The 57,671-nt window shown below is 68.5% G+C and carries 49 protein-coding genes and 2 tRNA genes (1 of these 51 running past the window's edge); 15 read left to right on the top strand and 36 right to left on the bottom strand.

Annotated features, from left to right (window positions below; translation table 11 throughout):
* Window positions 1-484: 484 nt before the first annotated feature.
* The 23 genes from murA to argS all read right to left on the bottom strand — a co-directional run bounded on the left by murA (window position 485) and on the right by argS (window position 25,085).
* On the bottom strand, window positions 485-1,744 hold the full coding sequence (gene murA / locus ACZ6SF_RS19855) for a UDP-N-acetylglucosamine 1-carboxyvinyltransferase (protein WP_466063643.1): 1,260 nt from the start codon (window positions 1,742-1,744) through the stop codon (window positions 485-487).
* A gap of 154 nt (window positions 1,745-1,898) precedes the next feature.
* Window positions 1,899-2,510 carry a cob(I)yrinic acid a,c-diamide adenosyltransferase gene (locus tag ACZ6SF_RS19860; protein ID WP_466063644.1) on the bottom strand — a complete coding sequence of 204 codons (612 nt, stop codon included), beginning with the start codon at window positions 2,508-2,510 and terminating at the stop codon, window positions 1,899-1,901.
* Between the two features lie 120 nt (window positions 2,511-2,630).
* The gene (locus ACZ6SF_RS19865; protein WP_466063645.1) at window positions 2,631-3,053 is read right to left on the bottom strand and encodes a DUF2550 domain-containing protein; all 423 of its coding nucleotides are present in this window, start codon (window positions 3,051-3,053) and stop codon (window positions 2,631-2,633) included.
* Window positions 3,054-3,313: 260 nt separating this feature from the next.
* Window positions 3,314-3,688, bottom strand: coding sequence for a F0F1 ATP synthase subunit epsilon (locus ACZ6SF_RS19870; RefSeq protein ID WP_466063646.1), 375 nt, complete (start codon window positions 3,686-3,688; stop codon window positions 3,314-3,316).
* 6 nt (window positions 3,689-3,694) lie between these two features.
* Window positions 3,695-5,143, bottom strand: coding sequence for a F0F1 ATP synthase subunit beta (atpD, locus tag ACZ6SF_RS19875; RefSeq protein WP_466063647.1), 1,449 nt, complete (start codon window positions 5,141-5,143; stop codon window positions 3,695-3,697).
* 23 nt (window positions 5,144-5,166) lie between these two features.
* On the bottom strand, window positions 5,167-6,138 hold the full coding sequence (locus ACZ6SF_RS19880; protein ID WP_466063648.1) for a F0F1 ATP synthase subunit gamma: 972 nt from the start codon (window positions 6,136-6,138) through the stop codon (window positions 5,167-5,169).
* Window positions 6,139-6,199: 61 nt separating this feature from the next.
* Window positions 6,200-7,837, bottom strand: coding sequence for a F0F1 ATP synthase subunit alpha (gene atpA, locus ACZ6SF_RS19885; protein WP_466063649.1), 1,638 nt, complete (start codon window positions 7,835-7,837; stop codon window positions 6,200-6,202).
* A gap of 78 nt (window positions 7,838-7,915) precedes the next feature.
* The gene (locus tag ACZ6SF_RS19890) at window positions 7,916-8,725 is read right to left on the bottom strand and encodes a F0F1 ATP synthase subunit delta (protein ID WP_466063650.1); all 810 of its coding nucleotides are present in this window, start codon (window positions 8,723-8,725) and stop codon (window positions 7,916-7,918) included.
* A gap of 19 nt (window positions 8,726-8,744) precedes the next feature.
* Complete coding sequence (locus ACZ6SF_RS19895; protein ID WP_466063651.1) at window positions 8,745-9,305, bottom strand: F0F1 ATP synthase subunit B; 561 nt, start codon at window positions 9,303-9,305, stop codon at window positions 8,745-8,747.
* A 5-nt stretch (window positions 9,306-9,310) separates the two neighbouring features.
* A complete protein-coding gene (locus tag ACZ6SF_RS19900) occupies window positions 9,311-9,559 on the bottom strand; it encodes an ATP synthase F0 subunit C (protein WP_466063652.1) in 249 nt (82 codons plus the stop codon).
* A 77-nt stretch (window positions 9,560-9,636) separates the two neighbouring features.
* The gene (atpB, locus tag ACZ6SF_RS19905) at window positions 9,637-10,362 is read right to left on the bottom strand and encodes a F0F1 ATP synthase subunit A (protein WP_466064071.1); all 726 of its coding nucleotides are present in this window, start codon (window positions 10,360-10,362) and stop codon (window positions 9,637-9,639) included.
* Between the two features lie 396 nt (window positions 10,363-10,758).
* The gene (locus ACZ6SF_RS19910; RefSeq protein ID WP_466063653.1) at window positions 10,759-11,226 is read right to left on the bottom strand and encodes a hypothetical protein; all 468 of its coding nucleotides are present in this window, start codon (window positions 11,224-11,226) and stop codon (window positions 10,759-10,761) included.
* Window positions 11,227-11,236: 10 nt separating this feature from the next.
* A complete protein-coding gene (locus tag ACZ6SF_RS19915; RefSeq protein WP_466063654.1) occupies window positions 11,237-12,403 on the bottom strand; it encodes an MraY family glycosyltransferase in 1,167 nt (388 codons plus the stop codon).
* 109 nt (window positions 12,404-12,512) lie between these two features.
* The gene (locus tag ACZ6SF_RS19920; RefSeq protein WP_466063655.1) at window positions 12,513-13,178 is read right to left on the bottom strand and encodes an L-threonylcarbamoyladenylate synthase; all 666 of its coding nucleotides are present in this window, start codon (window positions 13,176-13,178) and stop codon (window positions 12,513-12,515) included.
* 228 nt (window positions 13,179-13,406) lie between these two features.
* Window positions 13,407-14,285, bottom strand: coding sequence for a peptide chain release factor N(5)-glutamine methyltransferase (gene prmC, locus ACZ6SF_RS19925; RefSeq protein ID WP_466063656.1), 879 nt, complete (start codon window positions 14,283-14,285; stop codon window positions 13,407-13,409).
* Window positions 14,286-14,385: 100 nt separating this feature from the next.
* Window positions 14,386-15,462 carry a peptide chain release factor 1 gene (gene prfA / locus ACZ6SF_RS19930; RefSeq protein WP_466063657.1) on the bottom strand — a complete coding sequence of 359 codons (1,077 nt, stop codon included), beginning with the start codon at window positions 15,460-15,462 and terminating at the stop codon, window positions 14,386-14,388.
* A gap of 98 nt (window positions 15,463-15,560) precedes the next feature.
* Window positions 15,561-15,788, bottom strand: coding sequence for a 50S ribosomal protein L31 (rpmE, locus tag ACZ6SF_RS19935; protein ID WP_450003928.1), 228 nt, complete (start codon window positions 15,786-15,788; stop codon window positions 15,561-15,563).
* A gap of 212 nt (window positions 15,789-16,000) precedes the next feature.
* Window positions 16,001-18,118 (bottom strand): transcription termination factor Rho, encoded by a 2,118-nt coding sequence (rho, locus tag ACZ6SF_RS19940; protein WP_466063658.1) that lies wholly within the window; start codon window positions 18,116-18,118, stop codon window positions 16,001-16,003.
* A 312-nt stretch (window positions 18,119-18,430) separates the two neighbouring features.
* A complete protein-coding gene (thrB, locus tag ACZ6SF_RS19945) occupies window positions 18,431-19,405 on the bottom strand; it encodes a homoserine kinase (protein ID WP_466063659.1) in 975 nt (324 codons plus the stop codon).
* A 26-nt stretch (window positions 19,406-19,431) separates the two neighbouring features.
* Entirely contained in the window at window positions 19,432-20,493 is a 1,062-nt protein-coding gene (gene thrC, locus ACZ6SF_RS19950) for a threonine synthase (RefSeq protein ID WP_466064072.1), read from the bottom strand.
* 77 nt (window positions 20,494-20,570) lie between these two features.
* A complete protein-coding gene (locus tag ACZ6SF_RS19955) occupies window positions 20,571-21,932 on the bottom strand; it encodes a homoserine dehydrogenase (protein ID WP_466063660.1) in 1,362 nt (453 codons plus the stop codon).
* Window positions 21,933-21,955: 23 nt separating this feature from the next.
* The gene (gene lysA, locus ACZ6SF_RS19960; protein ID WP_466063661.1) at window positions 21,956-23,368 is read right to left on the bottom strand and encodes a diaminopimelate decarboxylase; all 1,413 of its coding nucleotides are present in this window, start codon (window positions 23,366-23,368) and stop codon (window positions 21,956-21,958) included.
* 58 nt (window positions 23,369-23,426) lie between these two features.
* The gene (gene argS / locus ACZ6SF_RS19965) at window positions 23,427-25,085 is read right to left on the bottom strand and encodes an arginine--tRNA ligase (protein ID WP_466063662.1); all 1,659 of its coding nucleotides are present in this window, start codon (window positions 25,083-25,085) and stop codon (window positions 23,427-23,429) included.
* Window positions 25,086-25,242: 157 nt separating this feature from the next.
* On the opposite strand from argS, the gene ACZ6SF_RS19970 reads away from it, so the two are divergent.
* The 3 genes from ACZ6SF_RS19970 (at window position 25,243) to ACZ6SF_RS19980 (ending at window position 27,042) form a co-directional block, all read left to right on the top strand.
* Window positions 25,243-26,172 carry a DUF3105 domain-containing protein gene (locus ACZ6SF_RS19970; RefSeq protein ID WP_466063663.1) on the top strand — a complete coding sequence of 310 codons (930 nt, stop codon included), beginning with the start codon at window positions 25,243-25,245 and terminating at the stop codon, window positions 26,170-26,172.
* Window positions 26,169-26,876 carry a DUF305 domain-containing protein gene (locus ACZ6SF_RS19975; RefSeq protein ID WP_466063664.1) on the top strand — a complete coding sequence of 236 codons (708 nt, stop codon included), beginning with the start codon at window positions 26,169-26,171 and terminating at the stop codon, window positions 26,874-26,876. Before ACZ6SF_RS19970 ends, ACZ6SF_RS19975 begins: the two co-directional genes overlap by 4 nt.
* Window positions 26,877-26,969: 93 nt before the next feature.
* Window positions 26,970-27,042, top strand: a tRNA-Arg gene (locus ACZ6SF_RS19980).
* Between the two features lie 239 nt (window positions 27,043-27,281).
* Here ACZ6SF_RS19980 and ACZ6SF_RS19985 read toward each other — a convergent pair.
* The gene (locus tag ACZ6SF_RS19985) at window positions 27,282-28,058 is read right to left on the bottom strand and encodes an AraC family transcriptional regulator (RefSeq protein ID WP_466063665.1); all 777 of its coding nucleotides are present in this window, start codon (window positions 28,056-28,058) and stop codon (window positions 27,282-27,284) included.
* A 146-nt stretch (window positions 28,059-28,204) separates the two neighbouring features.
* Here ACZ6SF_RS19985 and ACZ6SF_RS19990 point away from each other — a divergent pair, with 146 nt between their 5' ends.
* The 7 genes from ACZ6SF_RS19990 (at window position 28,205) to ACZ6SF_RS20020 (ending at window position 35,195) form a co-directional block, all read left to right on the top strand.
* On the top strand, window positions 28,205-29,650 hold the full coding sequence (locus tag ACZ6SF_RS19990) for an MFS transporter (RefSeq protein ID WP_466063666.1): 1,446 nt from the start codon (window positions 28,205-28,207) through the stop codon (window positions 29,648-29,650).
* A gap of 142 nt (window positions 29,651-29,792) precedes the next feature.
* Window positions 29,793-30,842: a zinc-binding dehydrogenase gene (locus ACZ6SF_RS19995; protein WP_466063667.1), complete on the top strand. Its 1,050-nt coding sequence runs from the start codon at window positions 29,793-29,795 to the stop codon at window positions 30,840-30,842.
* A 64-nt stretch (window positions 30,843-30,906) separates the two neighbouring features.
* Window positions 30,907-31,524: a nucleotidyltransferase domain-containing protein gene (locus tag ACZ6SF_RS20000; RefSeq protein ID WP_466063668.1), complete on the top strand. Its 618-nt coding sequence runs from the start codon at window positions 30,907-30,909 to the stop codon at window positions 31,522-31,524.
* Entirely contained in the window at window positions 31,521-32,792 is a 1,272-nt protein-coding gene (locus ACZ6SF_RS20005; RefSeq protein WP_466063669.1) for a hypothetical protein, read from the top strand. The genes ACZ6SF_RS20000 and ACZ6SF_RS20005 overlap by 4 nt, the downstream gene beginning before the upstream one ends.
* Before the next feature lie 447 nt (window positions 32,793-33,239).
* Window positions 33,240-34,412, top strand: a complete 1,173-nt coding sequence (locus ACZ6SF_RS20010; RefSeq protein ID WP_466063670.1) for a helix-turn-helix domain-containing protein — start codon at window positions 33,240-33,242, stop codon at window positions 34,410-34,412.
* A gap of 242 nt (window positions 34,413-34,654) precedes the next feature.
* Complete coding sequence (locus ACZ6SF_RS20015; protein WP_466063671.1) at window positions 34,655-34,903, top strand: hypothetical protein; 249 nt, start codon at window positions 34,655-34,657, stop codon at window positions 34,901-34,903.
* Window positions 34,893-35,195: a hypothetical protein gene (locus ACZ6SF_RS20020; RefSeq protein WP_466063672.1), complete on the top strand. Its 303-nt coding sequence runs from the start codon at window positions 34,893-34,895 to the stop codon at window positions 35,193-35,195. The genes ACZ6SF_RS20015 and ACZ6SF_RS20020 overlap by 11 nt, the downstream gene beginning before the upstream one ends.
* Before the next feature lie 46 nt (window positions 35,196-35,241).
* On the opposite strand, the gene ACZ6SF_RS20025 is transcribed toward ACZ6SF_RS20020, so the two are convergent.
* The 3 genes from ACZ6SF_RS20025 to ACZ6SF_RS20035 form a co-directional block, all read right to left on the bottom strand.
* Complete coding sequence (locus ACZ6SF_RS20025; RefSeq protein ID WP_466063673.1) at window positions 35,242-35,691, bottom strand: nitroreductase/quinone reductase family protein; 450 nt, start codon at window positions 35,689-35,691, stop codon at window positions 35,242-35,244.
* A gap of 151 nt (window positions 35,692-35,842) precedes the next feature.
* The gene (locus ACZ6SF_RS20030; RefSeq protein ID WP_466063674.1) at window positions 35,843-36,715 is read right to left on the bottom strand and encodes a glycosyltransferase family protein; all 873 of its coding nucleotides are present in this window, start codon (window positions 36,713-36,715) and stop codon (window positions 35,843-35,845) included.
* 12 nt (window positions 36,716-36,727) lie between these two features.
* Complete coding sequence (locus tag ACZ6SF_RS20035) at window positions 36,728-37,732, bottom strand: hypothetical protein (protein WP_466063675.1); 1,005 nt, start codon at window positions 37,730-37,732, stop codon at window positions 36,728-36,730.
* Between the two features lie 372 nt (window positions 37,733-38,104).
* Between ACZ6SF_RS20035 and ACZ6SF_RS20040 the strand changes: the two genes are divergently transcribed.
* Together ACZ6SF_RS20040 and ACZ6SF_RS20045 are read left to right on the top strand one after the other, a co-directional pair.
* On the top strand, window positions 38,105-38,632 hold the full coding sequence (locus tag ACZ6SF_RS20040) for an Rv0361 family membrane protein (RefSeq protein ID WP_466063676.1): 528 nt from the start codon (window positions 38,105-38,107) through the stop codon (window positions 38,630-38,632).
* 10 nt (window positions 38,633-38,642) lie between these two features.
* On the top strand, window positions 38,643-40,064 hold the full coding sequence (locus ACZ6SF_RS20045; protein WP_466063677.1) for a metallophosphoesterase family protein: 1,422 nt from the start codon (window positions 38,643-38,645) through the stop codon (window positions 40,062-40,064).
* A 47-nt stretch (window positions 40,065-40,111) separates the two neighbouring features.
* On the opposite strand, the gene ACZ6SF_RS20050 is transcribed toward ACZ6SF_RS20045, so the two are convergent.
* Window positions 40,112-40,186, bottom strand: a tRNA-Cys gene (locus ACZ6SF_RS20050).
* Window positions 40,187-40,313: 127 nt separating this feature from the next.
* On the opposite strand from ACZ6SF_RS20050, the gene ACZ6SF_RS20055 reads away from it, so the two are divergent.
* Together ACZ6SF_RS20055 and ACZ6SF_RS20060 are read left to right on the top strand one after the other, a co-directional pair.
* Complete coding sequence (locus tag ACZ6SF_RS20055; protein WP_466063678.1) at window positions 40,314-40,856, top strand: MarR family winged helix-turn-helix transcriptional regulator; 543 nt, start codon at window positions 40,314-40,316, stop codon at window positions 40,854-40,856.
* A 90-nt stretch (window positions 40,857-40,946) separates the two neighbouring features.
* A complete protein-coding gene (locus tag ACZ6SF_RS20060) occupies window positions 40,947-41,993 on the top strand; it encodes a DUF7159 family protein (RefSeq protein ID WP_466063679.1) in 1,047 nt (348 codons plus the stop codon).
* Window positions 41,994-42,021: 28 nt separating this feature from the next.
* Here the strand turns inward: ACZ6SF_RS20060 and ACZ6SF_RS20065 are convergent, their stop codons facing one another.
* The 5 genes from ACZ6SF_RS20065 to ACZ6SF_RS20085 all read right to left on the bottom strand — a co-directional run bounded on the left by ACZ6SF_RS20065 (window position 42,022) and on the right by ACZ6SF_RS20085 (window position 47,560).
* Window positions 42,022-42,798, bottom strand: a complete 777-nt coding sequence (locus tag ACZ6SF_RS20065) for an enoyl-CoA hydratase (RefSeq protein ID WP_466063680.1) — start codon at window positions 42,796-42,798, stop codon at window positions 42,022-42,024.
* Between the two features lie 75 nt (window positions 42,799-42,873).
* Entirely contained in the window at window positions 42,874-43,620 is a 747-nt protein-coding gene (locus tag ACZ6SF_RS20070; protein WP_466063681.1) for an ESX secretion-associated protein EspG, read from the bottom strand.
* A gap of 6 nt (window positions 43,621-43,626) precedes the next feature.
* On the bottom strand, window positions 43,627-44,448 hold the full coding sequence (locus ACZ6SF_RS20075; protein WP_466063682.1) for an ESX secretion-associated protein EspG: 822 nt from the start codon (window positions 44,446-44,448) through the stop codon (window positions 43,627-43,629).
* A complete protein-coding gene (locus tag ACZ6SF_RS20080) occupies window positions 44,445-47,003 on the bottom strand; it encodes a hypothetical protein (protein ID WP_466063683.1) in 2,559 nt (852 codons plus the stop codon). The genes ACZ6SF_RS20075 and ACZ6SF_RS20080 overlap by 4 nt, the downstream gene beginning before the upstream one ends.
* Before the next feature lie 77 nt (window positions 47,004-47,080).
* Window positions 47,081-47,560: a YbaB/EbfC family nucleoid-associated protein gene (locus ACZ6SF_RS20085; protein ID WP_466063684.1), complete on the bottom strand. Its 480-nt coding sequence runs from the start codon at window positions 47,558-47,560 to the stop codon at window positions 47,081-47,083.
* A gap of 189 nt (window positions 47,561-47,749) precedes the next feature.
* Here ACZ6SF_RS20085 and ACZ6SF_RS20090 point away from each other — a divergent pair, with 189 nt between their 5' ends.
* Window positions 47,750-48,436: a hypothetical protein gene (locus ACZ6SF_RS20090; protein ID WP_466063685.1), complete on the top strand. Its 687-nt coding sequence runs from the start codon at window positions 47,750-47,752 to the stop codon at window positions 48,434-48,436.
* A gap of 46 nt (window positions 48,437-48,482) precedes the next feature.
* On the opposite strand, the gene ACZ6SF_RS20095 is transcribed toward ACZ6SF_RS20090, so the two are convergent.
* The 3 genes from ACZ6SF_RS20095 to ACZ6SF_RS20105 all read right to left on the bottom strand — a co-directional run.
* On the bottom strand, window positions 48,483-48,803 hold the full coding sequence (locus tag ACZ6SF_RS20095) for a hypothetical protein (RefSeq protein WP_466063686.1): 321 nt from the start codon (window positions 48,801-48,803) through the stop codon (window positions 48,483-48,485).
* Window positions 48,804-48,840: 37 nt separating this feature from the next.
* Window positions 48,841-52,728: a WXG100-like domain-containing protein gene (locus ACZ6SF_RS20100; protein ID WP_466063687.1), complete on the bottom strand. Its 3,888-nt coding sequence runs from the start codon at window positions 52,726-52,728 to the stop codon at window positions 48,841-48,843.
* Between the two features lie 200 nt (window positions 52,729-52,928).
* On the bottom strand, window positions 52,929-57,671 hold the 3' end of the coding sequence (locus tag ACZ6SF_RS20105) for a toxin glutamine deamidase domain-containing protein (RefSeq protein ID WP_466063688.1). Its footprint extends 5,142 nt past the window's final position; only the last 4,743 of its 9,885 coding nucleotides appear in the window; the start codon falls outside the window, past its right edge; its stop codon occupies window positions 52,929-52,931.

Raw genomic sequence — 57,671 nt, forward strand, 5'->3', positions numbered from 1 at the left:
CGCAATCAAAAGTAAACACTAGAGTCCGAAAACCTAGCAAAACAATCGCCAGCTGGAATTTAGCTGACATAAATGTTCGGCCCTCCACACGGGGGCATGAAGAACCGAAACCAAATCAAAAATTTGGCACTGACATTCATCAACACACTATTGAGTTCTCAAAGAACACACGCACTCACAATCTCGCAGCTATTCGCTGTCCGATCCGTGAGGCAACTTCCTAAGCTTAGCTCACCCGTTTTCCCGATTGCAAATCGGCATCCCGGTCGAGCCAGTGTGATCGCCAGGCGCTCCTCGTCCTACCTCGTTTCCCTGGTCCCTCCGGCTCGGCGTTTCCGCCTCGCTCCGGGCCCCGGGTCGGTGTCCGTGTCGCTCTGACTTGGATAAAGTTACGCGGCATCTAAATCGATGTCAAATCGCCTGGTCACAGGCCCTAATTCTCGCCATTTACGACTACCGTTTCGCGGCCGTGCGGCGTGAATCGTCAATGACCCGCACCTACCCGCCGTACATCGGCGCCGAGCGCCTGCAGCTTCTCGACGAAGTTCGGATAACCGCGGTCGATATGGAATACGTCGTGCACTTCGGTGATCCCGTCGGCGACGAGGCCGGCCAGGACCAGACCGGCGCCGGCCCGGATATCGGACGACCACACCGGAGCACTCGACAACCGCGGGATCCCCCGGACGACGGCGTGATGCCCGTCGGTCCGCGCGTCGGCGCCGAGCCGGATCATCTCCTCGACGAAACGGAACCGCGCCTCGAAGACGTTCTCGGTGATCATCGACGTGCCGTCCGCGATCGCGGCCAGGCCGATGGCCATCGGCTGCAGGTCGGTCGGGAAACCCGGGAACGGCAGGGTCGAGAAGTTCACCGATCGCGGGCGGTCGGCCTGGACGACCCGGAACCCTTCGGGTTCGAAGGAGATCCGGGCGCCGGCGGACCGGAGTTTGTCCAGCACCAGGGCGAGGTGCTGGGGATTGACTCCCGTGACCCGTACATCGCCCATCGTCATGGCCGCGGCGATACCCCAGGTCGCGGCGACGATGCGGTCGCCGATCACCCGGTGGGTCGTCGGCTGGAGCCGCTTGACGCCGTGGATGGTCAGCACCGAGGTGCCGGCACCGCGGATCCGAGCCCCCATCTGGGTGAGCATGGTGCAGAGGTCGACGATGTCGGGTTCGCGGGCGGCGTTGTCGATCACCGTCTCTCCCTGGGCCAGCACCGCGGCCATCAGGATGTTCTCGGTGGCACCGACCGACGGGAAGTCCAGCCGGATCCGGGCCCCCTGCAGTTCGTCGGCCCGGGCCACCACGCAACCGTGTTCGATTTCGCTGGTCGCACCCAGCAACCGCAGCCCCGCCTGATGCATATCCAGGGGGCGCGACCCGATGGCGTCACCACCGGGTAGCGCGACCACCGCACGTTTGCACCGGGCCATCAACGGGCCGAGCACGCACACCGAGGCGCGGAACTGGGTCACCGCCGGGAAATCGGCGTGGTACTTGGGTTCGGCGGGGGTGTCGATGGTCACCACATCGCCGGTGATGGTGACATCGCAGCCGAGACCGCGCAGTACCTCCGCCATCAGCGGGACATCCAGGATGTCCGGGCAGTTCGTGATGGTGGTGGTGCCTTCGGTCAGCAGGGCAGCGGCCATCAGCTTCAGGACGCTGTTCTTGGCGCCTCCGACCGAGACCTCACCGACCAGCCGGTTGCCGCCAGTTACCAAAAACCGTTCCATGCCGCCTCTCCGAGTATTCGGCGCACCAGTGAGTGCAAGGATAGAGCGCGGGCGATCGCGTCCCCGCGCAGGTCGAGCGAATGTGGAGCTCGGGCGCATCGCACCGGCGCACCCGGCCGGGCGACCGGGCGGCCGCCGCCGGAAGTGATCCGTGTCAGGTTCCCGGGGCCGCATCGGAATCGGATTCCACCTCGGCCTTTCCACCACCCGGTTGCCACAGCACATCACCCTCCGGGTTGGTGTACCGGCTCAGGATGAACAGCAGATCCGACAGCCGGTTGAGGTATTTGGCCGGCAGCACGCTGGTGTCCTCGGGGTGGGCGTCCACCGCGGCCCAAGCCGACCGTTCGGCACGGCGTACCACCGTCCGGGCGGTGTGCAGCAGGGCCGCGACCGGGGTGCCTCCGGGGAGGATGAACGAATTCAGCGGCGCCAGTTCGGCATTGAACTCGTCGCACCAGGCTTCCAGGCGTTCGATATAGGTCTCGGTGATCCGCAACGGCGGATACTCCGGTTCGGCCACCACCGGGGTGGACAGATCCGCACCCGCGTCGAACAGGTCGTTCTGGATACGTCGCAGCACCGCGACCAGTGACTCGTCCGGTTGCCCGAGGGCGACGGCGACGCCGATGGCCGCGTTGGCCTCGTCGCAGTCGGCGTACGCGACCAGCCGTGGGTCGTTCTTGGTGACCCGCGAGAAGTCACTGAGACCGGTGGTCCCGTCGTCGCCGGTCCGGGTGTAGATCCGCGTCAGATGCACGCTCACAGGACCCACCATAAACGCTCGAGCGGCCGCCTACGGGGTTCTGCGGTGATGCCCAATTGGGCCGCGGTCTCTCTCGTCACACCGGCAAGGCGCTCCGGCCCGAACCGCGGTTGCGCGGCGTCAGTGCCCGCGAAGGCGGCGGGCCCGTTCGGAGGGCCGGGATTCGACCCAGGAGAGGAAGGCGGTGAGAGCGGGCCGGTCCAGCGCCAGCTCGTAGTCACCGGAGCGATCGGAGACGCCGATCACCGCGATCTCGTCGGTCATGATGTCGAATTCGTCCCCGCGGGGACCACGCCGATCGCCGATCTCGATCCCGCGACGACGGATCACCGAATCCGCGCCGAGTTTGAGACTGGTGAGTTTGAAGAACACGAGGTGGTCCTCGTCATAGCGGATGACACCATGGCGCCAGCGTTCGCCGCCGTCGGCCGGGAGCACGCGGAGGATGGCCGCGGTCCCACCCTTACGCAACATGACCAGGCGATACGTGGAAACCAGAGCGAGTGTGACCAGCACTAACACCAGAATGATCAGAACTACCATCCCGGTCTGCAATGCCGCACATCCCTTCGCTCACATCCGAGGCGACAACGAATCGACCTCGGGTGAAACATCCGTGGTCATTCAACCACGTACCAGTTTACAAACAGCACCGGGATGTCTCCGGGATCGCGAGGTCACCGCCCTGCGGGCGGTGGTGGGCGAACGCCGGGGGCACCGCCGGACGGCAAAAGGCTCCGGCCGGTGACGAGTGTTCGTCACCGGCCGGAGCCTGCTGCTGTGCGGGATCGTCCCCGGCGGGGTCAGGCCCCTGCCTGCTCCACCGCGCGGACCCGGCCCTGCGCGACGAGCTGCGCTTCCTGGGAAGCCGCATCGTCGGACAACACCTGCTTCGCGGCCTCGACATCGACCTCCGAAGAGAACTCCGCGGACTCCGCCAACACACGAACCGTATCGGCGGTCACCGAGAAGAATCCGCCGTGGACCGCGGCGACGATCCGGGAGCCGTCGGTATCGACGATGGACACGATGCCGCCCTCGACCAGTTGGCCGAGCAACGGCTCGTGGCCGGGCATGATGCCGATCTGTCCCTCGGTGGTCTGGGCGCTGACGAAACTCGCCCGCCCCGACCAGAGCCGCCGCTCGACCGCGACGAGATCAACTGACATATCCGCCATCAGGGGCTACTTTCCGGCGATCTTCTTCGCGGCCGCCTCGACATCGTCGAGACCACCGCAGCTGTTGAACGCCTGCTCCGGGAAGTGGTCGAATTCGCCCTTGCAGACCCGGTCGAAGTCGTCGATGGTCTGCTCCAGCGGCACGACCGAGCCCGGCTGACCGGTGAACTTCTCGGCCACGATGAAGTTCTGGCCGAGGAACTTCTCGAGACGACGGGCGCGGCCGACGAGGACCTTGTCCTCTTCGGAGAGCTCGTCCATACCGAGGATGGCGATGATGTCCTGCAGTTCCTTGTACTTCTGCAGGATCCGCTTCACCTCGTTGGCCACCGCGAAGTGCCGGTCGCCGACGATCGAGGCCTCGAGGATACGAGAAGTCGAGGTCAGCGGGTCGACGGCCGGGTAGATGCCCTTCTGCGAGATCGGGCGGGAGAGCTCGGTCGTCGCGTCCAGGTGGGCGAAGGTGGTCGCCGGCGCCGGGTCGGTGTAGTCGTCGGCGGGCACGTAGATGGCCTGCAGCGAGGTGATGGACCGGCCACGGGTCGAGGTGATGCGCTCCTGCAGCTCACCCATCTCGTCGGCCAGGGTCGGCTGGTAACCGACGGCCGAGGGCATCCGGCCCAGCAGGGTCGAGACCTCGGAACCGGCCTGGGTGAACCGGAAGATGTTGTCGATGAACAGCAGCACGTCCTGGTGCTTCACATCGCGGAAATACTCCGCCATGGTCAGCGCCGACAGGGCGACGCGCATACGGGTGCCCGGCGGCTCGTCCATCTGGCCGAAGACGAGGGCGGTGTCCTGGAGGACGCCCATCTCTTCCATTTCCAGGTGCAGGTCGGTGCCCTCGCGGGTGCGCTCACCGACGCCGGCGAACACCGACGTACCGGAGAACTCCCGAGCGATACGGGTGATCATCTCCTGGATCAGAACGGTCTTGCCGACACCGGCACCACCGAACAGACCGATCTTGCCGCCCTTCACGTACGGGGTCAGCAGGTCGAGAACCTTGACACCGGTCTCGAGGATCTCGGTCTTGCCCTCGAGCTGGTCGAAGCTCGGCGGCTTGCGGTGGATACCCCACTGTTCGCCGTCCCGGCCGAGACCGGGGGTGTCGAGGCAGTCACCGAGGGCGTTGAACACATGGCCCTTGACGACATCGCCGACCGGCACCGAGATCGGCTTGCCGGAGTCACGGACCTCGGCGCCGCGGACCAGGCCGTCGGTGGGCTGCATCGAGATGGTGCGCACGATGTTGTCACCGAGGTGCTGGGCGACCTCGAGGGTCAGCGTCTTGGCAACCGACTTCAGAGCGATATCGGCGGCCAGGGCGTTGAACAGATCTGGGATGGAGCCCCGCGGGAATTCGACGTCCACGACGGGGCCGATGACGCGGACCACGCGGCCCGTGGCGGCGCCGGTCCGGCTCGAGTCTTCTCGAGTAACAGCTGCGGTCATTTTCTAGGTTCTCTTCCTGCGTCTCAGTCGCGTTCCGAGCTGGCCGCCAGGGCGTTCACGCCGCCGACGATTTCGCTGATTTCCTGCGTGATGTTGGCCTGCCGCAACGAGTTGGCCTGCCGGGACAGGGAACTCGCCAATTCGTTGGCGTTGTCGGTGGCCGCCTTCATTGCGGTGCGCCGAGCCGCATGCTCGGATGCCGCTGCCTCGAGCAACGATGCGTAGATCCGCGTGTTGACGTACTTGGGCAGCAGCGCCGCCAGCAGTACATCGGCGTCGGGCTCGAATTCGTACTGCGCGCGAACCTCGGCCGTGGGCGAATCGGACAGCATGTCCTTGCCGAGGTCGAAGTTCTCGTCGACGAAGTCGATCTGGATCGGCGCCATCCGGCGCACCTCCGGCGTCTGCGTCAACATGCTCACGAACCGGGTGTAGACGATATGGAGCTCGTCCACTCCCGCGATATCGCCGGTACCGTCCGGGGCCTCGATCTGCCCGTCCGAGCCGGCCATGAAACTGTTCACCAGGTGCGTGCACGCGGCGCCGGCATCCGCGAAGTTCGGCTGCTGGGAGAAGCCGGTCCAGGCGGCCACCGGCCGCCGGTCGCGGAAGGAGTAATACGTCAGGCCCTTGTTGCCCATGACGTAGAGCACCGGCTCCTTGCCGTCACCGCGCAGTGTGGTCATCAGTTCCTCGGCGCGCTTGAGCACGCTCGAGTTGTAACCACCACACTGACCGCTGTCGCTGGTGATCACCAGCACGGCGGCACGCCGCGGATTCGGACGTTCGGTCAGCAGCGGGTGCGACAGGTTCTTCGACGCACTCGCCAGTTCCGCGACCACCTTGGTGATTTCCTCGGCGTACGGCTTGGCCGCCCGGACCCGGGCCTGGGCCTTGGTGATTCGCGAGGTCGCGATCAGTTCCTGGGCCTTGGTGATCTTCTTGATCGAGTTGATACCCCGAATACGGGAGCGCAATTCACGCAAGTTGGCCATCAGCGGTTCACACTCCCCTCATTCGCGGCGTGACAGGAAAACAGCGCATGGTTCGCCCGGTCTACTTCTCGACGTGCTTGCGGGTGACCGACAGCGACTCGACCTCTTCGTTCGCGAGCTCGCCGGCGCCCGGCTCGTTCACCACGCGGGTGCCGTCGGAGGCCAGGAAGCCCTGCTTGAAGTTGTCGGTGGCGGTCTTGACCTGCTCGGCCGCGTCGCCCTCGAGCACCTTGCCACCGGCAATGCCGGCGAAGGCGTCCGCGGCGGTGTTGTGCAGATCTTCGAGCAGTTCGGTGGTGAAGCGGCGCACATCGGCCACCGGCACCGAGTCGTAGTAGCCGCGGTCGACCAGGAAGATCGAGACGATCTGGTCCTCGACCGCGATCGGCGAGTACTGGTCCTGCTTGAGCAGCTCCACCCAGCGGGCACCACGCTCGAGCTGGGCCAGCGACGCGGCGTCCAGGTCCGAGGCGAAGGCGGAGAACGCCTCCAGCTCGCGGTACTGGGCCATTTCCAGACGCAGCGAACCGGCGACCTTCTTCATACCCTTGGTCTGGGCGGCGCCACCGACACGGGAGACCGAGGTACCGACGTTGATCGCCGGGCGGACACCCTTGTTGAACAGGTCGGACTCCAGGAAGACCTGACCGTCGGTGATGGAGATGACGTTGGTCGGGATGAAGGCCGAGATGTCGTTGGCCTTGGTCTCGATGATCGGCAGACCGGTCATGGAACCGCCGCCCATCTCGTCGGAGAGCTTGGCGCAACGCTCCAGCAGACGCGAGTGCAGGTAGAAGACGTCACCCGGGTAGGCCTCGCGGCCCGGCGGGCGGCGCAGCAGCAGCGAGATGGCGCGGTAGGCCTCGGCCTGCTTGGTCAGATCGTCGAACACGATCAGCACGTGCTTGCCCTGGTACATCCAGTGCTGGCCGATGGCCGAACCGGTGTAGGGGGCCAGCCACTTGAAGCCGGCGGAATCGGAGGCCGGGGCGGCGACGATGGTGGTGTACTCCAGCGCGCCGTGCTCCTCGAGGGCGGTCTTGACGCCCGCGATGGTGGAGCCCTTCTGGCCGATCGCCACGTAGATGCAGCGGACCTGCTTGGCCGGATCGCCCGACTCCCAGTTGGCCTTCTGGTTCAGGATGGTGTCGATGCATACCGCGGTCTTACCGGTCTTGCGGTCACCGATCACCAGCTGACGCTGGCCGCGGCCGATGGCGGTCAGAGCGTCGATGGCGGTGATACCGGTGGCCATCGGCTCCTCGACCGGCTGGCGCTCGAGCACCGTGGCGGCCTGCAGTTCGAGGACACGACGCTCGTCGGCCTCGATATCGCCCAGACCGTCGATCGGCTGACCGAGCGGGTTCACCACGCGGCCGAGGAACTTGTCGCCGACCGGAACCGAGAGCACGTCGCCGGTGCGGCGCACCTGCTGGCCCTCTTCGATCTCGGCGAACTCGCCGAGCACGACGGCGCCGATCTCGCGGTCCTCGAGGTTCAGCGCGACGCCGAGCACACCGCCCGGGAATTCGAGCAGCTCGTTGGCCATGGCCGAAGGCAGGCCGCTGACGTGCGCGATGCCGTCACTGGTATCGGTGACGACACCGACTTCCTCGATGGAGGTTTCCGGGGTGTAGCTCTGGGTGTAGCTTTCGATCGCGCTACGGATCTCGTCGGAGGAGATCGTCAGCTCCGCCATGTTCTTCCTGCTCTCGGTCTCTGGTCTGGAATGTCGGGGGGTGGGTGCGGCCGGCGCCCGGGGTCCGGGGCCGTACCGCTAGGTCAGCGAGCGGCGCATCCGTTCCAGCCGGCCGATCGCACTGCCATCGATCACATCGTCACCGATGCGTACGACGAGTCCGCTGAGCAGACCCGGGTCGGTTTCGACGTGCACGGTGACCGCCTTGCCGTAGATGCGCGCCAGCGAACCCGCCAGCCGTTCCCGCTGGGAATCGGTCAGGGCGATCGCCGATCGCACATGCGCGACGATCTGTTCACGCCGCGACGCGGCCAGGTCGGACAGTTCGTCGAAGGCCGGACCGATACCGGAACGCTGCCTGGTGACCACCTGTTCCGCCAGCGCCTGGGTGACCGGTTCGGTCTTCCCGGACAGCAGCCGCGCGAGAAGGTCACGTTTGGCCGCCGCGGAGGTGGCCCGATCGGACAGTGCCTGTTCCAGCTGCGGGCTGTCGTTGATGATCCGGCCGAACCGGAACAGCTCGTCTTCGACAGCGGTCAGCCGGTCCTGTTCGGATGCCGACTCCAGCAGCGCCAGCTGCCCGAGCAGCACCAGGGTGTCGACCAGGTCGCGGGCGCGGGACCAGTCCTGGGCCACCGCGGTGGTCAGCACCGCCTGGGTGGCAGCACTGACCCGGCTCCCGAAAACCCGCTCGCTCAGTTCGGCGCGGGCCGAACCGGGCACCGACACGTCCGCGAGCGCCACACGCAGCGGACGCTGGTCGTCCAGTACGTCGACAACGGCGAACAGTTCGGACCCCGTCGTGGCCGCAACACCGTTGCTGCCGGTCAGCGCGGCCCGGAGCGCCTCCTTGGACCGGGAGCTGGCCTCACGGCTCGCTGCGTACATGGTTTTCACTCCTCCGTCGTTACCTTCCGACCCCGATACCGGCGTCCGAACGGTCGATCTCGTCGAGGAATCGCTCGATCGTCGCGGCCTGCTTGGCCTCGTCCGTAACCGACTGACCGATGATCTTCTCGGCCAGGTCCACCGCGGTACGGCCGACCTCGGCACGGAGTTCGGTCAGGATCTGCTGACGCTGGGCTTCCAGCTGGGTGTGCCCGGCCGCGACGATACGGTCGCTCTCGGCCTGGGCATCGGCCTTCATCTGGGCGAGGATCTGCTGGCCCTGGGTACGGGCATCTTCGCGGATCTTCGCCGCTTCCAGCCGGGCGTCGGCCAGCTGCTTCTTGTACTGCTGCAGCGTCTCCTGGGCTTCGGCCTGCGCGGCCTCGGCCCGGTTGATGCCACCCTCGATCTTGTCGGCGCGCTCGTCCAGCACCTTCATCAGGCGCGGAACGGCGTACTTGTAGACCACGAAGGCGATGATCGCCACGCAGACCGCCGACCAGACGATGTCGTACGTCGCGGGGAGAAGAGGATTCACATCCTCTCCCGCTTCTTCTGCGAGCAGAATGAACTCGTTCATCGGAATCAGAAGATGAAGCCGGCGACGAGGCCGATCAGCGCCAGGGCTTCGGTGAACGCGATGCCGAGGAACATGTTGGTCCGGATCTGGCCGGCGAGCTCGGGCTGACGGGCGAAGCCCTCGATCGCCTTACCGACGACGATGCCGACGCCGATACCGGGGCCGATGGCGGCCAGGCCGTAGCCGACGGCGCCGAGGCCCTTCAGCGTGGATTCGTTGGTGGCAGCTTCCTGGGCCAGGTACGAGAGGCTCATGAGTCTTCCATTCCCTTTCTGTTGCTCACCCGCCGGACGGCGTGGTGCAGCAGGTCCTTATCGGTTGTTCCGGTCGGTCAGTGGTCGTCGGCGTGCTGGGCAAGGCTGATGTACACGGCGGTCAGCAACGCGAACACATACGCCTGCAGGAAAATGACCAGCAGTTCGAAGATCGTGAATGCGAGCCCGCCGAGCAGCGAGAAGGGCGAGAACACCTTCATCCAGTTGTCCGCGTCGAAGAGGAAGAACTGGGTCGCGCTGAAGAACAGCACCAGCATGATGTGGCCGGCGAGCATATTGGCCATGAGTCGGACGGTCAGCGTGAACGGCCGCAGGATGAAGGTCGAAACGAACTCGATCGGAATGAGCAGGAAGTGCATGGCCGGCGGAACATTCGGAACGACGATGCTGCTGCGCATATAGGTGAAGAGGCCGTACTTCTTGATGCCCACGTAGTTGAACGCGATATACGCGATCACTGCCAGTACCAGCGGCATGCCGATACGCGCGTTCGACGAGATGTTCAGACCGGGGATCACACCCGAGAAGTTCAGGAACAGGACCGTGAAGAAGATCGTCGCGATGAGCGGGAAGAACTTGCGGCCGCTTTCCTTGCCGAGCACTTCCTCGCAGATCTGCTCCTTGACGAAGACCATTCCCATTTCGCCGATGTTCTGCAGCTTCTTCGGCACGATGCGCGGGCTGCGGAAAGCCAGGAACAGGAATGCCACCAGCACGGCGGTCATCAGAAGCCGGACCAGCATCAGCCGATCGAGTTCGAAGGGAGTCCCCTCGAACAGCACCGCCGGAGGGAAGAAGTCGGTTAGCGACGGCGCGTGAAACTCCGCGGCCAAGGTGGTGACGCTCAGCGTTCTCTCCCGTGTTCGGTCCGCGGGAAGTTCTCGCTCCCGCGGTTCGATCGGACATTGACGATCAATGTGGGTCGACTGAGGTCGGCTCGAAGTTCGTCAGCTGCTGTAGCGGGGTTCCGCGCTGGCGTCTGTACGTGTGTCGGCGACATCGTCGACATGCAGAACCGAACCCATTACGAGCCCGGCACGGCAGTAGCATAGCGACTGCTCGTGAGACCTCGTCGGCACCCCTTGCCGAGTCGCTTGCTTACCAAGACTTTACCAAGAGAACTACGACAACGTGTAGCGGGGGCGCTGTTATCTACGACAAGTTGTCGTAGCGTTATCTCAGGCGGTCTCGGAATCCTCGTCCCCGTGCTGGTCAGGGACGTTCACGTACGGAACTTTCTGTCGTAATACACCGTATGTTTCGGCCCCCAGAACGATGACCAGGGCGCCCACGACGGTCAGGAACAACGCGACCCTGTCGTAGAACTCGAATTGCTGCAGAACGGCCACCACGATAAGCGCTACCAGCAGTTTTCCGACCCAGCTCGCCAGCATCACCAGCCCCGCGGTGGAGGGCGGCAACTTCGCCCCCAGCAGCACCACCACGGCCGTGGTCAGGATGAAACCACCACCGATCGCGGCGCCCAGCAACGCGCCCCACAGTCCCGCAGTACCGGCGGCCAGGGTGGCCACCACGACCGCGACCACGGTCAGCACCACCAGGCCGATCAACCCGTAGCGCAACGCCGCACGCAGCGGGACATCGGGGTCGTCGGAGACAGGGTGCAGCTCTGGACTGGTCGACACGGCCCGAACTCTACCCGGACTCGGTAACCGACCCCGCCGCGTCCCGCCGGGCCTGACGCCGCCACAGCCCCGGCACCGCCGTCACCACCAGGGCGAACAGCAACCCGGCGGCCATCAGCAGCACCACCACCCGGCGGTCCATCACCGAGGTGCCGACCGCGCCGAACGCGAGGATGCCGACCCACAGATAGATCACCAGCACGACCCGGCGCTGCGAATGCCCGATCTGCAGCAGCCGATGGTGCAGATGCATCTTGTCGGGCGTGGAGAAGCTCACCCCGGCCCGCACCCGGCGCACGATCGCCAGCAGCAGATCCAGGACCGGAATGAACATCACCGCGCCCACCAGCAGCAGCGGCGAGAGCAGGCCGACGATATCGCGCGGCCCGTACCCCTGCAGCGGAATCCGGCCGGACGCGCTGGTGGACACCGCCGCCAGCACGAGACCGATCAGCATCGACCCGGAATCACCCATGAAGATCCGGGCCGGCGAGAAATTGTGCGGCAGGAAGCCCAGGCAGGCGCCCGCCATCGCGGCGGCCAGCAGCGCGGGCGGATAACTGTCCACAGAACCGCCCTGCTCGGTCAGCAGCCCCACCGCGAACGCGAACACCGCGAACGACGCGATCAGGCCCAGCCCCGCGGCCAGCCCGTCGAGACCGTCCACGAAGTTCATGGCGTTGATCAGCGTCACCGCCACCGCGACGGTCACCAGACCGCCCTGCAGGCCGTCCAGGACCACGGTGCTGTTGCTGAACGGGTCGTAGATCAGATACCAGCCCAGGCCCATCACCGCCATCACCCCCGCGGCGGTGACCTGACCCGCGAACTTGGTCAGCGCGTCCAGACCCCAGCGGTCGTCCACGATGCCCACCGCGACGATGATCGTGGCCGCGACCAGCACCGCCGAGATATCGGGCCGATAGTCGAACCCGCGGCGCAGCGCCGGCAGCTGATGCGCGAACAGCACCGCGGCCACCACGCCGATGTACATGCCGACCCCGCCCATCCGGGGAATCGGCTTCACGTGGACATCGCGATCGCGGGGAATCGCCACCGCGCCGAAACCGATCGCCAAGGTCCGGATCCCCCCGGTGGCCAGAAAGGTCACCACGGTCGAGATCAACAGGACCAGCAGAAGCTCTCGCAGCGGGACAACCGCGCCGGAACCCGTCATCGCGCCGACCACCACCCCGGCACCAGATCACCTTCCGCCGATCCGGCCACATACGAACGGCGGAGGCCGGAGCGCTGGCGGAGGGATCGCCCCACCGAAATCGGCGCACTCACCGCGCGACGGACCCGGTCAGGGCCTCGGGCGTGGTTCCCAGCACCTCCGCGACCGCCGCCGTCGCCACCGCGCCCTCACGCAGGATGCGCGGCTGGTCGCCGGTGAGATCGACAATGGTGGACGGGGTCGCGTGCTGCGCCGGACCACCGTCCAGATACACACCCACCACGGATCCGAGCTGCTCCCGGGCCTGCTCGGCATTCGCGGCGGCCGGGCGGCCGGAGATATTGGCGCTCGACACCGCCAGCGGCCCCACCTCCTGCAGCAGTTCCAGCGCCACCGGATGCAACGGCATCCGCAACATCACCGTGCCGCGGGCGTCACCGAGATCCCACGCCAGCGACGGCGCCTGCTGCACAACGACACTCAGCCCACCGGGCCAGAAGGCCCGGATCAGATCCCGGGCCTGCGGACGCACCGAGAACACCAGCCCGTCGATCGTGTTCCACGACCCCACCAGTACCGGAACCGGCATATCCCGCCCGCGCCCCTTGGCCGCCAGCAACGAGGCGACGGCGGCGGAATCGAACGCGTCCGCGGCGAGGCCGTACACGGTATCGGTAGGCATCACGACCAGCCGACCCGCTCTCAGAGCACTGGTCGCCGCGGCCAGGCCGGCGGCGCGCGAATCGGAATCGGCGCAGTCGTAGACGGTACTCACGCGCCCCATGGTATGGGCTGTATTGTTGCCCCGCCTCCGGCGGGGGAGGCGGGGGCCCTGTCAACCCCGGGTCTTCCCTCCTCCGCTCCTCCGCTTCGCTCCCCCGCTCCGTCAGTCCAGACCCGGGGCGGGCCCCGCCCTCGGAGGCGACCGTCGGGAAAAGGTGCGAGACGCCCTGGACCGGCCGGGCATGACCAGCGCTCCTCGGCGCAGGGCGGGGGAGGGCGCTTACTCCGCGTGCCGCTCTGCCGAGACGAATCGGGGCTTGCCCGCCAGGTCCGGGTGCTCGGTGATTTCGGTGAAGCGTCCGTCGGCGGAGAGCAGTCTCGCCAGATCGCCCCCGTTGGTGTCGTCGTGTTCGACGGCCGCACCTCCGCCTGGGCACAGCAGGCGGCCGATGAGCGGGACCAGAGGGCGGATCACGTCGAGGCCGTCGGGGCCGCCGAACAGGGCGCGGTGCGGGTCGTGGTCGGCCACCTCGGGCGACAGATCCGCGCCTTCGGGGATATAGGGCGGGTTGGCGACCACGATGTCCACCCGGCCGTCCAGCTCGGTGAGCAGGGCGGGGTCGGTGACGTCGGCGTGGTGCAGGGTGACCGGGGTGTCCCCGGCGGCTGCGCGGCGATCGGCGTTGCGGCGAGCCCAGGTCAGGGCGTCCGGGTCGAGTTCCACGGCGTGCACCTCGGCATCGGGGCGGGCGTGGGCGAGCGCGAGGGCCAGCGCGCCGGAACCGGTGCACAGGTCGACCACGAGCGGGGCACGGCCGGGCCGGACGGCGGCGAGGCGGGCCAGCGCCCAGGCGAACAGCAGCTCGGTTTCCGGGCGGGGTATGAAGACCCCGGGTCCCACCTCCAGTGCGATTTCTCCGATGAAGGACTGCCCGGTCAGATACTGGAGGGGTTCGCGGGCCGCGCGGCGGGCGATCAGGGTGTGGAAGGCGTCGAGCCGGTCGGGTTCGATCAGGGGCGCGAGCAGCAGCCGCGATCGCGGCACCCCGAGGACGTGCGCCGCCAGCTGTTCGGCATCCGCCCGCGGACTCGCCACCCCCGCGGCCCGCAGCGATTCTGTCGCCTCGGCGATTACAGGGCGGAGCTGAACACCGGTCACCCGCCGATTATCGCGCCCGGCGCGGGCGGGAAGGGGCGGAGGGGCCGGATCGCCGCACGAAGCCCGGGTCCGGAGGCGCCGGCCGCCGGTACGGAGCGTGTCACCCTTCCATCCGGGTGGCACGGTCGGCGGTGGAGAGCGCGTCGAGGAGAGCGTCCATATCGCCGTTGAGCACCGAGTCCAGGTTGTGCGCCTTGTAACCGATGCGGTGGTCGGCGATCCGGTTCTCCGGGAAGTTGTAGGTGCGGATGCGCTCGGAACGGTCCACCGTGCGGATCTGGCTCGCCCGGCCCTGGGCCGCTTCCTGATCGGCCTGCTCCTCCGCGAGGGCCTGCAGGCGGGCGGCCAGCACCTGCATGGCGCGGGCCTTGTTCTGCAGCTGAGAGCGTTCGTTCTGGCAGGTCACGACGATACCGGTCGGCAGATGGGTGATGCGGACCGCGGAGTCGGTGGTGTTGACGCCCTGGCCGCCCTTTCCCGAGGAGCGGTAGACGTCGATACGCAGATCGTTCTCGTCGATCTGCACTTCCTCGACCTCGTCGGGTTCGGGATAGATCAGCACCCCGGCCGCCGAGGTGTGCACGCGACCCTGCGATTCGGTGACCGGCACCCGCTGCACGCGGTGGACGCCGCCCTCGAATTTGAACCGCGACCACACACCGTCGCGGGCGGCGTCGCGGCTCTTGATGGACAGTGTCGCTTCCTTGTAGCCGCCCAGATCGGAGATGGCGGCGTCGAGTACCTCGACCTTCCAGCCGTGGCGTTCGGCGTAGCGGATGTACATGCGGGCCAGGTCGGCGGCGAACAGCGCCGATTCCTCGCCGCCTTCACCGGATTTCACCTCCAGCACCACATCGTCGCCGTCGTGCGGGTCGCGGGGCGCCAGCAGGTCGGCGAGCTGTTTCTCCAGTTCCTCGAGCTGTTCCTCGAGGCCGGGGACCTCCGCCGCGAAGGCCGGATCGTCGGCGGCGAGTTCGCGGGCCGCCTCCAGATCGTCACGGACGGTGGCGAGCTTCTTGTAGGTGGTCATCACCGGGGCCAGTTCGGCGAACCGCTTCCCGACCCGGCGGGCGGCGCCCGGGTCGTTGTGCAGCGCGGGATCCGCCAGCTGGGTTTCCAGTCCGGCGTATTCGGCCAGCACATCGTCGATGATGGACGGTGCGGTTTTCTCGGCCATGGACGAGGCTCCTACTCGGAAGGGCGACGCGGAGGGGCGGGCACAAAAACACCAACGCCCGGCCTGCGTGGAAGCAGGGCCGGGCGTTGGCGGGAAAGCTAGCTGGCGTCGGCCTTCTTGGCGCGCTTGCCGTAGCGGGCCTCGAAGCGGGCCACACGACCACCGGTGTCCAGGATCTTCTGCTTGCCGGTGTAGAACGGGTGGCACTGCGAGCAGACCTCGACGGTGATATGCCCGGATTCCTTGGTGGAGCGGGTCTGGAAGGTGTTACCGCAACCACAGACGACGGTGGTGTCGACGTAGGCCGGGTGGATTCCTGCCTTCATGGGTGTCCTCTCGATATTGGTCGCCGGGTCGTCCGATATTTCGGACGTGAACCGGAACCGACTTCAGGCGGGATTGTCTGCGCAATTCGCAGACGCACGGCGGTCGATTATGCCAGAACCGCTCGCGCCTGCTGAAACGCACCTCGTGCCGCAGTTGTTCCCGGTGAAAAACGGGGGGCGCCCAAGTGGGCGCCCCCCGTTTTCCGGCCTGCCTACTCGTCCAGGGCGCCGGGTGCGGTCTTGGAGACCTGCATCAGGAACTCCAGGTTGTTCTTGCTCTTGCGCAGGCGGTCGATCAGCAGGTCGATCGCCTGGTGCGAGTCCAGACCGGACAGCACGCGGCGCAGTTTGTGCAGCACCGCCGCCTCGTCGGGGTTGAGCAGGAGCTCGTCCTTGCGGGTACCGGACGGGTTGACGTCCACCGCGGGGAACACGCGCCGCTCGGCGATCTTGCGGTCGAGTTTGAGCTCGGCGTTGCCGGTGCCCTTGAACTCCTCGAAGATCACCGTGTCACCGGTGGAACCGGTTTCCACCATCGCGGTGGCGATGATGGTGAGCGAGCCGCCGTTCTCGATATTGCGGGCCGCGCCCAGGAACCGCTTGGGCGGATACAGCGCGGTGGAATCGACACCACCGGACAGGATGCGTCCCGACGCCGGCGAGGAGTTGTTGTACGCGCGGCCCAGGCGGGTGATCGAGTCGAGCAGGACGACGACGTCCTTACCCATCTCGACCAGGCGCTTGGCCCGTTCGATGGCCAGCTCCGCGACCGAGGTGTGATCCGACGGCGGCCGGTCGAAGGTGGAGGCGATGACCTCACCCTTCACCGAACGCTGCATATCGGTGACCTCTTCGGGACGCTCGTCGACCAGCACCACCATGAGGTAGCACTCGGGGTTGTTGATCGCGATCGCGTTGGCGATGTCCTGCATGATCGTGGTCTTACCGGCCTTCGGCGGAGACACGATCAGTGCGCGCTGACCCTTACCGATCGGCATGATCAGGTCGATGACGCGGGTGGTCAGCTTGTTCTGCAGGGTTTCCAGGCGCAGCCGCTGGTTGGGGTACAGCGGGGTCAGCTTGCTGAAATCCGGGCGGCGCTTGGCCGAATCGACCTCGGCGCCGTTGACGGTGTCCAGCCGCACCAGCGGATCGAACTTCTGCCGCTGGTTGCTCTGCTCGCCGTCGCGCGGGGCGCGGACCGCGCCGGTGATCGCGTCACCGCGGCGCAGGCCGTTCTTGCGGACGAGGTTCATCGACACGTACACGTCGTTCGGGCCGGCCAGGTAGCCGGAGGTCCGCACGAACGCGTAGTTGTCCAGCACGTCGAGGATGCCCGCGACCGGCTGGAGGACGTCGTCCTCGCGAATCTCGGGCTCGCGGGCTTCGCCCCCGCCGTCGCGATCGCGACCCCGGCGGCGTTCCCGGAACCGGCGGCCGCGGCGCCCGCGCCCGCCTTCTTCGTCGTCGCCACCACGGTCGCGGTCGTTGCCCCGGTTGCCACCGGAACCGCGCTGGTCGCCGCCCTGACCCTGCTGGCCGGACTGGTTGCGGTCGCGACGGCGCTCGCCCTGATCGGCGTCCTTACCGTCCTTGCCGTCCTGTTTCCCGTCGTCGGAGCGGGAATCGGCGCCCTGGTCGCCGTTGTTCTTGCCCTGCTGATCCCGGCCGCGACGCTGCCGGCCGCGGCCACGCTGGCCGGAATCCCGGCCGTCGTCGGAGCCGTCGCCGGATTTCGACTCGGCCCGGCCCTCGTTCTTGGCGCCGTCGTTCTTCGAATCGGCGTCGTTCTTCGAATCGGCCTTGCCGTCGTTCGCGTGTTCGGTCTCGGTGGCGGCGCCGTTGACGACGGCCGTGCCGTTGGTGGCCCCCTGGCTGCCCTTGCCCGCGTTGTCGGCGGCGGTGTCCTTACCCGCGGCGGCGTCGGGCGCGGAGCCCGGCTTCTGCTCGGCGGGCGCGGCGGCCGCGACCGGGGCGGCGGGCGCAGCGGACTCGGGCGCGGCAGACCCCGCCTCGACGGGCTGGTCTGCGGTTTTACGTTCTCTGGCAGTCTTGGCGCGGGTAGTACGCTCCGCGGCGGCGGGTCTGCCGGCCTGGTTTTCCTTGATTGCGGCGATGAGATCACCCTTGCGCATACCGGAGGTGCCTCGAATTCCGAGTTCCCCTGCCAGTGCGCGCAACTGCGGCAACAACATTCCAGTCAGCCCCGATCCGATGTCGGTGTTTTCGCTCATCTTGGATGAAATCTGTCCGGAGTCACTTTCGCGGTTGCCCGAGGGTTCGGAGTCGGATACCACCCCGGGTGTCGCGAGCAGGTCCGTATCTGTCACGGAGATCCTTTCCTTCCCTCGATGGCCGTGTGCTGTGTCGAGGGTTCGTTCCGTAGCCCGAACTCGCTGCCGGACTCGGATTTGTAGCCGTATCGCCTGCCCCTCCGGGACCGGGTGCTTCGCCACCGCTGAAAAAGGTGGAAGAGATCATTCCAGTTGAGCGGCTGCGCGGCACCCTCATGGCATGAGGGCTCGAGCCTGGAGCCTGCTGGAGCGATTGCCCTGATGAAGCACCGGCGTCTGATGCGCGCGATGTACGGACTTGCCCAGGATAGCGGGCAACTGCGATGGTCGGCAAGGCGGACGCGCCCGTCAGCCGATCCGGACCCCCTCGGCCGTGCTGACCTGGACGCCTTCGGCGAAGCCGGGTTCGAGCACCCGCAGCCCGTCCGCGACCGCCAGCGCCCGCAGATCATCCGGAAAAGCGCTGGTCATGAGCGCGAGAACGGTCGGCCCGGCGCCGGAGACAGTCGCCGCGACACCCGCGTCACGCAGTCGTTCGATCCAGGTGGTGGTCAGCGGCAGCGCGGGCGCGCGCTGGGTCTGGTGCAGCCGGTCCTCGGTGGCCGGGAGCAGCAGATCCGGGCGTTGCGTGAGCGCGACCACGGCCAGCGCGGCCCGGCTGACGTTGAAGGCCGCGTCCCGGTGCGGGACGAGGTCGGGCAGCAGCCCGCGGGTCTGGGCGGTGGAGGACCGCTCCTCGGGGACCAGCACCACCGGACGCAGCGCGGGATGCGCGTCCAGCCGCACGGCCCGGTAGCCGCGCTGCGGCAGGGCGATATCGTCGCTGTCGGGGCCGGGGCCGATCTCGGTCCACGACACCACGATTCCACCGAGCACACTGGCGGCGGCATTGTCGGGGTGGCCCTCGAATTCCGCTGCGAGCTGCACCATCCGGTCGGTATCCGCCGTCAGGGCGGGATCGAATTCCGCGGCCAGCGCACAGCCGGCGGCGAGCCCGCCGACCACCGCGGAGGCCGACGATCCCAGTCCGCGCGAATGCGGAATCGCGTTACGGCACACCACGTCCAGGCCGTCGGCCCAGACACCGGCCGATTCGAGACCGCGCTCGATGGCCCGGACCACCAGATGCTGGGGTCCCCACGGCACCTCGTCGGCGCCTTCGCCCTCGACCCGGATGGTGAGGCCGGAATCGGTGCTGCGCACCTCGATCTCGTCGTAGAGCCCCAGGGCCAGGCCGAGGGAATCGAATCCGGGACCGAGGTTCGCGCTGGAGGCCGGCACCCGCACCGTGACGGTGATTCCGGCGGGCAGGGTCGGGGACACGAGCCGGCTTTCGCGAGTATCCAAGATCAGGCCAGTTCCAGACGGGCGGCGACGGCCACCGGGTCGACGGGGATCGCCTGGACCTCGGGCATACCGAGCAGGGCGGTATCCGGATCCTTCAGGCCGTTACCGGTGACCGTGCAGACCACGGTCTGTCCCGGCGCCAGCCAGCCCTCCTTGCGCGCGGCCAGCACACCGGCCACGCTCGCCGCCGACGCGGGCTCCACGAATACGCCTTCGTGCGCCGCCACCAGGTGATATGCCTCCAGGATCTCGTCGTCGGTGGCCGCGCGGAACGCGCCACCGGACTCCTCCTTGGCCGCCACCGCGCCGTTCCACGAGGCCGGGGCCCCGATCCGGATCGCGGTCGCGATGGTCTCCGGTTCCTTGACCGGGGCGCCGTTGACCAGCGGCGCCGCGCCGGCGGCCTGCACGCCCAGCATCCGCGGCAGCGAATCGGTCACACGGTCGGCGTGGTATTCGCGGTAGCCGCGCCAGTAGGCGGTGATGTTGCCGGCGTTGCCGACCGGCAGCGCGTGCACATCGGGGGCCCGGCCGAGCACATCGCAGATCTCGAAGGAGGCCGTCTTCTGGCCCTCGATCCGGGCCGGGTTCACCGAATTCACCAGGCCGATGGCCGGGAATTCCGAGGTCACCTTGCGGGCGAGTTCCAGGCAGTCGTCGAAATTGCCCTCGACCTGGATGATGCTCGCGCCCAGCATCACCGCCTGGGCGAGTTTGCCCATCGCGATCTTGCCCTGCGGGATGAGCACCGCGCAGGTCATCCCCGCCCGGGTCGCGTAGGCGGCGGCCGAGGCCGAGGTGTTGCCGGTGGACGCGCACAGCACGGCCTTCTGACCCCGGTATTTGGCATCGGTCATCGCCATGGTCATACCGCGGTCCTTGAAGGAACCCGTGGGGTTGGCGCCCTCGACCTTCAGGTACACCTCGCAGCCGGTGAGTTCCGACAGATGCGGTGCGGGCACCAGCGGGGTTCCGCCCTCGAAAAGGGTGACCGGTTCCCAATCGGCCGCGCCCGCGAGCCGGTCGCGGTAGGCCGCGATCAGCCCGGGCCAGCGGGAATGCACTCCGGCCTGCGGGGCGACGCCGGTGGGCCCGCCCGTCTCCCCACCGCCCCTGACGGAATCGCTGCGCGATGCAGTGGTCATTCTTCGGTGCCTTCCAATCTCAGAACGCTGGTGACAGATGTGACGGATTCCATATTCGACAGGTCCGCGACGGTTTCGGCGAGCGCCGATTCGGTCGCGAGGTGGGTGACCACGACCAGGCGCGCCTTATCGGCGTGACCCTCCTGGCGGACCGTCGAAATACTGACCCCGTGGTCGGCGAATTCGCCCGCCACCGCGGCCAGCACACCGGGACGGTCCTCGACCTGCAGATTCACGTGGTACCGGGTGGGTGTGTCACCGATCGGCGCGATCGGTAGCTGAGCATAGACCGATTCTCCGGGCGCACGGCCACCGAAGAACTTGTTCCGGGACGCCATCACCAGATCACCGAGCACCGCGGACGCCGTCGGAGCCCCACCGGCGCCCTGACCGTAGAACATCAGCCGGCCGGCGTTCTCCGCCTCCACGACGACGGCGTTGAACGCGCCGGTGACCGCCGCCAGCGGGTGTTTGCGCGGAATGAGCGCCGGATACACCCGCACCGAGATCCGGTCCTTGCCGCCCTCGGCCACGGTCGGCTCGCCGGGCCCGGCCGGGACGCGCTCGCAGATCGCCAGCAGTTTGACGGTGCAGTCCAGCGCGGTGGCGGTCTCCAGATCCTCCGAGCTGATCTTGGAGATCCCCTCGCGGAAGACATCGGCGGCGGTCACCCGGGTGTGGAAGGCCAGCGACGCCAGGATCGCGGCCTTGGCCGCGGCGTCGTAGCCCTCGACATCGGCGGTCGGATCGGCTTCCGCGTAGCCCAGGCGGGTCGCCTCGGCCAGCGTCTCGCCGTAGTCGGCGCCGGTTTCGTCCATGGCGGACAGGATGAAATTGGTGGTGCCGTTCACGATGCCCACCACCCGGTTGACCCGGTCGCCGGACAGCGACTGGATCAGCGGCCGCACCACCGGGATGGCGCCGGCCACGGCGGCCTCGAAATAGAGGTCGGCGCGGCTGCGCTCGGCGGCGGCGGCGAGTTCACCGGTGTAATCGGCGAGCAGGGCCTTGTTCGCGGTGATCACGGATTTCCCGGCGTTGAGCGCGGCCAGGATCAGGGCACGGGCGGGGTTGATCCCGCCCATGACCTCGACGACCACATCCACATCCGGACGGGCGATCAGCGCTTCGGCGTCGGTGGTCAGCAGATCCGCGGGCACGCCCCGGTCGCGGTCGAGGTTCCGCACCGCCACCCCGCGCAGGGTGACCGGGGCGCCGACACGCGACTGCAGGTCGTCGGCGTGCTCCCGCAGAATCCGCACGACCTCGCTACCGACATTGCCCATACCCAGGACCGCGATACCGATCGGCCGATCCGGGCCCCACTGGCCGGCCACCACATCGGTCACTTCGGGCATGGTCGTTCCTTTCGTCGCGTCCATCAGACTTCCAGACCGAGCAGGTCCTCGACCGTTTCCCGGCGCAGGATCAGCCGGGCGGCGCCGTCGCGTACGGCGACGACGGCGGGACGGGTCAGCATGTTGTACCGGCTCGACATGGAATAGCAGTAGGCCCCGGTTCCGGCCACGGCGAGCAGATCGCCGGGCCCGGCATCCGCCGGTAGCCAGGTGTCACGAATGATGATATCGCCGCTCTCGCAATGCTTTCCGACGACCCGCGCGACCACCGGCCCGGTCTCGGAACCGCGCGAGACCAGCTGGCAGTGGTAGTCGGCCTGATACAGCGCGGGCCGGATGTTGTCGCTCATCCCGCCGTCCACGCTGACATAGCGGCGGCGCAGGCCACCGTCGAGGGAGACGTCCTTGACGGTGCCCACCTCGTAGACGGTCACCGTGCCCGGTCCGGCGATGGCGCGGCCGGGTTCCACCGCGATGGTCGGAATCGGCAGTCCGGCCCGTTCGGCCTCCCGGGCCACCAGTTCGCGCATCTTCTCGGCCAGCAGATCCAGCGGCAGCGGATCGTCGGAGGGCAGATAGGAGATGCCGAGGCCGCCGCCCAGATCGAGCAGCGATATCTGCGCGGTCCGTTCGACACCGAATTTGTCGATCGCCTCCCGCAGCAGGCCCAGCATGCGGTGCGCGGCGATTTCGAAACCGTCGATTTCGAAAATCTGCGAACCGATATGACTGTGCAGCCCGACCAGGCGCAGATTATCGGCCTCGAATACCCGGGCCAGCGCCTCCATGGCGTCGCCACCGGCGATCGAGAAACCGAATTTCTGATCCTCGTGCGCGGTGGAGATGTATTCGTGGGTGTGCGCCTCCACGCCGACGGTGACGCGGACCAGTACGTCCTGCACCACCCCGGCCGCACCGGCGACGGCTTCCAGGCGTTCGATCTCGATCAGCGAATCGACCACCACATGGCCCACCCCGGCCGCGACCGCGGCCTCGAGTTCGGCGACGGATTTGTTGTTCCCGTGCAACGCGATGCGCTCGGCGGGGAAACCGGCGTGCAGCGCGACAGCCAGTTCGCCGCCGGAGCACACGTCCAGCGACAGCCCCTCGTCGCGGATCCAGCGCGCGATCTCACCGCAGAGAAAAGCCTTGGAGGCGTAGTGCACCCGCGCGTCGGATCCGAACGCGCGCACCATATCCCGGCAGCGGGACCGGAAATCGTCCTCGTCCACCACGAACAGCGGGGTGCCGAACTGCGCGGCGAGTTCGGTGACCGGTACGCCCGCCAGGCGCACCACATCGTCGGCGCCGCGGGTGGCGTTGCGCGGCCAGACCTGCGCGGGCAGGTCGATCATCTCGCGCGGATCGGCGGGACGTTCCGGCAGATTCGGCGCGTGCGGGATGGCGTGCCGGGGCCCGGCCGGGTGGACGCTCATCGGTCTTCCTTCCTCACCCACTGCGGGAACAGTCGGTCGTTGCGATCGCGGTTGGTGGTCACATCCGCTCCGGCGCGGTGACGCCGAGCAGTCCCAGGCCGTTGGCCAGGACCTGGCGGGTCGCGTTCACCAGCACGAGGCGGGCGGCGTTGACCGGGCTCACGGGTTCGTCGCCCAGCGGCAGCACCCGCAGGGCCTTGTTGGTCTGGAACGGATGGTAGGCGCCGGCCAGTTCTTCCAGGTAGCGGGCGATCCGGTGCGGTTCGCGCAGGGTCGCCGCGCTCGCGACCACCCGGGGGAACTCCCCGAGGGTCCGGATCAGCGCACCCTCGAACTCGGAGTCCAGTTGCGCGAAATCCGGTGTCACGGAGTCGTATTCGAATTCGGCGGCATTGCGCGCGATCGAGGCGGCCCGCGCGTGCGCGTATTGCACGTAGTAGACCGGGTTGACGCTGTCCTGTTTGGCCCACAGGTCCAGGTCGATATCGATACTCGAATTCACCGAGCTGCGCACCAGCGAGTACCGCGACGCGTCCACACCGATGGCCTCGACCAGGTCGTCGAGGGTGACCACGGTGCCGGCGCGTTTGCTCATCCGCACCGCGACCCCGTCGCGCAGCAGGTTCACCATCTGCCCGATCAGCACCTCGACGCTGTCGGGATCGTCTCCGAACGCGGCCGCGGCGGCCTTCAGCCGGCCGATATAACCGTGGTGATCGGCGCCGAGCATATAGATGCACAGATCGAAACCGCGCGCGCGTTTGTCCTGCAGATAGGCGATATCACCGGCGATATAGGCGGCATTGCCGTCGCTTTTGATGACCACCCGGTCCTGATCGTCACCGTATTCCGAACTGGCGATCCACCAGGCGCCGTCCTTGGAATAGAGGTCACCGGAATTCTTCAGCGCCTCGACCGCGCGCTCGACCGCGCCGGAGGCGAACAGCGAACTCTCGTTGTAGTACACATCGAAATCCGTGCCGAATTCGTGCAGCGTCTTCTTGATATGCGCGAACATCAATTCCACGCCTTCGGCGCGGAACAGTTCCAGGCGCGCCTGCGGGTCGAGTCCGGGCGCTTCGGGATGCGCCGCGACGATCCGGTCGGCGATCTCACCGATGTAGGCGCCGGCGTAGCCCTGCTCCGGGGTCGGGGCGCCGGTGGCGGCGGCGACCAGCGATTCCGCGTACCGGGTGATCTGCGCGCCGTGGTCGTTGAAGTAGTACTCCCGGGTGACCTCGGCGCCCTGCGCCGTGAGGATCCGGCCCAGCGCGTCGCCGACCGCCGCCCAGCGGGTGCCGCCGAGATGCACCGGGCCGGTCGGGTTGGCGGAGACGAACTCGAGATTGATCCTCGTTCCGGCCAGCGCGTCGGCCGTGCCGTATTTCACACCCGCGGCGAGCACCTGTTCGAGTACCGCGCCCTGCGCCGAGGCCGCGACCCGGATGTTCAGGAACCCGGGCCCGGCGACCTCCGCCGACGCCACCGCATCGGTTCCGGCCAGCGCCTCGGCCAGCCAGCCCGCCAGATCCCGCGGATTCGCACCGGCCTTCTTACCGACCCGCATCGCCACATTGGTGCTGTAATCACCGTGTTCGGGGTTGCGCGGACGTTCCACATCGACCTTGTCGGGCAGCACCGAAGGGTCCAGGCCGCGTTCGGCCAATACCTTCGCGGCCGTCGCGTGAAGGAGATCTGCAAGGTCGGCTGGAGTCACGAGTCTCTATCCTATGGTCCGAGTGGGTGCGCGCCGCGAGTGGGCACCGCAGCGAGGCGTAGCTCCGCCCCTGCTGCGGCCACGCGCGGACCGTGACGGTCCCGGCGTGGCCGCACCCCTTGGCACTGACCATCGCGTGGAAAGAACTGGGACCGGAATGCCGAACAGGACCAGCGCCAAATCGGCGAAGGCCGTCAAAGCGGCGGGCAAAGTGACCGCCGCCCGGACGAACAACCAGCGGAACAGGGGCAAGCCACCACTCGGCCAGCGAATTCCCTGGCTGACAGTGGGCGCGGTAGTGCTCCTCATCGGGCTCGTCGCCGCACTCGCGGTCAACCTGGTGCCCAAGTACCAGGAGAAGGCCGCCCTGGAGAAATTCACTCCGTCGGAGCAGAAGAAGGACCCCTCCGACGAGATCGAGGGCGTGGTCAAGAAGGAGTACCCCGCCGGGCTGCATATCGACGCGACCCAGCGGGTGGCCTACGACCAGACCCCGCCGTTCGGTGGCCCGCACGACGCGTCGTGGGCCAACTGCATGGGCACCGTCTACGACAAGGCGCTGCGCGACGAGAACGCGGTGCATTCGCTCGAGCACGGCGCGGTGTGGATCACCTACAACCCGGACAAGGTCGACCAGTCGGGTATCGACACGCTGAAGAGCAAGGTCGAGGGTCAGCAGTACATGCTGATGTCGCCGCACCCCGGCCAGGAGGCGCCGGTCTCGCTGCAGTCCTGGGGGCACCAGCTCACCGTGCCCAGCGCCGACGACGAGCGGGTCGGCCAGTTCATCACCGCGCTGCGGCTGAACCAGTTCGCCTACCCCGAGGTCGGCGCCGACTGCGCCACCATGGCCTTCGACACCCAGAACCCGCCGCCCTACGACCCGAGCGAACCCGGCCCCGACGCGGTGCCGATGGACGGTAAGGGTCTGCAGCCCGACCAGGCCGAACTCGGTGGCGGCGGCATGCCGGGCGGACTCCCCGGCGGCCTGCCGGGCGGCGGGCTGCCCGGCGGTATCCCGGCCATCCCCGGTATGCCGGGCACCATGCCGGAACAGCAGGCTCCGGCTCCCGGGGCCGCCGGATGACCGACGGCGACGAGGTGACCGAACCCGCGCCCGAGACCGGCTGGCGGGCGCAGGTCCGCGGCCAGCGCACCGCGCTGCTGATCATCGGCGCGATCATCCTGCTGGTACTCGGGTTCGGCGCCGGGGTGCTGCTGTCACCGGACGAACCGGACCGCACCGCGCCGAACACGACCGATATCGGGTTCGCGCAGGATATGTCCGCCCATCACGCCCAAGCGGTGGAGATGTCGGGCATCACCCTCACCGGCACCACCGATCCGGCGGTGCAGCGCCTGGCCTACGACATCCTCACCACTCAGCAGAGCCAGATCGGCCGGATGCAGGGCTGGTTGCAGATGTGGGGCGCGCCGGCGCGCGGGTCCGAAGGCTATATGGCGTGGATGCCCGCCGATGAGCACAGCGGGCACGGCGGCCACGAACACGCGCACACCGACAGCGACCGGCCGATGCCGGGGATGGCCACCACGGCCGAGATCCAGCAGCTGCGTGACGCGAAAGGCGCGGCCCAGGACAAACTGTTCCTGCAACTCATGCTCCGCCACCACGAAGGCGGGGTGCCGATGCTGGAATACGGCGCCGAACACGCCGCCACCACCGAGATCCGGGTGCTGGCCGGGCAGATGCTGGTCGCCCAGCAGGGCGAAGCGCGCCTGATGACGGATATGCTCACGGCCCGCGGCGCCGAGCCGCTACCCATGAACTGACCTGTCACCACACGTTTTGGCCTCCTCGGCGGTGATGCGATACGCTGTGGTCCGCCCGATCGACCGGTCACCGGTTCGGCCGGGCGGATCCCCGCCCTCGTAGCTCAGGGGATAGAGCGTCTGCCTCCGGAGCAGAAGGCCGCAGGTTCGATTCCTGCCGAGGGCACAGACGATGAAGGCCCCCGACCGGTACCAACCGGTCGGGGGCCTTTCTCGTTCGCAGCCCGCTGCCGCCCACGAATCGGCCGACACTCTGCCCGGTCAACCGGCTGTGGTTCCGCCGCATTGCCGGTCGACGTCGACAGCAATCCCGCTACGTTCACCGGATGACAGGTATCGGCCCAGGATTCACCGACGATGGGGGCCGCCGTCAGCGTGGTGCGCGCTCCCATGGGTTCATTCGATTCACAGGTCGAGCCCGGCGTCCGCGTGGAGGTAGCGTCCGGGTGAGGTCCCCACGGTCCGGCGGAACGCTGCGAGGAAAGCGCTCGCCGTCGTGTATCCCACGGCGTGGGCGGCCTGGGATACGGTACGGCCTTCGGCGAGGAGGGGCAGGGCGGCGCGCAGCCGCATATGGGTGCGCCAGCGGTCGAAGCTCATACCGGTATCGCGGACGAACAGCCTGGTCAGTGTTCGTCGGCTCACTCCGATGTCGTGCGCGTGCGCTTCGAGGCTGCGGGGGTCGGCGGGGTCGGCGAGCAGAGTGTCGGCCACGGCGCGGACCCGTTCGTCCACAGGTTGTGGGACGTCGATCGGCAGGGCCGGTACGGGGTGCAGCAGGTCCGGCACGACAGCCTCGGCTCGCCGCCGTGCGTCTTCGGCGAGATCGTGGCGGGCGAGATGGGTGATCAGTTGGGCCAGCAGCGCGCCGACGCCCACCGCGGTGGGCTCGGACCAGTCCAGGGCGCATGCTGCCGGATCGAGGTAGAGGCTGCACAACACCGCCTCGCGGGTGGCTCCGGTTCGGTGCACCACTCCCGCCGGTATCCACAGGGCACGGGTCGGCGGCAGTACCCAGTACGCGTCGGCCACAGCGACGCCGAGGACCCCGCGACGCGTCCATGCCAGCTGATGGTGGGTATGGCTGTGGGCGGGGATCCACTCCCCCGAGGTCAACGGGAATTGTCCGACGATGATCACTCCCGCGCCGGAGGTGTCGAAGGAATCCGCGGATTCGAGCACGACGCCAGCCTATGTCCTCAACGCGACACTATCGGTCCTTATCACGTATTGTGGCCAGCTTCGAGGGACACATAGCGTCGGTGAGTGCTGAAAAATCTCGTGACTCACAGCGGTTGGCGTACGCCCTCGCAGCCGGAGCGCCTGCCGTGACGCCGGTGGCCGCTTCCGTAGCCCCCGGCCGGCGCCGGGCAGCGCTGGTGGTGCTGTGCTTCGTGCAGTTCATGCTCGTCCTCGACGACAATGTGGTCAGCGTCGCCCTCCCCACCCTCCGCGACGAGTTGGGTTTCAGCGGCGCGGGACTGGCCTGGGTGGTCAACGCCTACTTTCTCGCATTCGGTGGATTGTTGTTGCCGGCCGGGCGCGCGGCCGACCTGCTGGGCCGTCGCCGCGTCTTCCTCCTGGGAGTGGCGCTGTTCGGTGCGGCGAGTCTCGCGTGCGGGCTCGCCCAAGCGCCATGGCAACTCGTGCTCGGACGGTTCGTTCAGGGCGCCGGCGCGGCCATGGCAAGCCCCGCCGCGCTGTCGTTGATCACGCTGCTGTACCCGGGCACCGCGGAACGCACCCGGGCACTGGCGATCTGGGGCGCGATCGCGGCTCTGGGCGGCACCGCGGGCCTGGTGATCTCCGGCGTGCTGACCGACCTCACGTCCTGGCGCTGGATCTTTCTCATCAACCTGCCGGTGGCAGCGGTGGCCCTCGTACTGCTGCCTCGCCTGATCCCGGAAAGTCGTGCGCGTTCCCGCGTACGTCTGGATATACCCGGCGCCGTCCTGGGCACCGGCGCCGCGGTTTCCCTGGTCTACGGTCTGCTCCGAGCCGGGGAAGCGAGCTGGGCAGACCTCCCCGTCATCGCGGCTCTGCTGCTGGCCGCGCTCTTGGCCGCCGCGTTTATCGTGGTGGAGTCGAGGTCGGCGGAGCCGTTGGTGCCGATATCGTTCCTGGCCGACCGGACGCGTTCGGTCGCCAACGCGGCGACGTTGCTGTTTTCCGTGGCCTTTTTCGCCATGGCCTTCTTGTTGATGATCCACTTGCAGACCGTGCTCGGATACGGTCCGTTGGAGGCCGGCCTGGCCTATCTGCCCTATGGCGCGGGAATCCTTGTGGGAATGCGTCTTTCGACGTACGCGATCACGCGGATCGGGATGCGGTGGGCGCTGGTCTTGTCGTTCCTGATCAGTGCGGCCGGGCTGCTGATGCTGTCCGGTGTGGCGGTGGGCGATTCCTACGCAACGGGTGTGCTGCCGGGCATGCTCGTCACCAGCCTGGGATGCGGGCTGAGCCTGCCGGTCCTGACGGTGGCCGCGGTCACCGGCACCACCGCGGAGAACGCCGGCCTCGGCTCGGCACTGTTCAGCTCGGTGCAGCAGATCGGGGGTGCGATCGGCATCGCGGTTCTGGTCACCGTGGCCGAACGCCACAACGACGCCTCGGCCGGTTCCGCCGAGTCACCGGGCTTTTCCTTCGCACTCTCGATCGCTGCCGTCATCCTCACAGTCGGCGCCGTCCTCGTGGCAACACTGCTGCGAACACACCGCTCGACCCCGGCTGCCACCTCGACCGACGTCCGGACAGCGGCAGCGGACCGGGCCTGACCCCGCCGGCCGGGCGATCGGTCCCAACGGGCAGTCGCCGGAGGGAACCGCAGAGCGATCCCGGCGACCCGGTTGCGAATCACGGTGTCGGGCGTACCGTCGACTTCACAGACCAGTGAATAAACCGAGGAGGTGCCGAACCGTGGGACTACCCGAAACCATGCGCGCGATGCGGATCACCGGCCACGGAGGACCGGAGGTGATCGAACTCGCCGAGGTGCCCGTACCCGCTCCCCGAGACGGTGAAGTGGTGGTCCGGGTCGCCGCGGTGGCGCTGAACAACACCGATCTGTGGACCCGCGAGGGCGCGTACGGCCGCCCGGACGATGCCGGCGCGCGGTCGGGCTGGCGTGGCCCGATCGATTTTCCGCGTATCCAGGGCGCGGACGTCGCGGGACGGGTGGTGGCCGCCGGCGGCGGGGTGGACGAGGGGCTGATCGGACGCCGGGTGGTGGTCGATCCGGCGATCTACGACGGCGACGGTCCGGATGCGAACCCGGTGGGATTGATGGGCAGCGAACGTGACGGCGGATACGCCGAATACGTGACCGCGCAGGCGCGGCGGGTCCACGATATGACCGATTCCCCGCTGACCGACGATCAACTCGCCGCGCTGCCGACCGCCTACGGCACGGCACTGGGCATGATCGAGCGCGGACGCCTGGGCAAGGGCGAAACCGTGCTGGTGTCGGGCGCTTCCGGCGGCGTCGGGCTGGCGCTGGTCCAGATCGCCCGGGCGCGCGGCGCGCGGGTGGTGGCGATCTCCAGTGGGGACAAGATCGAATCGGTGCGGGAGGCGGGCGCGCACGCGGTCGTCGATCGGGCCGGCGATATCGCGGCACAGGTCCGGGCGGCCGAGCCGCGGGGTATCGATCTCGCGCTCGATGTCGTGGCGGGCGACCTGATACGCGACGGTCTGCCGCTCCTGCGCGAAGGCGGGCGGTGGGTCGTGGCGGGCGCGCTCGGCGGGTACGGCGTGCAGATCGATGTGCGGAGGCTCTACCTGCACAACGCGCAGTTGATCGGCTCCGCCATGCACACACCCACCCACTTCGACCTGCTCATGGATCTGGCCCGCCGGGGCGATATCCGGCCGGTGGTCGCCGCGGCGTTCCCGCTGGAGCAAGCGGCGCGCGCCCAGGACGAATTGGCCCGCCGGGCGCATGTGGGGAAGATCGTCCTGAACCCCTAGCCGGTGCGAGGTCCGATTCCGATTCGGCGGGCCGGTGTGTCACGGCAGCGAAGGAGACGCGCGGATGGCGGGACGCCCACTGCCGGAAGAGGAATGCGACCGGCTCTGGAAACCCTGGACACCGGCCGAGGTCGCGGAGCGACTGTCGGGCGCTCCGCCGTGCTGGTACGTGGCAGCGGGATGGGCACTGGACCTGTTCGCCGGTGGCCTCGGACGCGAGCATTCCGATCTCGAGATCGGAGTGCCGCGCGACCGGTTCCCCGAAATCGCGGACGCGCTCCCCGGCTTCGACTGGGATGTCGTCGGTGACGGCCGGGCCCGGCCGTATCCGGAACAGGCGGACACCCTGCACCAGACCTGGCTGCGCGAGCCGGAAACCGGGCACTACCGGCTGGATGTGTTCCGGGAACCGCACCGGGGCGACCGGTGGGTCTGCCGCCGCGACGAGTCGATCACCCTGCCCTACAGGGAACTGATCCGCCATACCGCCGACGGCATCCCGTACCTGATTCCGGAGGCGGTGCTGCTGTTCAAGGCGAAAGCGCACCGGGCGAAGGACGAGGCCGATTTCCGTTGTGTGCTGCCCCTGCTGGACCGGTCACGGCGATCCCGGCTGTCGGACTGGCTGTCGCGAGTCCACCCCGGCCATCTCTGGCTGGAAACACTTGGGGACGGCCGGTGACGCGGGTTCTCTCGGTATGGCGACCCGATCCGGGCGACCCGGCCGGAATCACCCCGGACGAATCCCTGCCGAGACTCTCAACCGAGATCGCGGCCCAGGTCGCCGACTATCTGGACGCCGGGACGGTCCTGATACGCACCACCGCACGCAGGGTTGATCCCTGGTCCGACGGCACCAGGCCCGAAGTGCCGCTGACGCAGCGCACCGACGGCGTATGGCGGTGGGACGACGCGGTCGGCTATTACGTGCGCCGGTACAACCTCGACCCGGGACCCGAATTCGTCGCGTATGCGCGTGACCGTGGTTTCGCGCCGCGGACGCCGACAGACGCCGAACTCGGCGCCATCGTCGACGAGGTGTTGTGCGGAGCCCCGGGCACAGCGCCGCACCGGAGGTTGCGGCTCGACGGATCGCAACTGCTGCCCAGCGGCCGCTACTGCGTCTATCAGGGGCGAGCGTTTCGCTATCGCGGACTGGGCAGAGGTAGTGACCTACGGATTCGCATGGTGGTGCCGCCGGGGGAACAGATTCCCGATGGTTTCGAGCCCAAGGACGATCGAGACGCCTTCGAACAGTCCGTCGCCCACAAAACAGTCCCTGCCACCGAGGTCGAGGCGTTCCACAAAGTCATCACGACCTGCCGCTACAAGGGCGACACGTTCTCGATCATGCGAATCGAAGGTCCCCGGCTCCGGGTGAGTGCCGGGGGCGGGCGCCGTGTGGAAAGCACGGTGCCACAACCGCCGCACCCCACTCGCGACGAGTGGTCCCGGTTCCCGAATGTCGAAGTGATCGGCGCGGGTGAGATCTGGGCGGATATCGATATCGCCGAGGCCGCGCAGGTCACCGTGGCTGTTGTCCCCTACCACCTGGTGTCGGGACGGGTGGTTCCGGTACGCGACCCGACCGGGGCCGGGTATTCGGTGCCCGCCACCGATGAGATCTTCTACTACCCATCACCTGCCGACAGTCCGTACCTGCCCCCCGCAGACGCGCTTGCCGCGGTGCGCGATTTCTCGGCCGACCACGACCTGCCCTATCCGCTCGCCGATCTCACCCCCGAGCGACTCCGCGACGGCTGGCGGTCGAGCACTCCCCTCCCCCTCGCCGTCCTGTGCTACGTCGACGACGACGGGCACGTCCGCACCGCGCCCGCCGGCGAACCGGTGGACCGTGTCAGCAGCCGACTGTCGGCGGATTTCCGCATTCGGCACCCCTTCGCCGAGCCACCGGCCCGCGAGGACTCCGGTACCGAAATCTTCGACTAGAAGACGATCGCGGCCACGCTGCGGTCCGCCGACCTACTCAGCGCGGGATTCCCGGCTCCATATGGCGCACCACCTGTCGAGGACCACCTGGGCCTCATCGGCGGTGATCTCTTCATGGTCGGTGTCGTTGTGCCCCAGCAGGTACCGATGTAAGTACTCTGTGCGATGCCATTTCATGTCCCGGCCGAAGGCTTCGTCGGTTGGGGGTGTGGTGTGGATTCGCCTGATGATGCCGGTGGGATTCTCACGGGTCCTGCCCTCCCGGAGGAGGGCATAGTATGTCGTCGCCGGATCTGTCATCCGCTTACTCCGTTCTCGGCAATCCGATTCCGGCGCAGCGTGCCGGGGTGCGCGTTCCGAGCCGATCCGCCCGGCACTCCGGTGGGCGGGCGTGCTTCAGAACTCGAACGACGACACGAAAATCTCCGAAACCGTACGCTCGATGGTATGACTGCGGATCTTGGGGGCCGCGTCGCCTCCGTACGCAAGCGTCGCGGCGTGACGCAACGAGAACTGGCCGATCTGAGCGGGCTTTCGATCTCGCTCATCAAGAAGATCGAGCAGGGTGAGCGCGACAGTGTTCGGCTGGAGACGCTGCGTTCCCTCGCGGTCGCGCTGGGAGTTCGGACCTCGACCCTCCAGGGTGGAGGCGCCGACGCCGAATGGGCGTCGGCCGAGACCGCCGACCTGTGGGGTCCGGTGCGGCGCGCGCTGGCGGGGCGCGGCGACGACCTCGACGAGCGACCCACTGTCGACGGTGTGAAAGCCGGGTACGAGAGCCTGCTTCCGGCCCTCGGCGCGCACCGGTACACCGAGGTGGCGGCGGGTCTGCCCGCACTACTGCGCGATGCCGCCGCATTGGACGGCGGCGAGGGACGTGCGCTCAGATCCCGGATCCTGGGAATGACCGGCTGGCTGCTGGTCCAGAACCGCCAGTTCGACAGCGCCGAAGACGCTTTGAACAGGGCCATCGACGAGGCCCCGGATCGCGGGACCGCCGCCGCTCCGGTGAACGCCCAGGTGTGGAACCACCTTCGCCAGGGCAACCTGCGGGCCGCGGCCGAACTCGCCCAGCGGTGGGCCGACGATATCGAGCCCCGGTTCTCCCGTGCGACGCCGATACAACTCGCCGTCTGGGGTCGGCTGTGGCTGTACGTCGCAAACGTCGGCGTCCGCGACAACAGTCCGGGAATCACCGAAGACGCTCTTTCGCTGGCCAAATCGGCGGCCGATCGGATCGGCCGGGAGATGTCCTACGACCCGGCGCCACACCGGCCCTACGGACCGGTTACCGTCGCCCAGATAGCGGGTGAATGCGCCGGTATCACCGGCCATCCCGACCGGGTCCTGGCGATCGCGGATTCCATACCCGCGGCGGTGGTGACGTCACCTACCGCCGCACCGCGCCTGCGTCACCGGCTCGATGTGGCGAACGCACATGTGGCGCTGCGCAATTACGGTGACGCGGTGGCCACACTGCAAGAGGTGCGCGCATTGGCGCCCGAATGGCTACCACAACAACGCTATGCCCGCGACATCCTGGGATCGATCGTGCGACATCGGCGCACGCTCACACCGAATATGCGCGAACTTGCCGATGCTGTCCGGCTCGAGTACTAGGGGTACGAAGCCGAGCTTCCCGGCACAGCGCTCTTCGAGCCATCCGGCTATTCCGTAACAGTTGCTTGTGTTCCTTCGACCCGGAAGCGCCGAAAGGACCACAGACACAGGACTATCGACGCTGAAAGTCTGTGACCGGCCCCGGCGCCGGGTCGATCGGCCTTCGGCCAACCATCTCCACCGTTTCTCCCTTGTCCCCGGCGCTGGGTGCCTGCCAATGCCATCCACTCGGGGAGAAGACCATGCACGAGCGATCCGCGTCCGGTCCGGCGGCGGCGAGCCGGGTACCGGTCGGGGCGGTGCGCCTGCCGCATCAGGAGTACCGCACCGATATCGAGACCCTGCGACGCGTCGCCGCCGGGTTACGCACGCCGGGCGCCGGTCCCGCGCGACCGTCCCCGGGCGATGCCGATCTGCTGCGGCGGGAGTTCGGCCGCGTGATCTCCCGGTTGCGTGCGGCCGGCTACGAGGAACCGCGCAGTGCCCAGTAGACGGCGAGCGGTGCTGTTGCGGCGTCATGACGCCGACGTCGCGGATATCGACCTGCTGACGGACCGGTACCGGCTCGACGTGGTGTTCACGGCGGTTGTCGATACGACGTCGAAACTGGGTGTCATCATCGCGATACAGCATCTGCTCGAATACGACGCCGAGGTCGTCGTGGTGCCGCATCTCTCGATCGAAGGGCTGCGTCCGGACCATCCGTGGCGACCCGTCAGCAGTCTCGCGGACCTGGTGACCTTCGCCGGAGTGATCGAACGCGGCGGGATCGGCCGGTCGTGACGCGAGCGGGGCTCCCACTCGAGCGGGTGGGAGCCCCGCCTCGGGGTCAGCGCTGGGTGAGTCGCACGACCGGGTATTCGCGGTCGGATTTGCGCTGGTACTTCTCGTACCGGGGCTGCGCGTCGGTGATGTGTTTCCAGGCCGAGGCACGGTCGTCGCCGGCCAGCCGGTGCGGGGTCACCGGGAGTGTCTCGCCGCCGTGCAGTTCGACGCCGGCGCGCTCCGGATGGGCCATGAGGTTGGCGTACCAGTCCGGATTCCGGTCACCGCCGCCCGAGGCGACCAGCAGCCAGCCGTCGCCGTCGGAGAACCAGCTGATCGGGGTTTCGCGCGGTGCCCCGGTGCGCTTGCCCTCCGTATGCAGGATCAGCATGTCCATACCCATGTAGCGGCCGCCTTTGCGCCGGATGCGGCGGGTCGTGCGGGTGTTCATCTTGCGCTGGAACCACAGCGACAGCGCGCTGAAACCGCTGCTCTTGCCCTGCTCTTGTGCCATCTGCTCGACCTCCAGTCGGTCTGTCGCGCGGAATCGCCCGCCGACCACAGCCCCGGTGACTGTCTCTGCGAAAACGCTAGCCGCGGCGCGCTGACCTGCGCTTCTCGATTCCTGATCGGTTCGGTCACCGGATTATGAGCGGTACCCGCGGTCAGCGTCGGGGGACCCGCCGGTCGAGTCCGGCAACGGCCGCGGCGAGATAGCCGGTGGCCGGGCGGGCCCGCATGATCTCGCGGCCCGCCCGGACGCGGGCCGCCCGTTCGCCGGGCGCGTCGAGGTAGTGCAGGCAGGTCTGGACCACCCGGTCGTAATCGGTGAAGGCGACAGCGGACGCGAAAGGAGCCGCCTCCTCGGTATCGGCGCAATCCTCCGACACCACGAACAGCCCGTTGGCCAGCAGATAGGACACCCGGACGATCTCGAAGATCTTGGTGTCGTAGTAGTGGGTGTTCAGGATGATCTTGGCGCGGGCGTAGAGAGCGTCGCGGGCGGCGCCGTACACCCCGAAATGCGCCTGCGCGTTCACGCCGAGTCCGCGCAGCCGTTCGATCGGGGCCAGCCGGTGCGCATTGAGCGAGCCGATGACCAGGACATCGATATCCTGCTCGGGGGCGGGCGGGATGCGCTCGAGTTCCGGAACGTGGCCGATCGGCACGTGACGCACATCCGCGACGCCCAGTTCCTGTAGCGCGGCGATATTGCGCAGGCTGTAATCCCAGACGGTGTGCCCGCGGAAAAGGGCGAGTAGTTCCTCGGTGACCCACTGGGATCCGGGGGCGATCTGTTCGAGGTTGAACAGCACGGCGTCGCCGGGGACCTCGAGCCCCCACCAGGACAGGGTGTTGCTGCCGAAGACGATACTTCGGCGGCCGGGCACCCGGAGCTCGTCGGTGAGCACACTGTCGTGGCCCAGCCGCCGCAGTGCGATATCGACCGTTTCGGCGACCTCCCGGAACGCCTCCCGATGCTGGTACGACGGGGGCGGGGCGAGTGTGACGGCGAAGCGCGCCGGCTGGTTCGGCATGGATTCCGCTGCTCAGTCGAGGGAGTTGGCCAGGCAGGCGTGCAGGTCGAGCAGGGCCGGGACCTGCTCGCCCGGGTAGCGTCCCAGCCCGCATTCGGTGGCGATACCGAACCGCGGCACGAACGCCTGGGCGGCCTTGATACGGCGGCGGGCACCGTCGAACCCGTCGGAGGCGTGCACCAGACCGAGATACAGATCGGTTTCCGGTGCGAGCGTGAGAGCGGCGAGCGGGCCGTAGTAGTTCTCGTCGATGCGGTCTCCGCGGACCGGCAGATGAACCCAGTCCAGTGGGCGGGCCAGGGTGTTCACGACGCCCGAGGCCACCGCGACCGGTTTGGAGGTGTCGGCGGGTTCGCCGCCCGCCGAGCCGGAATCGCCGTAACAGAAGTGGTAGCCGGTTTGCGCCCCTTCCGGAACCGCGTCGCCCAGCCGCACCAGGCGTTCGACGACACCGGCGAAGATCGCCGGCCGGCCGTCACCGAACCACGACGGGGAAAGGCCCTCCAGAAGCGCGAATTCGGCCGAGGCATCCCACTGGACGGCCAGATCCTCGTGCGGGATCGCCGTACAGATGCGGGCCAGTTCGTCGAGTACCCGTTCCTCCCAGCGCTGTTCGAGTTCGGCCCGCGGCCCGGAGAAGAGGGCGCCGGTCACCGCCACCGGGGTCGGCAGGCTCACCTGGAACCGGGTGCCGGGGCGGATCGCCCCGTCCGCGCGCAACCGCTCGAACACCTGCCAGGAGCGCAGCGCGGCCTCGGCATAGCCGAGCGGCCCGAAATCTATTGCCGTGGGGTCGATTCCGTCGTGCGGACGCAGCCGTTCACCCGGCGCGGTCACCAGATCCGGATGGTCCCGGAGCCGGGACAGCTGCCATGCCATCCCGGTCCGGCGATCACCGGTCTCGCCGTCGGGAATCCGGCCGATATGGGCACCCAACCGGGAGGCGACCTGTATGAACACGCCCGCCGCGTCGGGCAGCGGGACGCTGCCGCACAGGTGAACATCAGCTCCGCCCATGCCGTACACCTCCGCGTGTTTCGGGCCCCGCCTCGGCAAGAGTGTAAGAGCGCATCGGCGATCGTGCGCGGGGAAGCGTTTTCGGTCACCGCACCACGACCGACCGGCGGCACCGCCGTGAGGGACGCCGGTGGGGCGATTGTCGTAATGTTCGGAAAAACACTCCCCCGAACGGAGACGGCTTTGACCAACCCACCGGCAGGCCCGCCGCCCCACGGCCCGCGACCTCCCGACGGCCCGCAGCCGGGCCACCCCGACCAGGCCGGCTGGTCACAGCCCGAGCTCCCACCTCAGCAGGGCGGCAATCCGCAGCAACCGGGTTACCCCGGGGGACCCGCGGCGCCCGGGGCCGGGTACCCCGGTGGGCCCGGTATGCCGCCACCTGGATACCCCGGTGCGCAACAACCCGGTTACCCGGGGACGCCGCCGCCGCGGAAACGCCGGACCGGTGTGATCGTCGGCGCGGCGATCGTCGCGGTGCTGCTGGTCGTGGGCGTGGTGGCGGTCGGGGTGGTGCTGACCATGCAGGGGCGCACTCCCCTGTCCTCCGATGAGCAGCAGGTCGAGGCCGCGCTGCGCGAGTTCTACGACACCCTGAGCAACGACGGTTTCCAGGCCGCCACCGAGCTGGCCTGTAAAGCCGACCGCGACGAGTTCTCGGGTATGTCGGATTCGGAGAAATCCGAGGCCGAGAAGCTCGAATTCTCGGTCGAGATCCAGTCCATCGACGATGTCGTGATCACCGGCGATCGCGCCAAGGCACAGCTCACCGGCACATTCAGTTTCTCGATGCCGGGTGAGAGCAGCGACGACCAGACCGACGACTCTTCGGAAGAGAACCTGGTCAAGGAGGACGGAGAATGGCGGGTCTGCTCGTCGTCGGGAGCCCAGGGCACCTGAGTACGCGCCGATGAACTGCTGCGGCCCCTCACGGCGCACGGTACTCGGGGCGCTCGGCCTCGCCGCCCTGCTCCCCGCCGCCGGACTGGCCGGCGGCGGACGCGCGGCGGCGGGGTCCGGCTCGTTCGCGGCCACCGATCTGGAGGTCGTGACCGTCACCGACACCTCGGCGGTGCTCACCTGGACAGCCCGTGCCGCGGATCCCGCGGGGCGGCCTGTCCCGGTGCCGGCCGAGGGTGAACTGCTGCTCGGCCCCGCCGACGGTTCCCGGCCGCCGCGCCAGGTCTGGGCGGCGGCGGAGCCGACCCCCTTCCACTACGCGCAGGTGGACGGGCTGGAGCCGGGCCGCGCCTACCGGTTCGAGGCGCGCTGCGGCGGAGTCCGGGCGGCCCCGGCCTTGTCGGCGGCGACCGCACTGCCGGGGTCGCCGGAGACGACCGGTGTATTCACCACCCTGGTGCCGCCGCCGGGCCGCCACCTGCGAACCCTGGCGCTGGCCAACGATATCCACTACGGCGAGACCGTGAGCGGGCTGCTCGCCGGCGACCTGCCACCGGGACTGCGCCAGGAGCCGGGCGCCGCGCCCTATCCGGAGGTCATGCTCGACGCGATGCTCGGTGATCTGCGGCGCACCGATCGCGGGGCCGGACTCCTGCTGCTCGCCGGTGACCTGACCGCGGAAGCCCTGCCCGGCGACCTGCGCGCGGTCCGCACCCGGCTGGACGGCTGGGGAACCGAGGGCGCGGATTATCTCGCGGTACGCGGCAACCACGATCGGCCGCACACGGGGGCGGAGTACGCCGGCTGCCCCGCGGTGCCCGGCGCGGAAGACCACAGGGATTGCTGGAGTGAGGTTTTCGGCGCCCGGCAACAACTGCTCGAACACGAACTGGGCGGGCTGCGGATCCTGGGACTCGACACCAGCGCGCTCGACGGCGCGGGTGGGGTCATCGAACCGGCCCAGTTCGACCACCTGCGGACCACACTGCGTGACGAACCCGACCGTCCCACCGTGGTTTTCGGTCACCACCCGGTGACCGCCGAATCCGGGCTGACCAATATCGCCGGCCCGGGTTTCGTCCTCGACCGGCCGGGATCGCTGGAACTACAGCGACTCTACGAACACGCGCCGGGAGTCTTCCTGCACCACAGCGGGCACACCCACCGCACCCGCCGGACCCGGCCCGATACCGCGTGCGCCGTCGAATTCCTGGAGGTGGCCGCCGTCAAAGAGTATCCGGGCGGCTACAGCCTGCTGCGGCTCTACGAGGGCGGCTACATGGTGAACTTCTACAAGACCCGCACACCCGAGGCCCGGCGCTGGAGCACCCTGACCCGCGGCGAATGGTTCGGCCTGCTCCCCGATTACACCCTGGGCACCTTCGCCGACCGCAATCACGTGGTCACGCGCGATTTCTCCGGCCTGCGCTGAACCGTCGTACGCGGCCGGAACCGGTGATCCCGGTTCCGGCCCGTCCCTGGAGCGAGCGGCGGGAATCGAACCCGCGTGAACGGCTTTGCAGACCGTTGCCTCAACCACTCAGCCACGCCCGCGTGACCGGAACATCATGACCCGGGGCCTCCGTGCGGCCCAGAGTTGAGATCTGGCAGATCGCAATCGGCCCGCACGTCCGGCGTACGGTCCGGGGCGCTCCCCCGGCGGCGTGCAATGATCGAAAACATGTCTCGCCCCCGTCCGCTACCGCTCGACCCGATCCAGGAGGCTCATCGCCAATGGGTGGGCCACGGCTGGGGCGCGGTCGCCGACGGTATGGCGGCGGTGACCTCGCTGGTCCGGGCCCAGCAGATCGTGATGGCCCGGGTGGACGAGGCGCTGCGGCCGACCGGTCTGACCTTCTCGCGCTACGAGTTGCTGCAGTTGCTGAACTTCAGCGCCACCGGCGCGCTGCCGATGGCGGTGGCCAGCGCCCGGTTGCAGGTGCACCCGACCAGTGTCACCAATTCCGTGGACCGCCTGGAGGCGGCCGGGCTGGTGAACCGGGTCCCGCATCCCAACGACCGGCGGGCCACGCTGATCGAGATAACTTCTGCCGGAAGGGATCTCGTCGCCGAGGCCACCGAGTATCTCAACGAGCGGGTCTTCGCGCGCCCCGAGTTGCCGCCCGACCGGTTGCGGACGCTGCTGCAGTTGCTGGCGGAGTTCCGCCATACCGCGGGCGACTTCGACACCGGCGAGGAACCGGCCCGCTGGCACGAGAGCTGACAGCAAACAAAGCGACGGCCAGGCAGCCGGTCAGCAAATTTCTCGGTGATTCGGCTTGGCAACACCGCCGCCACGGCGCACCATATGTTTATGGTGCTGGTTCTCGGGGTATCAATGGGCTCCTCGGGAGCGCGCGCAGTACTCACACATTCCGATCAGCCGCACCTACCGCCCATCGACCGCTGCCATATCCGCGCCGCGGCCGGCGCCTCCCCCGTCGAACCCGTGCTGACCGCCGTCCGGCGGATGTACACCGCGGCCCGCCGGCGCGACGAGTACATCACCGGCACCGCCGTGACCTGCCAGAACCGGTATCAGGCCGAACTGGTGGGCGAGGCCCTCGGCACCGGGCGGGTGACTCTCGTGGACGAGGCCCTGGCCCAGGCGCGGTACCTGCGGTTCACCGAGAAACTCCCGGCCACCGGCTCGGTGACGCTGTTCGACCTGGGTTCCTCCGGGCTCACGCTCACCCAGCTCGACTGCCGCACCGATACCGTCATCGCCGGAACCTTCTGCCCCGGAGTCGGCGGCGACGCCTACGACGAGATGCTCTGCGAATGGCTGGACGAGGCGGGCGTGTTCACCGACGAGGCCGCCGCGGGCCGGTACCGGGAGGCGCTGAGCAGCGCCCGGGTGGTCACCGCGGCCGATCCGGCCACCGCCGAACGCGCGGTCATCACCCGCAGTGATCTGGCCGAACTCTGCGCCGAGACGGTCCGGGAGGCCGCCGGACTGGTCCGGCGGGTCGCCGAGCAAACCGATATCTCCCCCGACGCGCTGGCCCTGCTCGGCGGCTGCACCCGCAACGCCGCGCTACGCGCCCGGGTCGGCGATCTCCTGGCGCTTCCGCTGATCTGCGACTCCGAACCCGAATACGTCTCGGCGCGCGGGGCGCTGCTGTTCGCGGCCGAACGTCCCGCCGCCGGTATCCGCACCGCCCATATCCGGGCCGGTGGCCAGGTGGTGCCGCTGGCACCGCCGACGGTCGGGCGGCGCAAGGTCTACGCCGCGGCCGCGGTGACCATCGGCCTCGGGGCCACGGTGGCAGGGCTGCTCACCGCGCAGAACGGCACCGCGGCACCCGCCCGGAACAACTACGTCCCCACCGACGTCCTCGACGCCCCGCCCGAGCCCTGAACCGGGCTCGGGGTGGCATCCGGCGGGATCAGCGGTTGGTGAAGCGGGCGTCGCGCTTGTCCACGAACGCCGCCATCCCTTCCTTCTGATCCTCGATGGCGAACAGGGAGTGGAAGACCCGCCGCTCGAAACGCAGGCCCTCGCTCAAGGTGGTCTCGAAGGAACGGTTCACCGCTTCCTTGGCGATCATGGTGACGGGCAGCGACATGGACGCGATGGTCGCCGCCACCTCGAGGGCGGTGTCGAGCAGTTCCGCGGCCGGAACCACCCGGGACACCAACCCGGCCCGTTCGGCCTCCTCGACGCCCATGTTCCGGCCGGTCAGCACCAGATCCATGGCCTTGGCCTTACCGATGGCGCGGGTCAGCCGCTGCGAGCCGCCGATACCGGGGATCACGCCGAGCTTGATCTCGGGCTGGCCGAACTTGGCGGTATCGGCGGCGATCAGCAGATCGCAGATCATGGCCAGCTCACACCCGCCGCCCAGCGCGTATCCCGCCACCGCGGCGATGGTGGGCTTGCGGAACTGGGCCAGCCGCTCCCAGCGCGCGAAATAGTCGTCCAGGAACATATCCATGTACGACTTCGGCTGCATCTCCTTGATATCGGCTCCGGCGGCGAAGGCCCGCTCGGAACCGGTGATAACCACGGCGCCGATCTCGTCGTCGCGTTCGACCTCGTCGAGCGCGGCGATCACATCGTCGAGGACCTGCGCGTTCAGCGCGTTGAGCGCCTTGGGCCGGTTCAGCGTGATGAGGGCGACCCCATCCTTACGCTCCAGCAGAATCGTCTCGAAGTCGGTCACGGCGCATCCTCTGGTTCGTAATGGTCATGAACATCGGTGACGATACCGCGCGCCGGGCGGGCGGAATCGAGGCGGTTACGACTCCAGCCGGAGCATGATCTCCGCCATTCGCGCCTCGATCCAGGCGCGGATCGCGTCGCCGTCCATCCCGGTCATCCGCTCCTCGGGCCCCATCGCGTACCGGCCGTCGCCCGGGATATCGCGCCAGACCAGCCCCACGTGGATGATCCCGGGCTCCCGGAAGCCCAGATAGCCCTGGATCACCTTGAGTACCCCGGCATCCGGCCCGGTCGCGCTATCGGACGTGGCGGCCGCGTGGACCGCGCCGGTACCCGGACCCATATCTCCGGAGAGGAGCCCGGCCACCGACCCGGGATCGCTGCCCGCACCGATATCGGGCAGCAGGCCCACCACCTCCCGCCCCAGGGCCGCGGGCCGGCATCCGGCGATATCGAAACCGCCGGAATGGGCCACGGTCTCCCCCGGCCGCTGGGTGATCACATAGCCGCGCTCGTCACGACGGATCGCGTGGACCCGGACGCACTGCCGCGGATCGGTGTGGTGTCTTTCGTTCCACAGGTTCGCGGTGACCATGATGTCGGGCCTGATCAGCGTATGGACCATGGCGTCGAATTCCGGATCCGCGAGCCGTCGCAACTCGTCGCGTACCGCGTCCTTCTCGGCCTCGTAGTCGTCGGCGAACTTGGTATCGCTGGTGAAGGTGAACGGCCGCGGCAGGCGCCCACCGATACGGCGGTCCTCGCACAGCACCTTGAGCTGCAGTCCGGTGAGTGTCCAGCGGTGGTCGGCGGGATCAGGCACCGGTGGTCATTCCTCGATTTCCATATTCCGGTCCAGCCGCTCCACCAGCAGACCCATCTGCTCGTCGATCCAGGCGACCAGATCCTCGGTTCCCATTCCCGTCGCCGACGGCGCCGGATGGTTCATCGGGATCACGTACCGGCCGTCGCCCGCGACGTCGCGCCACAGCATCCCCATCTCGATCCGGCCGCGGGGACCGTATTTGGAGCGCCCCTGGACCACCCGGATGGAACCGCTGCGGATCGCGGCCGTGCGCAGGAAGTTCAGCGCGCGGTCGTAGTCGTTACCGGCGTCCTCGTCTTCGTCCTCGTCGTAATCGGAGATCATCGAACCGGACGAGCTGTATCCGGGTTCGAATCTAGGATCCCTTGTGGTGTCGGGAATCCGGGTATCGGGCAGCCGCCCCGCCCGCGAGAACGGCACCCGCGACAGCACGATATCGCCCAGCGCGTGCGGATCGCATTCGACGATATCGAAACCGGCCGCGTGGTGCACCGTCTCGCCGGGCCGCTGGGTGATCACGAAACCCCGGGCCCGCTGCCGGAACGCGTGCACCCGGACCCGCGTTTCAGGATTGTCGAAATCCTCGTCGCCGCCGAACGCCTGCAGGCTGACGAAGACGTCGGGTTTGGCGAGCGCGACGCCGAGCGCGTCCAGTTCACCGTTGTAGCGGGCCCGCAGATCCCGGGAGACCTCGGAGAGCTCCCATTCGAGGTCGTCTGCCCACCGGATGGAACTGGTGTAAACCAGTGGCCGGGGCAACCTGCCCTCGGTGTGGGCTCCGCACAGGGCCCGGAACTCCAGATCGGAGAGTGCCCAGCTCCTCACGGTTCGATCACCGGCTTGACCCGGTCCGGGATCTCGAAGACGTCATCCATATTGTCGCGGCCCTGCAGGAACTTCGGCGCCTTGTAGTCGTTGTTCTGCCCGCCGGAATTGGCCGCGCCCGCGCCCGGCGCGCCGCCCATCGGGGCGCCACCCATCGGGGTCCCGGAATGACCGGCCGTTTCCATGCCCGGTCCCGCCAGCGCGGCCCGGGGAAAGAGCTGCGATTGCGATTGCGACTGCTGCGGTTCGGGGTAGGGCGACATCGGCTGCTCCGGAGTGGGAGGGCCACCCGGCAGACCCGCGCCGCCCCCACCGGCCCCGGCTCCGGCCCCGCCGCCGAACGCGTTGGCCAGCTGGTCGAGCTGCTCCCGGGCCGGGTCCATCAGGCCTTGCAGATGCTGCTGGATCTGGCCGGGATCCAGCATCCGGGCCAGTTCGTCCATACCCGGAAGCCCGCTGCCGAGCTGAGCGAATGCCTGGATGCCCTGGGTGAGCAGGTTGGACAGGATTCCCAGCGGGTCCTGACCGCCGCTGCCGCCGGCCGCGCTCGACCAGCTGTTGCCCGGAGTACCGTCCCCGAGCCCACCACCGAGGCCGCTGCCGCTGCCCGAACCGGCGTCGTTGCCGAAGAGCGTATCCGCATTGCCGAAGGGCGAGTTCTCGTCCCACAGCGAGGAGAGCGGGGTGTTCTTCAGCTCTTCGGGCATATCCTCCAGCGGGACACCGGTGAGCTGCGAGAGCGCGTCCGCCAGCGAGGGCTCTCCGGAGCCGTCCGACGCCGTGATCTTCCGGTTCTTCAGCGCGTCCGGCAGCTCGGATGCCGGGATACCCGTGAGTTTGCTCAGGAGATCCGCGGCCGTGGGGTTCTCCGGCATTTCGCTACCGCTGCCGGAGGAGTCCGAACCGGGCCCACCCTCGGAGCCGGGGGTGTTGCCGACGGTCGAGCCGGGACCACCGCCGCTTCCGCCGGAGGAACCGCCCAGCAGATCCTCGGCCGACGGCATCTTCGGCATCGACGGGCTCTGCCCTTTGCCGGTGTAGGCCGGGCTGCTGCCGCCGCTCTGACCGCCGGGGCTCCCACCGCCCGATTCGCTACCTCCCGAGGACGCCGTTTCGGGCATGGACGGCAGCGACGGGCCGCCCGAGGACGCGGTTTCGGGCATGGACGGAATGGAAGGACCACCGCCCGACGATCCGGTGGGCGTATTGGTCGGCCCGCCGCCGCTGCCCGACCCGCTGCCCTTGGAACCGGCCCCGATGGGCGTGTTGTATCCGCCCGAACCGCTGCCCGCCCCGGCGCCCGAACCGTTCCCGCCGGTGTATCCGGAACCCGGGCCGCCGCCGGGCCCCCCGTTGGCGTTCTGACCGGCCTCCAGGCCGTCTTCGTAACCGTCCTCGTAGCCCTCGTTGTAGCCGGACTGATAGCTGCTCCCGCTCCCGCTACCACTGCCGGAGCCACTACCACTACCCGAGCCGCTCCCGCTGCCGGAACCACTACCGCTACCCGAGCCACTACCGGAGCCGGAACCACTACCGGAGCCACTGCCACTGCCACTGCCGCCGCCGGAGCCGTCGCCGTCGCCCTCGGGTTTCGTGATGGGCCCGTCCAGGACGGGCATCACCTTGACGGTTTCCTTCATCGGTTCGAGGTAATAGGTGTTGAGCCAGCCGCGGAAATCGCCCAGATCCGGTTCGTGACAACCGCCCGGTTCCGTGGCCACACCCGGCATGAACGCCTTCGTGTACGACAGGAAGGTGGCCGCGTAGGCCATACTGTCGCGGACCTGCTCGATGGAGTCGATCAGCGGCTGAACTCCGTTGCGGTAGTTGCGTACCGCGTCCTGTGCCCCCGCCGAGCCGGTGCCCTTCCACGAGTCGGCCAGCGGGAAGATGGTATTCACCAGACCGTTCAGCTTGTTGCCCAGATCGCTTGCCAGCGAACCCCAGGTCGCCGAACGATCCATCACGGCCTGTGCGTTGATGGACTGGCCGTGGTCGTACATCTCCCGCCAGGACACCGCGTCCTGCGCCTCGACCTTGATGGCATCGCCGGGATCCTTGTTGCCCCCGTAGTTCTTCACGCCGGTCGGGATATCGGGGCGGGTGCCGGAGAAAATCGTCTGCCACTTATCCGGCTGCGAAACCGCGCTGCCGCTCGTGGAAGGTTTGTACTCCGCCGCGCCCTCGCCGGGCTTGATCCCGTCCAGCTGGTCTTTCGACGCCTGGTCGACATCCTCGTAGGCCTTGCCGGCGGCGATGAACAGCTGGCTCATCCCCTCGAGCACCGTGGCGTGCTCGCGCAGGATCTCGTACAGGCGGCCGGCCTTCTTGCTGTACACACCGGCGAGCTGGTTACTCGACGACAGCGCGCCGAACGGCGCCGGATCCAGCATGTCCAGTTTGTGCTGGGTGATGGCATTGGCCATCCCGCGCAGATCGTCGACCAGATCGGCGGCCGCCCGCGCGGCGGTGATCGCATCCTTCGGGGTGAACTGCAGATGTCCCTCGTTCGCTTGCGTCGTGAGATTCGACAGCGTGTTCGGGTCCAATGCCATGAGCGTTCACTTTCCGTCGTATTCGGCGACCGGCGCCTGCTGCGGCACGGCGGGGCCAATCGTGATCGGATGCGTTGTCAGTCCCGGTCCGCGACCACGGATGCCGGTCCCTGATCGTCGGGTTCATCCGGTTTGTTCCCGGGCCAGTCCGGCGAATCGGGCGATACGGTCGGCGTTTTCGGCGGCTGTGGAATCAACCCGGCCAGATCCGGCGCGCCCTCGACCATCTCCGACAGCTTGGGCAGCGAATTACGGTGTTCCAGAACAGGTTCCATGAGTTCCCGGGCCTTCTTCTGAACCTCCGCCGCGGCCTCCTGCACGGCCTTGGTGAGGGCCGCGGCGATCTCGTCCATCGTCAGGTCCAGGATATCGTCGGCGAAGCGGGTATCGATGAGCAAACCGTCGGCGTTCACCGTCACCTCGATCCGCCGCTCCTCGGCCTGGACCGTGGCGGTGAGCAGGGAACGCTTCTTCTGCACTTCCGCGATACTGCGCATCTGATGACTCAGACCGGACAGCATGGTCGCCATATCTTCTTGCAGACGTTCGTTCACCACGCGCCGACTCACTCCTTCCGGTCCGGGGTCCCACAAGACCGCACCCCCGGATTACAACGCATTCGCGTGAATTTCTCGTGGCGTACAAGAAAATTCGTCGCAGAACCTCGGCGCACCGCACGGTTCGCCCTGGTGCCGGAGGTACATTCGGTGTCGATCGCGCTCGTCTCGACAGGTGGAGTATTGGACATGGATCCCGCCCGCTGCGTTGTCCTGGTACCGGTCGGCAGCCGTATCGAACCCCCCTGTGAATCCTCGCTCGGGGAACTGGAACGACGCGGCTACCCGGTATGGCGGGTGCCCGGCGGAGTGGGCATCGACCAGGTCCGCAGCCAGATGGCCACCGATGCGCTCGCGGCGGGTTTCGAGGAACTGATGTGGATCGATTCCGATACCGGGTTCGACGCCGACGCGGTGGAAATGCTGCGGTCCCACGACCTGCCGGTGGTGAGCGGTATCTGCGTCAAGAAGGGTCAGCGCGCACTGGCCTGCCATGTGCTGCCGGGCACGGAGAAGTTCGTGCTCGGCGAAGGCGGCGGGCTGGAGGAGATCCTCTACGCGGGCACCGGATTCCTGCACACCCGGCGCTACGTGTACGAGGACATCGTGAAACACGAGAAGCTGCCGGTCTGCAACGAACGGTTCGGCCGCAGCCTGGTCCCGTACTTCCTGCCGCTCGTGGTCTCCGAACCAGGCGGCGGTCACTGGTATCTCGCCGAGGACTACTCCTTCTGCGAACGGGCACGGCGCAGCGGTCACGCCATCCACGCCGACACCCGGTTCCGCCTGGACCATATCGGCACCTACAGCTACAGCTGGGAGGACGCGGGCGCCGATAAACCGCGGTACGCCGGCTATACGTACCGGTTCAACTGACGCTCCGGCCGGCAGTGGATCCCGGACCACCGGCCACCGGTGCGGGTCAGATCTCGGTGTCCATCTCCCGCAGCTGACCGACCGCGTCGCGCTGACCGGTCGCGAACGCGCCGAAGGTGCCGGAGATCCCGTCCACACCGTCGAGCAGGTTCGGTTTCGAGGTGCCGTACCCGTCCTTGTTCTGACCGTCGACGAATTTGCGGCCGAACGAGTCGTTGCCCCAGGGCTGCCGGGTCGATTCGTCCTCGAGACCCTCCAGCCGGGTGCGCAGCTTGGTTCCCACACCCTTCACCGAATCGGCCAGATCCTGGGTCAGCCGCGCGGCGCGCTCCAGCTGATCCGGATCCACCTCTACGCGATCCACCATGTCGTACTCCTCTCTCGTTCCGGCCGCCGCCGGATCACTACAGCGTGAACGGCACGTCCACACCGGAGTTGTCGGTCCCCGGATCACCGCCGAACACCTGGCCCGGCTGCACCACGGTGCCGTCGGGCACCACCGCCCCCGGCAGGATCACCGCGCCCTCGTGCACCACCACGTCCTTGCCGACCACGGCCCCGGGATGCACCTGCGCACCGCGGTGGATCTCGGCGTTCTCGCCCACCACCGCGCCGTCCTGGACCGTCGCCCCGGAATGGACGAGGGCGCCCGCCCGGATATCCACGTCCTTGCCCACCGTCGCCCCGGCCTGCACCTCGGCGCCCGGGCCGACCGTCGCCGACGGGTCGACGAACGCCTCCGGCGAGATGACGGGCGGCGGCGGATCGGCGCCGGGGTCGCCCGGATCACCGGGACCGCCCGGCACCGCCCCCTCCGGCAGCCAGTCGTCACCGGGTGCTTCCGGCGCGGTGAAGGGGGCGATAGGGTACGGCACACGCATCGGCCAGCGCTGGGGGCGGGGCTTACCGCGCACGTCCTTGCCCTCGCCGAGATGGTCGTGCACATGGCCCGGGTTCTGGCGGTGGTTCTCGCGGTAGGCCTCGTAGGCTTCGCGCGAATCCGGGGTCAGACCCTGCAGCATCCACAGCGGCAGCCGGTTCGGGACGGGTGGCGGGGCGGCAGCCGTATGACCCGGTGGCGCCGGAGGCGCGGGCGGATGGTTCACGGGCGGCGCGGGCGGCGGATAGTTCGGCGCCGGCGGATGATTCGCGGGCGGCGCGGGCGGCGGGTAGTTCGGGGCCGGCGGGTAGTTCGGGGCCGGGCGGGGTCCCAGGGGCAACGCCGCCGATTCGTCCGTGTCGCTGCCCCACGGAGTCCAGGGGCCGCCCTCGTCCGTCGACGGCGACACCGGTCGCGATCCCGTATCGGAATCCTGGACCAGCGGGGGCGGGAACGTGGGCCGGACGGGACGCGGCGCCACGACGTCGGGGAACCGGTTCGGAGGTGGCGGCGGGATACGCGTGCCGTCGTTTCCGGGCGGCGGCGGACCGTAACCGCCCGGCGGGCCCTGCGGGGGCATCGGGAACTGGGACAGCAGGGTATCGAAGGAGACATCGGACTCGGTCGGCGAACGGCTGCCCTCCGTCCCCTGATCCCAGCTCTCGTAGGAATCCCGGATCGGGCCCGACTGTTCCTGTTCCGTCAGCGGCGATACCGGCCGGGACGGCAACGGCAGCGCCTGCTCCTCCGCGGTCAACGGCGATACCGGCCGGGACGGCGGCCCCTGGTCCCGGTTGGGGATATGTGGCGGCGGAGCCGGAGTGGACGAGCGGGAGGTGTCCGAGGACTGCTGCGAGGATCCCGGCGGCTGGTTCGGGTTCACCGCGGGCGGTACCGGCCGGCCCGAATTGATCGGGCCGTCCTGTCCGCCGAGCGGGCCGTGGAACTGCGCGGGCATATTCGTCATCGGAATATCGTCGGGACGCATGGGCGGGCCCTCGGAGTCGGGCGAGAGCGGCACCGGCCCGGAATTGTTCAGCACGCCGCCGAATCCGGGCGGACCCTGCTGACCGCCCAGCGGTCCCGAACGCGAGCCGCCCGGGGGCTCCGGCGCGGTCCGCTGCGGCGGTGGTGGCGCGGGCTGCTGCTGTGTACTCGACTGCCCGGACTGCTGCGATACCGACGGCTGGGCCGCGGGATTCACCGGCCCCTGCTGGCTCCCGGGCGGCACGTTCTGCTGGCCTCCGGGCGGCATATTCTGCTGGCCTCCGGCCAGGGGCGCGCCATTGTTGCCGGTGAACGCCGACCCCTGCTGGGATGCGCCGAAATCGTGTGCGCCCAGGGTGGGGCTGTCCGATCGCGTACCGCCGAGCGGCGCGTCGTAGAGGGAGCCGCCGTCGGATTCGGTGAACCACCCGTGCTGCGGCATCCACAGGGAGTTGTTGCCGTGGTTCGACGGACCGCCCAGGTTCCCGTCCAGCGGACTCTCGTTGCGGAAACCGCCCTGGTAGCCGCCCTGTTCGGAATTCCCGCTGTACTCGCTGAAACCGTCGTCACCCTCGCGGTAACCGCCGAACCCGCCGTAATCGCTGAAGCCGTCGTCGCCTTCGCGGTAGCCGCCGTACCCCCCGAAACCGTCATCACCCTCGCGATAGCCGCCGTACTGGCCGAAACCGTCGTCGCTGTCGCGATAACCCTCGGAGCCGCCGAATTCACTGCTGCGATCGCTGAACGATCCCTCGCTACTGGCGTCGTAGCCCCGGTCCTCGCCACCGAATCCACCCTGCTGATTGCCGAACGACTGCGAGTTCTGCTGGAACTGTCCGCCGTCACCCTGCAGCCCACCCGTGTTCCCGACGTTCCCCGAATTGCCTATGCCCCCGGAATTCCCGTCGATCCCACCCGCGGCCGCCAGCGGGCCCCCGCTGTTCAGACCACCGCCACCGTTGACGCCACCGCCACCGTTGACGCCGCCACCGCCATTCAATCCACCCCCACCGTTGACGCCGCCTCCACCGTTGACGCCGCCCCCACCATTCAGACCGCCCCCACCGTTCAGGCCGCCGCCACCATTGAGGCCACCTCCACCGTTCAGGCCGCCGCCACCGCCATTCAATCCACCCCCACCGTTGACGCCGCCTCCACCGTTGACGCCGCCCCCACCGTTCAGGCCGCCGCCACCATTGAGACCACCGCCACCGTTCAGACCACCCCCACCGTTGACGCCGCCCCCACCGGTGACCCCGCCTCCACCATCGGTGGTACCCGTCGTCGCCGCGGCCGCGACCGGCGGAGCGAAGAGCCCGTCGCCCCCGTACCGGGGCAGCCGCCACAACTGGCCGCGGAACCAGTGGTCCGACCGGAAATGCGAGGCGTCGGTGAAACCGTCCGCGGTCTTCGGGATATAGCTGTTGAACGCCGCGCCGCCACGCACACCGCCGACGATCCCGCCCTGCGCGATATTGCCGACCCAGCCCGGCCCGTTGGAGAAGGCCGAGAAGTCACCACCGGCGGCCAGCGCGGTGGCGAGATTGCCGAAGACGGCGCCGAAGGCGTCGGAGGTGGCGCCGATGAACATTCCCCGGAAGGTTCCCATCGCGGGGTTGTAGACCATCTTGTTGGGAAGTTTGCTGAGGCCCTTGTCGATGAATTCGCCGAAGTACCGGCCGAATTCGCGGGCGGGGATGGCGCCGGCCGCGCCGCCCAGGGCGCCCAGGCCGAATTCCTTACCGTTGAATTCGTGCCGTTTCCCGTCGGCGATCTGGCCGGCCTGGATACTGCCGTTGATCGCCATCGGCACCACGGCGCCCTCGATGGCCCGGGCACCGTAGACACCCCACCCCTTGGCCGTCGGCCAGGTGGGTGTGCCCTTCACCAGGTTCTTCCAGAAATGCCCCGTCGAGGTCTTCGACGCGCCCATCCGGGCGGCGATATTCGCGATGGTCTTCTGCACCGCGTCCTGAATGATCTTGAGCGCCGATCGCGTGGAGACGATGGCGGCGGCCTCCACGGCGGGGGCGGTCGGCGGGAAGAGCCACGCCCAGGCGATCTCGATGGCCAGCCAGCACAGGGTGAGGATGATGGTGAGCTTGGTGGCCTGCAGCTCGGTACCCATATCGAAGGTGGAGTCGTACTGGGTCATCATCAGGGCCGCGATCGACTCGAGCGACTGATCGCCGCTGCGCAGCGCGTCGTAGCGGCCGCCCATCTCAGTGCGGCCCGCGCCCTCCGGATAGGCGTCCATGGTGGCCTGTTTGGCCTGGTCGATCTTGGCGAGCAACGCGGTGAGCTCTTTACTCGCCTCTTCCCAGGCGGCGGCGACGGCCCACGCCTTGTCCTCGTCGCCGTCGGGCCATTCGGCTCCGGCGATCCAGCCCAGCCAGCGCAATTCCTCCGGCAGATAGAGAGTCATACCCGCCGAACCGCGTCAGTCCGACCTCGCTGGCTCACCGCTACCTCCCTGACGGCCGACACCGATGTCATTCCAGCGCATTCGGCTGAACCCGCAGTTTCGCGGAGACCAACGCGACGCGATATCCCGGCGAATCGGCAGCCGTTCCAGAGGTCCGAACCGGGTGCCGCGCCCGGCGAATACGGCCGCCACCGGGTCTTTCACGCAGAGTCGCTCCCGGAATCGTTCAAGGTGAACGGGACATCGACCTCCGGCTCGTCCGCCGGGCCTTCGGCGGCAGGTGAGGTATCCGGGCCGTCCGACCCGGGTGACGGGTCACCGCCGTCACCGGGTACCGCACCGGGCGGCAGCCACGACACACCGGCGGCATCGGCCGCCCGGAAACCGGTCGGCAACGACCATTCGATCGGGCGCCGGCGTTGCGGACGTCCGTGCCCGCGGACCCCCGGTATCCGTCCCGGAGCGTCCGCCGAATCCGATCCGCCGGTCAGTACTCCGTGGTCCCCATCTCCGGCCAGGTCCCGTCCTGCTCCTGCCGCCAGCTCGCCCAGGCCGCGCCCACCATCGCGTCGCTGTTCGTCGGACTGGGCAACCGGGTCTGCTTCGTGATCACCATCGAGAACTGTTCCGCCGGTTTCAGTTCCGACGTCACGCTGACCCGGTATTCGACGGTCTCCGGACTCTCGCCGGTCCGCAGCAGTTCGATCCGGGTCTGCCTCGGATAGATCTGCCGCGCGACCGGTGCCCGGCCGGTGTTCACCGCCTCGGTGTAGTCCTCCATCACCATCTGCCCCGACCAGCTCGGATACTGCAGGATCACTCCCGTGTCCGCCTGCACGACCAGGCACGACATCCCGATGGCCCGGCCGGTCTCGACGTCCTCCTCGGTCGTCACCGGCTGGAGGAGCCAGTCGCCTATCGGCATCCGGCCGATGAAGTACTGATGGTCGGCCGGAAGCGCCTCCCGGAGGTGAGTGCGCACCTGTTCCTCGTTCTGTAGCGGCGGATTCATCGATCACTCCTTCATCGATTCCGGTATCGAGCGGATCGCCCGCGGGGTTCTGCGCACCGCCGGTGTTCGCCGGTGCGGCCTCGATACTCCGTCCCGGTGGGAACGCGACGAAGTTCAGGTACGCGGTGCGCTGGATCAGCGATAACGGCGGGCTGTCCCATACCGCACCGGTGACCGGATCCCACCACACCGGTTCCGGCGCACCCCGGGGGAAGACGACCACCGGCGCGGAGGCGCCCTCGATCACCAGTCGGTCATCGGGCAGGGACCGGTCGAAGGTCCCGGTGGCCGGGTCGACCTCCACCGTCACACCGACGGCCACCGCCGCGGCACCGGGACCGAGGTGCTTGACCCAGTCGTGCAGTGCCGCGTACTGGTCGGCCATCGAGCCGGCCGGGAAATCGTCGAGATCGGTCTTCGCCCAGCGCAGCAGCCGGTCGAGTCCGTCGCCCGCACCCGCGTCCTCGTCGTCGGGCCCGGCGGGCACCGGACGCGGGGCGGCGACCTGCGGGGCCCCGAAGAACGTCGACAGGGCCGACAGGGCGGCGTCGAAGGTGTTGAGCCCGAATCCCGGAGCGGCCGGGTCCTCGGGGTTGACCAGGGTGCGCAACGCTGCCCCGGGCGTCGGGAAGGTCCGGGGATCGGCCGCCGTCACGAATCCGCCGCGACCGTCCCGCATCGCGTTCTCCAGCGACTGCTGCGCGGCCGGATCGACCGGGCCGAAGTGCTGATCGCGATCGTCGGCGGGTGGGGCCAGGCGTCGCGGTGGCTCCGGTTGCGAGACCCCGGGGGCCACCAGCGGGCCCACATTCCGCTGCACTCCCGACTTCCCGTCCACCCGCCGGCCCGGCGGCACCTCGAGGAACCGGAAGTCGACGGCGTTCGGGAACTCCTGCGCGGGCGGGGTGTCCCAGGTCTGCCCGGTCACCGGATTCCACCACACCGGGCCCGGCGCGCCGACCGGGTGCACCACCAGCAGGATCTCGGTCTCGTCGGAGAAGCTCGAGACGAGGCTGCCGGAATACGGGTCCCGTTTCCCGATCCCGAGTACCGCCACCGCGGCGGAACCGGGCCCGAGACCGTCCACCCAGTTGTGCAGGGCCTGGAAATGCGCCGATTCCGGGCCGATCTCGGTGCCGAACCGGCTCAGACTCGTCCGGCCCCAGAACTGCAGGCGGTGCAGACCGCCGTATTCGTCGTCGCGATAGCCCTTGCCGAGCCCGTGATCCGGATAGCGCGGCACCGCGACCCGGGGAGTGCCGAGGAACGAGGACAGGCCCGACAGAGCGGCGTCGATCTTGTTGTAGGTGCGTTCGGGGGAGGTCGGCCCACCGCCGTTGACGAGCTTGCCGTAGGGCAGGTCGGCGGTCGGATATGTCCGTGGATCGGCGGCCACCACGAAGTTCCCGTCCCGATCGCGCAATGCGTTCTCGAGCGCGGTCCGGTATCCCGGATGCTCGAGTTTGTCCAGGTAGCCGCGCTCGAACCGGCGGCTCTCGGCCGGATCGGCCAGCAGCATGGCCGCCGGCCTGCGGCGGCGCGGGGCGACGGCGGGCAGCGGGCGCGACTCCGTCGCCGGCGGGGGTGGCAACGGCGGATTGCCGTCCGCCGGTGCGGCGACGACGGTGCGGCCGGCCGGTATCGGCAGGAATTCGACCGCGGTCGACCGCTGGTCCATGTTCCGGGGCGGACGGTCGGACATATCGCCGCTCTGCGGGTCCCACCACACCGGGCCGGGCGCACCGACGGGATAGACCACCACGACCGCGTGCGCACCGGCCGTCTTCGGGGAACCGTCGGGGTTCGTCAGCGGGGCGCCGGTATCGGGATGGACCGCCTGCCAGCGGTTGGTGACCACCGCCGCCGAGCCCGGGCCCAGATGCGCGACCCAGCGCGTGATGGCGTCGAACTGCTCCGGTACCGATCGGCCGTCGTAGTCGTAGGAATCGAACCCGGTGCGGAACGTATGCGTGATCCGCTCGGCGCCGCCCTCCTCGGGGCCCGACCGGCCGATCACGTTGTTCACCACGGGGAAGAACGCCGGGGCGGCGACCGTCGGATGACCGAAGAAGGTCGCCAGCGCCGCCAGTGTGCAATCCACGCAATTGGTTTCGCGCCCCGGCGCCGACAGTCCGGCGGCGTTGACGAGCTCACCGTAGGGCGTACCGCCGAGCGGATGCACCCGGGGATCGGAGTAGCGGACGAAGTTTCCGTCCTTGTCACGCATCGCCTGTTCCAGCGCCCGCTGCGGGCCCGGACCCTCGAGGGGCGCCAACTGCCCCGGGCCGTATACGCGGCTCTTGTCCGGATCGACCACCTGTAAGGGAGGCGCCGGGTGCCCGTGCCGCGGCGGCGGTGGAGCCGGCGGCGGCGGGGTCGGAACCCGGCTCGGCGCGGGGGAAACCGCGGATGAGCCCGGGTCCGGCCGGTCGTGGGTGGGCGCGGGATCCCGTGGTTCCGGATCGGGTGCGGGGCGGGTGACCGGCGGCGGTGCCGGTTCGGTGGATTGCGCTACCGGTTGCGTCCGCGGTGGTTCCGCCGGCAACCGCCGGGTCCAGCGGCGAAACCGCTCACGCAGGTGGAACGGGGTCCCCGCGGGATCCTCCGGGCGGATCGGGCGGGGCAACGGGCTCGCGGGGGCCGGGGTTGCGGTGCCGGTCTCCGGACCGGGCGGGTCGGGCGGCAGGTCGCGGTTCGCGACGGTCTCCTGCTGCGCCGCGGCAGGCGCGTTCGCGGCGGTATCGGCGATCGTCCGGCCGGGAGGTATCGGGACGAATTCGAGCTTCGCGGTGGTATCCACCAGCGACTGTGGTGGCGTATCCCAGGTTTCTCCCGTCATCGGATTCCACCACACCGGTCCGGTGGACGACGGCGGATAGACCACCACCAGTGGCTCCGGATCGCCCGGCGTGGGCCGGCCGTCCGGGGTGGGCCGGGGTAGCCCGGTCTGCGGGTCGAGTTCGGGTTTCGCGGGCAGGACCAGTGCGGCCGAACCCGGCCCCAGCCCGGCGACCCAGTCGTGCAGTGCGTCGTACTGCCGCGCCATCGGCAGGGTCTCGTCGAAGCCGGTGGGCTCACTACCCAGCCACTGGATCGCGCGATCCTTCCCACCGGTCTCGTCGGCCCGGTCGTTTCCCGGAACCGCGGGATCGGGTTCACGCCGGGCGGCGACCTCGGGTCTGCCCAGAAAGGTCGACAATGCCGACAGCGCGGCATCGAACCCGTTGGCGCCGCGGCCCCACAGCGTGGTCCCGCCGGGGTTGACCATCTTCCCGTAGGGATGCTCGGGACGCGGATACGTGCGCGGGTCCGCACCGATCAGGTAGGTGCCGTTGTCGTCGCGCAGCGCGTCCTCGAGGGCCTTCTGGAACCCGGGATGCTCGACCTTGCGCAACCGGCCCGGCTCGAACCGGCGACTACCGGAGGGGTTGTCCAGGACCGCCGGAGGCTCCGGCCGCTGCTGGACCGGCACGACGACCGGCTCCCGGACCGGGGCGGGCGGAACCGGGGCCGCAAGCGCGGCGGGCGCCGATACCCGGCTGTCCGCGAGGCTCGGCAGTACCGTCCGGCCGGGCGGGATCGGGATGAAATCGACCCGCTTGGTGCTGTAGGTCAGCCGCAGCGTCGGGCGATCGGACATGATGCCGCCCTGGGGATCCCACCACACCGGGCCGGCGGCCCCCACGGGATAGACGACGAGGGTCGCGTGCCCGCTCAGCACCGGCCGGCCGTTGTGGACCATCGGCCGTCCGGTCCGCGGATCGTTCGGCTGCCAATGGAACGAGACGTAGGCGGCCCCGCCCTCCCCGAGATTCTTCACGTAGTCGTGGATGGCGAGGAACTGCTCGTTGATGGACCGGTAGCCGTCGTTGAACGAGTTCGGCTGGTTCTCGAGCATCTGGTACAGCCGGGTCTGGTCGATCCCGTCCGA

Source organism: Nocardia sp. NPDC049935, assembly GCF_055586645.1.

Coding starts and splice junctions, on each gene's coding strand:
- murA (WP_466063643.1), bottom strand. CDS start 1,744: ATGGAACGGTTTTTGGTAACTGGCGGCAACCGGCTGGTCGGTGAGGTC.
- ACZ6SF_RS19865 (WP_466063645.1), bottom strand. CDS start 3,053: ATGGTAGTTCTGATCATTCTGGTGTTAGTGCTGGTCACACTCGCTCTG.
- ACZ6SF_RS19870 (WP_466063646.1), bottom strand. CDS start 3,688: ATGGCGGATATGTCAGTTGATCTCGTCGCGGTCGAGCGGCGGCTCTGG.
- atpD (WP_466063647.1), bottom strand. CDS start 5,143: ATGACCGCAGCTGTTACTCGAGAAGACTCGAGCCGGACCGGCGCCGCC.
- ACZ6SF_RS19880 (WP_466063648.1), bottom strand. CDS start 6,138: ATGGCCAACTTGCGTGAATTGCGCTCCCGTATTCGGGGTATCAACTCG.
- atpA (WP_466063649.1), bottom strand. CDS start 7,837: ATGGCGGAGCTGACGATCTCCTCCGACGAGATCCGTAGCGCGATCGAA.
- ACZ6SF_RS19890 (WP_466063650.1), bottom strand. CDS start 8,725: ATGTACGCAGCGAGCCGTGAGGCCAGCTCCCGGTCCAAGGAGGCGCTC.
- ACZ6SF_RS19895 (WP_466063651.1), bottom strand. CDS start 9,305: ATGAACGAGTTCATTCTGCTCGCAGAAGAAGCGGGAGAGGATGTGAAT.
- ACZ6SF_RS19900 (WP_466063652.1), bottom strand. CDS start 9,559: ATGAGCCTCTCGTACCTGGCCCAGGAAGCTGCCACCAACGAATCCACG.
- ACZ6SF_RS19915 (WP_466063654.1), bottom strand. CDS start 12,403: ATGACGGGTTCCGGCGCGGTTGTCCCGCTGCGAGAGCTTCTGCTGGTC.
- prfA (WP_466063657.1), bottom strand. CDS start 15,462: ATGGCCGAGAAAACCGCACCGTCCATCATCGACGATGTGCTGGCCGAA.
- rpmE (WP_450003928.1), bottom strand. CDS start 15,788: ATGAAGGCAGGAATCCACCCGGCCTACGTCGACACCACCGTCGTCTGT.
- ACZ6SF_RS19955 (WP_466063660.1), bottom strand. CDS start 21,932: ATGCCCGAAGTGACCGATGTGGTGGCCGGCCAGTGGGGCCCGGATCGG.
- lysA (WP_466063661.1), bottom strand. CDS start 23,368: ATGAGCGTCCACCCGGCCGGGCCCCGGCACGCCATCCCGCACGCGCCG.
- ACZ6SF_RS19970 (WP_466063663.1), top strand. CDS start 25,243: ATGCCGAACAGGACCAGCGCCAAATCGGCGAAGGCCGTCAAAGCGGCG.
- ACZ6SF_RS19975 (WP_466063664.1), top strand. CDS start 26,169: ATGACCGACGGCGACGAGGTGACCGAACCCGCGCCCGAGACCGGCTGG.
- ACZ6SF_RS20000 (WP_466063668.1), top strand. CDS start 30,907: ATGGCGGGACGCCCACTGCCGGAAGAGGAATGCGACCGGCTCTGGAAA.
- ACZ6SF_RS20010 (WP_466063670.1), top strand. CDS start 33,240: ATGACTGCGGATCTTGGGGGCCGCGTCGCCTCCGTACGCAAGCGTCGC.
- ACZ6SF_RS20015 (WP_466063671.1), top strand. CDS start 34,655: ATGCACGAGCGATCCGCGTCCGGTCCGGCGGCGGCGAGCCGGGTACCG.
- ACZ6SF_RS20025 (WP_466063673.1), bottom strand. CDS start 35,691: ATGGCACAAGAGCAGGGCAAGAGCAGCGGTTTCAGCGCGCTGTCGCTG.
- ACZ6SF_RS20030 (WP_466063674.1), bottom strand. CDS start 36,715: ATGCCGAACCAGCCGGCGCGCTTCGCCGTCACACTCGCCCCGCCCCCG.
- ACZ6SF_RS20035 (WP_466063675.1), bottom strand. CDS start 37,732: ATGGGCGGAGCTGATGTTCACCTGTGCGGCAGCGTCCCGCTGCCCGAC.
- ACZ6SF_RS20040 (WP_466063676.1), top strand. CDS start 38,105: ATGCCGCCACCTGGATACCCCGGTGCGCAACAACCCGGTTACCCGGGG.
- ACZ6SF_RS20045 (WP_466063677.1), top strand. CDS start 38,643: ATGAACTGCTGCGGCCCCTCACGGCGCACGGTACTCGGGGCGCTCGGC.
- ACZ6SF_RS20055 (WP_466063678.1), top strand. CDS start 40,314: ATGTCTCGCCCCCGTCCGCTACCGCTCGACCCGATCCAGGAGGCTCAT.
- ACZ6SF_RS20060 (WP_466063679.1), top strand. CDS start 40,947: ATGGTGCTGGTTCTCGGGGTATCAATGGGCTCCTCGGGAGCGCGCGCA.
- ACZ6SF_RS20080 (WP_466063683.1), bottom strand. CDS start 47,003: ATGGCATTGGACCCGAACACGCTGTCGAATCTCACGACGCAAGCGAAC.
- ACZ6SF_RS20090 (WP_466063685.1), top strand. CDS start 47,750: ATGGATCCCGCCCGCTGCGTTGTCCTGGTACCGGTCGGCAGCCGTATC.
- ACZ6SF_RS20095 (WP_466063686.1), bottom strand. CDS start 48,803: ATGGTGGATCGCGTAGAGGTGGATCCGGATCAGCTGGAGCGCGCCGCG.
- ACZ6SF_RS20100 (WP_466063687.1), bottom strand. CDS start 52,728: ATGACTCTCTATCTGCCGGAGGAATTGCGCTGGCTGGGCTGGATCGCC.